The organism is Lacticaseibacillus boliensis, from assembly GCF_054784775.1.
This window is the reverse complement of sequence record NZ_BAAIHN010000010.1, coordinates 1-57,671: the sequence shown is the minus strand read 5'-3', so window position 1 is coordinate 57,671 and position 57,671 is coordinate 1. Positions and strand designations below refer to the sequence as shown.

Annotated in this window: 46 protein-coding genes, 9 tRNA genes and 1 rRNA gene (1 of these 56 running past the window's edge); 21 read left to right on the top strand and 35 right to left on the bottom strand. The window is 53.9% G+C overall.

Going from position 1 to position 57,671, the window contains the following annotated elements; genetic code table 11:
• The 10 genes in view from cysT to ACYVRB_RS06180 are tightly spaced (at most 37 nt apart) and all read left to right on the top strand, a layout consistent with a single transcriptional unit that may run on beyond the window.
• Nucleotides 1-523: the 3' portion of a sulfate ABC transporter permease subunit CysT gene (gene cysT / locus ACYVRB_RS06225; RefSeq protein ID WP_461214234.1), read on the top strand. Its footprint begins 326 nt before the window's first position; 523 of the gene's 849 nt are visible here — the last part of the coding sequence; its start codon lies off the left edge, out of view; its stop codon occupies nucleotides 521-523.
• Complete coding sequence (locus ACYVRB_RS06220) at nucleotides 490-1,329, top strand: sulfate ABC transporter permease subunit (protein WP_461214233.1); 840 nt, start codon at nucleotides 490-492, stop codon at nucleotides 1,327-1,329. Before cysT ends, ACYVRB_RS06220 begins: the two co-directional genes overlap by 34 nt.
• On the top strand, nucleotides 1,292-2,362 hold the full coding sequence (locus tag ACYVRB_RS06215) for an ABC transporter ATP-binding protein (protein WP_461214232.1): 1,071 nt from the start codon (nucleotides 1,292-1,294) through the stop codon (nucleotides 2,360-2,362). The genes ACYVRB_RS06220 and ACYVRB_RS06215 overlap by 38 nt, the downstream gene beginning before the upstream one ends.
• Nucleotides 2,347-4,029, top strand: coding sequence for an adenylyl-sulfate reductase subunit alpha (locus ACYVRB_RS06210; RefSeq protein WP_461214231.1), 1,683 nt, complete (start codon nucleotides 2,347-2,349; stop codon nucleotides 4,027-4,029). Before ACYVRB_RS06215 ends, ACYVRB_RS06210 begins: the two co-directional genes overlap by 16 nt.
• A complete protein-coding gene (locus ACYVRB_RS06205; RefSeq protein ID WP_461214230.1) occupies nucleotides 4,010-4,333 on the top strand; it encodes a 4Fe-4S dicluster domain-containing protein in 324 nt (107 codons plus the stop codon). The genes ACYVRB_RS06210 and ACYVRB_RS06205 overlap by 20 nt, the downstream gene beginning before the upstream one ends.
• Before the next feature lie 37 nt (nucleotides 4,334-4,370).
• Nucleotides 4,371-5,171 carry a sulfate adenylyltransferase subunit CysD gene (gene cysD / locus ACYVRB_RS06200; RefSeq protein WP_461214229.1) on the top strand — a complete coding sequence of 267 codons (801 nt, stop codon included), beginning with the start codon at nucleotides 4,371-4,373 and terminating at the stop codon, nucleotides 5,169-5,171.
• Between the two features lie 29 nt (nucleotides 5,172-5,200).
• On the top strand, nucleotides 5,201-6,892 hold the full coding sequence (locus tag ACYVRB_RS06195; RefSeq protein WP_461214228.1) for a sulfate adenylyltransferase subunit 1: 1,692 nt from the start codon (nucleotides 5,201-5,203) through the stop codon (nucleotides 6,890-6,892).
• A gap of 11 nt (nucleotides 6,893-6,903) precedes the next feature.
• Nucleotides 6,904-8,529, top strand: coding sequence for a nitrite/sulfite reductase (locus tag ACYVRB_RS06190; RefSeq protein WP_461214227.1), 1,626 nt, complete (start codon nucleotides 6,904-6,906; stop codon nucleotides 8,527-8,529).
• Nucleotides 8,526-8,975, top strand: a complete 450-nt coding sequence (locus ACYVRB_RS06185; protein WP_461214226.1) for a flavodoxin domain-containing protein — start codon at nucleotides 8,526-8,528, stop codon at nucleotides 8,973-8,975. The genes ACYVRB_RS06190 and ACYVRB_RS06185 overlap by 4 nt, the downstream gene beginning before the upstream one ends.
• Nucleotides 8,972-9,679: a sirohydrochlorin chelatase gene (locus tag ACYVRB_RS06180; RefSeq protein WP_461214225.1), complete on the top strand. Its 708-nt coding sequence runs from the start codon at nucleotides 8,972-8,974 to the stop codon at nucleotides 9,677-9,679. Before ACYVRB_RS06185 ends, ACYVRB_RS06180 begins: the two co-directional genes overlap by 4 nt.
• A gap of 49 nt (nucleotides 9,680-9,728) precedes the next feature.
• Here ACYVRB_RS06180 and ACYVRB_RS06175 read toward each other — a convergent pair whose 3' ends face one another.
• Nucleotides 9,729-11,087, bottom strand: coding sequence for an amino acid permease (locus ACYVRB_RS06175; RefSeq protein WP_461214224.1), 1,359 nt, complete (start codon nucleotides 11,085-11,087; stop codon nucleotides 9,729-9,731).
• A 204-nt stretch (nucleotides 11,088-11,291) separates the two neighbouring features.
• Here ACYVRB_RS06175 and ACYVRB_RS06170 point away from each other — a divergent pair, with 204 nt between their 5' ends.
• Both ACYVRB_RS06170 and ACYVRB_RS06165 read left to right on the top strand, forming a co-directional pair.
• Nucleotides 11,292-12,179, top strand: coding sequence for an NAD(P)H-dependent flavin oxidoreductase (locus ACYVRB_RS06170; protein WP_461214223.1), 888 nt, complete (start codon nucleotides 11,292-11,294; stop codon nucleotides 12,177-12,179).
• 36 nt (nucleotides 12,180-12,215) lie between these two features.
• The gene (locus ACYVRB_RS06165; protein ID WP_461214222.1) at nucleotides 12,216-12,455 is read left to right on the top strand and encodes a PspC domain-containing protein; all 240 of its coding nucleotides are present in this window, start codon (nucleotides 12,216-12,218) and stop codon (nucleotides 12,453-12,455) included.
• A gap of 283 nt (nucleotides 12,456-12,738) precedes the next feature.
• Here the strand turns inward: ACYVRB_RS06165 and ACYVRB_RS06160 are convergent, their stop codons facing one another.
• The gene (locus tag ACYVRB_RS06160) at nucleotides 12,739-13,443 is read right to left on the bottom strand and encodes a TIGR00266 family protein (RefSeq protein ID WP_461214268.1); all 705 of its coding nucleotides are present in this window, start codon (nucleotides 13,441-13,443) and stop codon (nucleotides 12,739-12,741) included.
• Nucleotides 13,444-13,652: 209 nt separating this feature from the next.
• Between ACYVRB_RS06160 and ACYVRB_RS06155 the strand changes: the two genes are divergently transcribed.
• The 6 genes from ACYVRB_RS06155 to lepB all read left to right on the top strand — a co-directional run bounded on the left by ACYVRB_RS06155 (nucleotide 13,653) and on the right by lepB (nucleotide 18,535).
• Complete coding sequence (locus ACYVRB_RS06155) at nucleotides 13,653-14,453, top strand: aldo/keto reductase (RefSeq protein WP_461214267.1); 801 nt, start codon at nucleotides 13,653-13,655, stop codon at nucleotides 14,451-14,453.
• A gap of 16 nt (nucleotides 14,454-14,469) precedes the next feature.
• Nucleotides 14,470-15,090, top strand: coding sequence for an SDR family oxidoreductase (locus ACYVRB_RS06150; RefSeq protein ID WP_461214221.1), 621 nt, complete (start codon nucleotides 14,470-14,472; stop codon nucleotides 15,088-15,090).
• A 399-nt stretch (nucleotides 15,091-15,489) separates the two neighbouring features.
• Nucleotides 15,490-16,974: a ribosomal protection-like ABC-F family protein gene (abc-f, locus tag ACYVRB_RS06145; protein WP_461214220.1), complete on the top strand. Its 1,485-nt coding sequence runs from the start codon at nucleotides 15,490-15,492 to the stop codon at nucleotides 16,972-16,974.
• 30 nt (nucleotides 16,975-17,004) lie between these two features.
• The gene (locus ACYVRB_RS06140; RefSeq protein ID WP_461214219.1) at nucleotides 17,005-17,421 is read left to right on the top strand and encodes an OsmC family protein; all 417 of its coding nucleotides are present in this window, start codon (nucleotides 17,005-17,007) and stop codon (nucleotides 17,419-17,421) included.
• 77 nt (nucleotides 17,422-17,498) lie between these two features.
• Nucleotides 17,499-17,939 carry an OsmC family protein gene (locus ACYVRB_RS06135; protein WP_461214266.1) on the top strand — a complete coding sequence of 147 codons (441 nt, stop codon included), beginning with the start codon at nucleotides 17,499-17,501 and terminating at the stop codon, nucleotides 17,937-17,939.
• Between the two features lie 20 nt (nucleotides 17,940-17,959).
• A complete protein-coding gene (lepB, locus tag ACYVRB_RS06130; RefSeq protein ID WP_461214217.1) occupies nucleotides 17,960-18,535 on the top strand; it encodes a signal peptidase I in 576 nt (191 codons plus the stop codon).
• A gap of 318 nt (nucleotides 18,536-18,853) precedes the next feature.
• Here the strand turns inward: lepB and ACYVRB_RS06125 are convergent, their stop codons facing one another.
• Nucleotides 18,854-21,466 carry an ABC transporter permease gene (locus ACYVRB_RS06125; protein ID WP_461214216.1) on the bottom strand — a complete coding sequence of 871 codons (2,613 nt, stop codon included), beginning with the start codon at nucleotides 21,464-21,466 and terminating at the stop codon, nucleotides 18,854-18,856.
• 5 nt (nucleotides 21,467-21,471) lie between these two features.
• Nucleotides 21,472-22,173 carry an ABC transporter ATP-binding protein gene (locus tag ACYVRB_RS06120; protein ID WP_461214215.1) on the bottom strand — a complete coding sequence of 234 codons (702 nt, stop codon included), beginning with the start codon at nucleotides 22,171-22,173 and terminating at the stop codon, nucleotides 21,472-21,474.
• A 125-nt stretch (nucleotides 22,174-22,298) separates the two neighbouring features.
• Between ACYVRB_RS06120 and ACYVRB_RS06115 the strand changes: the two genes are divergently transcribed.
• Entirely contained in the window at nucleotides 22,299-22,838 is a 540-nt protein-coding gene (locus ACYVRB_RS06115; protein WP_461214214.1) for a TetR/AcrR family transcriptional regulator, read from the top strand.
• A gap of 60 nt (nucleotides 22,839-22,898) precedes the next feature.
• Here ACYVRB_RS06115 and ACYVRB_RS06110 read toward each other — a convergent pair whose 3' ends face one another.
• The 13 genes from ACYVRB_RS06110 to ACYVRB_RS06050 all read right to left on the bottom strand — a co-directional run bounded on the left by ACYVRB_RS06110 (nucleotide 22,899) and on the right by ACYVRB_RS06050 (nucleotide 39,111).
• The gene (locus ACYVRB_RS06110; RefSeq protein WP_125753234.1) at nucleotides 22,899-23,099 is read right to left on the bottom strand and encodes a cold-shock protein; all 201 of its coding nucleotides are present in this window, start codon (nucleotides 23,097-23,099) and stop codon (nucleotides 22,899-22,901) included.
• Between the two features lie 281 nt (nucleotides 23,100-23,380).
• On the bottom strand, nucleotides 23,381-24,724 hold the full coding sequence (gene gdhA, locus ACYVRB_RS06105; protein WP_461214212.1) for an NADP-specific glutamate dehydrogenase: 1,344 nt from the start codon (nucleotides 24,722-24,724) through the stop codon (nucleotides 23,381-23,383).
• Nucleotides 24,725-24,973: 249 nt separating this feature from the next.
• Nucleotides 24,974-26,410 carry an APC family permease gene (locus ACYVRB_RS06100; protein WP_461214211.1) on the bottom strand — a complete coding sequence of 479 codons (1,437 nt, stop codon included), beginning with the start codon at nucleotides 26,408-26,410 and terminating at the stop codon, nucleotides 24,974-24,976.
• A 218-nt stretch (nucleotides 26,411-26,628) separates the two neighbouring features.
• A complete protein-coding gene (gene sstT / locus ACYVRB_RS06095) occupies nucleotides 26,629-27,933 on the bottom strand; it encodes a serine/threonine transporter SstT (RefSeq protein WP_461214210.1) in 1,305 nt (434 codons plus the stop codon).
• A gap of 163 nt (nucleotides 27,934-28,096) precedes the next feature.
• Nucleotides 28,097-29,350 carry a serine/threonine transporter SstT gene (sstT, locus tag ACYVRB_RS06090; protein ID WP_461214209.1) on the bottom strand — a complete coding sequence of 418 codons (1,254 nt, stop codon included), beginning with the start codon at nucleotides 29,348-29,350 and terminating at the stop codon, nucleotides 28,097-28,099.
• 103 nt (nucleotides 29,351-29,453) lie between these two features.
• Nucleotides 29,454-31,091, bottom strand: coding sequence for a peptide ABC transporter substrate-binding protein (locus tag ACYVRB_RS06085; protein ID WP_461214208.1), 1,638 nt, complete (start codon nucleotides 31,089-31,091; stop codon nucleotides 29,454-29,456).
• A gap of 124 nt (nucleotides 31,092-31,215) precedes the next feature.
• A complete protein-coding gene (locus ACYVRB_RS06080) occupies nucleotides 31,216-32,442 on the bottom strand; it encodes an MFS transporter (RefSeq protein ID WP_461214207.1) in 1,227 nt (408 codons plus the stop codon).
• A gap of 176 nt (nucleotides 32,443-32,618) precedes the next feature.
• Nucleotides 32,619-33,587 carry a bile acid:sodium symporter family protein gene (locus ACYVRB_RS06075; RefSeq protein WP_461214206.1) on the bottom strand — a complete coding sequence of 323 codons (969 nt, stop codon included), beginning with the start codon at nucleotides 33,585-33,587 and terminating at the stop codon, nucleotides 32,619-32,621.
• 47 nt (nucleotides 33,588-33,634) lie between these two features.
• Entirely contained in the window at nucleotides 33,635-33,961 is a 327-nt protein-coding gene (locus ACYVRB_RS06070) for a metal-sulfur cluster assembly factor (RefSeq protein ID WP_461214205.1), read from the bottom strand.
• A 29-nt stretch (nucleotides 33,962-33,990) separates the two neighbouring features.
• A complete protein-coding gene (ilvD, locus tag ACYVRB_RS06065; RefSeq protein WP_461214204.1) occupies nucleotides 33,991-35,748 on the bottom strand; it encodes a dihydroxy-acid dehydratase in 1,758 nt (585 codons plus the stop codon).
• A gap of 233 nt (nucleotides 35,749-35,981) precedes the next feature.
• Nucleotides 35,982-36,671 (bottom strand): ribose-5-phosphate isomerase RpiA, encoded by a 690-nt coding sequence (gene rpiA, locus ACYVRB_RS06060; protein WP_461214203.1) that lies wholly within the window; start codon nucleotides 36,669-36,671, stop codon nucleotides 35,982-35,984.
• Nucleotides 36,672-36,743: 72 nt separating this feature from the next.
• Nucleotides 36,744-37,526: a MurR/RpiR family transcriptional regulator gene (locus ACYVRB_RS06055; RefSeq protein WP_461214202.1), complete on the bottom strand. Its 783-nt coding sequence runs from the start codon at nucleotides 37,524-37,526 to the stop codon at nucleotides 36,744-36,746.
• A 295-nt stretch (nucleotides 37,527-37,821) separates the two neighbouring features.
• Nucleotides 37,822-39,111 carry a PTS sugar transporter subunit IIC gene (locus ACYVRB_RS06050; RefSeq protein ID WP_461214201.1) on the bottom strand — a complete coding sequence of 430 codons (1,290 nt, stop codon included), beginning with the start codon at nucleotides 39,109-39,111 and terminating at the stop codon, nucleotides 37,822-37,824.
• A gap of 587 nt (nucleotides 39,112-39,698) precedes the next feature.
• On the opposite strand from ACYVRB_RS06050, the gene brnQ reads away from it, so the two are divergent.
• Nucleotides 39,699-41,078: a branched-chain amino acid transport system II carrier protein gene (gene brnQ / locus ACYVRB_RS06045; protein ID WP_461214200.1), complete on the top strand. Its 1,380-nt coding sequence runs from the start codon at nucleotides 39,699-39,701 to the stop codon at nucleotides 41,076-41,078.
• A gap of 77 nt (nucleotides 41,079-41,155) precedes the next feature.
• On the opposite strand, the gene ACYVRB_RS06040 is transcribed toward brnQ, so the two are convergent.
• The 4 genes from ACYVRB_RS06040 to rpsL form a co-directional block, all read right to left on the bottom strand.
• Nucleotides 41,156-41,995 (bottom strand): SDR family NAD(P)-dependent oxidoreductase, encoded by an 840-nt coding sequence (locus ACYVRB_RS06040; RefSeq protein ID WP_461214199.1) that lies wholly within the window; start codon nucleotides 41,993-41,995, stop codon nucleotides 41,156-41,158.
• A 131-nt stretch (nucleotides 41,996-42,126) separates the two neighbouring features.
• Nucleotides 42,127-44,214, bottom strand: coding sequence for an elongation factor G (fusA, locus tag ACYVRB_RS06035; protein WP_461214198.1), 2,088 nt, complete (start codon nucleotides 44,212-44,214; stop codon nucleotides 42,127-42,129).
• Nucleotides 44,215-44,419: 205 nt separating this feature from the next.
• Complete coding sequence (gene rpsG, locus ACYVRB_RS06030; RefSeq protein WP_461214197.1) at nucleotides 44,420-44,890, bottom strand: 30S ribosomal protein S7; 471 nt, start codon at nucleotides 44,888-44,890, stop codon at nucleotides 44,420-44,422.
• A 61-nt stretch (nucleotides 44,891-44,951) separates the two neighbouring features.
• On the bottom strand, nucleotides 44,952-45,371 hold the full coding sequence (gene rpsL / locus ACYVRB_RS06025) for a 30S ribosomal protein S12 (RefSeq protein WP_461214196.1): 420 nt from the start codon (nucleotides 45,369-45,371) through the stop codon (nucleotides 44,952-44,954).
• Between the two features lie 245 nt (nucleotides 45,372-45,616).
• Between rpsL and ACYVRB_RS06020 the strand changes: the two genes are divergently transcribed.
• Nucleotides 45,617-45,991 carry a hypothetical protein gene (locus tag ACYVRB_RS06020; RefSeq protein ID WP_461214195.1) on the top strand — a complete coding sequence of 125 codons (375 nt, stop codon included), beginning with the start codon at nucleotides 45,617-45,619 and terminating at the stop codon, nucleotides 45,989-45,991.
• Between the two features lie 52 nt (nucleotides 45,992-46,043).
• Here the strand turns inward: ACYVRB_RS06020 and rpoC are convergent, their stop codons facing one another.
• From rpoC to rrf, 14 genes are all read right to left on the bottom strand, one after another.
• A complete protein-coding gene (rpoC, locus tag ACYVRB_RS06015) occupies nucleotides 46,044-49,697 on the bottom strand; it encodes a DNA-directed RNA polymerase subunit beta' (protein ID WP_461214194.1) in 3,654 nt (1,217 codons plus the stop codon).
• Nucleotides 49,698-49,709: 12 nt separating this feature from the next.
• A complete protein-coding gene (rpoB, locus tag ACYVRB_RS06010) occupies nucleotides 49,710-53,300 on the bottom strand; it encodes a DNA-directed RNA polymerase subunit beta (RefSeq protein ID WP_461214193.1) in 3,591 nt (1,196 codons plus the stop codon).
• A 314-nt stretch (nucleotides 53,301-53,614) separates the two neighbouring features.
• Nucleotides 53,615-56,101 carry an ATP-dependent Clp protease ATP-binding subunit gene (locus ACYVRB_RS06005; protein ID WP_461214191.1) on the bottom strand — a complete coding sequence of 829 codons (2,487 nt, stop codon included), beginning with the start codon at nucleotides 56,099-56,101 and terminating at the stop codon, nucleotides 53,615-53,617.
• A gap of 75 nt (nucleotides 56,102-56,176) precedes the next feature.
• Nucleotides 56,177-56,644, bottom strand: coding sequence for a CtsR family transcriptional regulator (locus ACYVRB_RS06000; RefSeq protein WP_461214190.1), 468 nt, complete (start codon nucleotides 56,642-56,644; stop codon nucleotides 56,177-56,179).
• A gap of 92 nt (nucleotides 56,645-56,736) precedes the next feature.
• Nucleotides 56,737-56,810, bottom strand: a tRNA-Pro gene (locus ACYVRB_RS05995).
• 4 nt (nucleotides 56,811-56,814) lie between these two features.
• Nucleotides 56,815-56,886, bottom strand: a tRNA-Gly gene (locus ACYVRB_RS05990).
• Nucleotides 56,887-56,915: 29 nt separating this feature from the next.
• Nucleotides 56,916-56,989 (bottom strand) — tRNA-Arg (locus ACYVRB_RS05985).
• A gap of 9 nt (nucleotides 56,990-56,998) precedes the next feature.
• Nucleotides 56,999-57,084: transfer RNA gene (locus ACYVRB_RS05980), tRNA-Leu, on the bottom strand.
• 10 nt (nucleotides 57,085-57,094) lie between these two features.
• Nucleotides 57,095-57,166 (bottom strand) — tRNA-Gly (locus ACYVRB_RS05975).
• Between the two features lie 16 nt (nucleotides 57,167-57,182).
• Nucleotides 57,183-57,255: transfer RNA gene (locus tag ACYVRB_RS05970), tRNA-Thr, on the bottom strand.
• Nucleotides 57,256-57,259: 4 nt separating this feature from the next.
• Nucleotides 57,260-57,341 (bottom strand) — tRNA-Leu (locus ACYVRB_RS05965).
• Between the two features lie 27 nt (nucleotides 57,342-57,368).
• Nucleotides 57,369-57,441 (bottom strand) — tRNA-Lys (locus ACYVRB_RS05960).
• Between the two features lie 21 nt (nucleotides 57,442-57,462).
• A tRNA-Val gene (locus tag ACYVRB_RS05955) sits at nucleotides 57,463-57,535 on the bottom strand.
• An 11-nt stretch (nucleotides 57,536-57,546) separates the two neighbouring features.
• A 5S ribosomal RNA gene (rrf, locus tag ACYVRB_RS05950) occupies nucleotides 57,547-57,663 on the bottom strand.
• Nucleotides 57,664-57,671 lie beyond the last annotated feature (8 nt).

Below are 57,671 nucleotides of genomic sequence, written 5' to 3'. Positions count from 1 at the left end.
CGGGATCGCCTTGGCCTACTTGTACTCCACCAAAGGCTGGATCGGCCAGCTCTTAGCCCCGATGAAGATCGCCTACACCTTCACCGGCATCGTGATCGCCATGGTGTTTGTCACCTTGCCCTTCGTCGTTCGCTCGGTCCAGCCGGTGTTGGCTCAACTCGATCACAACGTTCAAGAAGCCGCGATTACCTTAGGCGCCAGCCCTTGGCGCACATTCCGCCAGATCATCTTACCCGAAGTGCTTCCCGCATTATGGACCGGCTTTTCGCTCGTCTTTGCTCGAGCGCTTGGCGAATACGGCAGCGTCATCTTCATCGCCGGCAATCAGCCTTACCACACCGAAATCGCCCCGTTGATGATCATGTTCAAACTCGAAGCCCACTCGTATACCGGCGCCACTGTAATCGCCGTGTCGATGCTTGCGTTTGCGCTGTTGTTCAACCTTTTCAGCCATTCGCTCAGCAATCATCTCGAAAGGGGGCGCCGCTCATGTTCAACGCCAAACACATCCGCTACCCTTTGATTGCGTTAGCCTGGATCATTTCACTCGGCCTGATCGGTTTACCGATCGGCTTGATCATCGATCAAGCCTTGAGCGACGGACTCACGCACTATCTCACCGCGCTTGGGGCGCTGATCACGCTGAACGCCTTGAATCTGACCGTTATCGCCACCGTCATCACCGTGATGGTCGATCTGATCTTGGGCATCGCCGCCGCTTGGGTGACGACCTTTTACGATTTTCCCGGCAAAAAAATTCTGAACGCCATCATCGACTTGCCGGTCGCCGTTTCACCGGTCATCGCCGGCTTGATTTTCATCTTGACCTTTTCACGCACCGGTTGGGCGGCACCGTTACTCGCTCATCTCCACTTCCAGATCATTTACGCGCGTCCCGCCATCGTCTTGGCGACGATTTTTGTCACCTTTCCGTTGGTCGCACGCACGATCGCACCGGTCATGGCGGCCCGCGGTCGCGAGGCCGAACAGGCCGCCGCGTTCATGGGAGCGAGCTGGCGCCGCATTTTGCAACAGATCACCTTGCCTGCGATCCGTGTTCCTCTAGCACAAGGCATCGTCCTTGCCGCTTCCCGTGCCCTCGGAGAATTCGGAGCAGTCGCCGTGGTTTCCGGCAGCATCCCCAACCAAACGCTCACTTTACCGCTCTTGATCCAAACGCTCTATGACGAGTTCAAATTTAGCGATGCCTTTGCTGTCGCCACGATCCTCTTGGCCACCACCATCGTCATTCTCGCGCTAGAACACCATTTATTAGAAAGGAGTACCGCCAATGTTCATCCAGATCAATCACATCACCAAAGCCTATAACGGCCGCCCTGTTCTCCAAGACATCAACTTCGGGGTCAGAGAAGGCAAGCTCACCGCATTGCTGGGCCCCAGCGGCAGCGGCAAAACCACACTGCTACGGATACTCGCCGGTCTCGAACAACAAGACAGCGGCAACTTGGCCTTGGCCAACCGCCCGCTCGACCGCGTGCCTGCTTCACAACGCGACATCGGCTTTGTTTTTCAGAACTACGCGCTTTTTGAACATCTGACGGTCGCCCAAAATATCGCCTTCGGGCTACATTCGCAGCACGTCCCAGCAACCGAGATCACCGCGCGCGTCGATGAACTGTTGCAGTTAACGGCCCTCACCGCATTTGCCAGCCATTATCCAAGCCAGCTGTCCGGCGGTCAAAAACAGCGCGTTGCGTTTGCCCGGGCCATCGCACCTCATCCTAAGGTCTTGTTATTAGATGAGCCTTTTGCCGCGCTCGATCAACAGATCCGCCAAGAGCTGCGTTCGTGGCTCCGGCAGCTCGTCCACCGGCTCAACATCACCAGTATCTTCGTCACCCACGATCAAGAAGAAGCGGTGGCTTGCGCCGATGACATCGTCGTCTTGCATGACGGGCGCATCCAACAAGTCGGCACCCCGGCGGCGATCTATCATCACCCACAAAATCAATTCGTGGCACGTTTTATCGGCCACACCAGCTGCTTAACCGATCCCAATTTAGCGGCCTTTCAGCTCCCCCAGGCGCTACACACCGTGTTTATTCGCCCAGAATATGTCCACGTGTTTGCCAAAAACGCGATCAGCCAGATCCCCGGCGTGTTCGAGCCGGCGACTGTTGTCAACACCACCTTCCAAGGCGCCAACATCGCCGTGGAGCTCCGCCTACACGGCCAAGCGCTCACGGCAATCCATGCCACGCTAGACCAGCCGCTGTTGGCCGGCCAGCAGGTGTTCGTCTCGATCGAACGGCTGATCGGCTTCACCGATGCCGGCAGCCAGGTTTTTACCAACCCCGCCTATTCGCAACGACTCGGAGGTGCCGCATGGAACAACAAGTAGTCAACTGTGATCTTCTCATCATCGGCGGCGGTACTGCCGGGTGTTATGCCGCCCTCACCGCCGCCCGCCAAAACCCAGACTGTAAGATCGTGATCGCAGAAAAGGCCGACATCCGCCGCAGTGGCTGTTTGGCCGCAGGGGTGAACGCCTTGAACGCCTATATCACCCCAGGCCACACCCCCGATTATTACGTCGATTATGCCACCAACGACGCCAACGGGATCGTCCGCGAAGACCTCCTGTTGACATTGTCTGAACGGCTGAACGCAGTCACCGCCGACCTCGAAAAAATGGGCCTAGTCATCTTAAAAGACGAAAAGGGCGATTACGTCACTCGCGGGCCGCGCAACATCAAGATCAACGGCGAAAACATCAAGCCCCTCCTAGCCCGGGCGGCCCGCCGCCAGCGGCACGTCCATGTGCTCAATCACCTCAACATCACCGATCTGCTCGTTGCAGACAACCGCGTGCATGGCGCGGTCGGCTTCAGCACCCGCGAGTCCAAGGTCTTTGTTTTCCGCGCCAAAGCCGTCATCATCACGACAGGCGGCGCCAGCGGGCTGTATAAACCTAACAACCCAGGCTTTTCCAAGCATAAGATGTGGTACTCCCCGTTCAACACCGGCGCAGGCTACGCCATGGGCATCCGCCACGGTGCTGAGATGACGACGTTTGAAATGCGCTTCATCGCCTTGCGTTGCAAAGACACGATCGCCCCGATCGGGACCCTAGCCCAAGGCGTCGGCGCCAAACAGGTCAATGCCTTAGGCGAAAATTACGAACAGCGCTACGGCCTGAAAACCTCGGAACGCGTCTGGGGAACCGTCCGTGAACAGCAAGCCGGACGCGGCCCGTGTTACCTGAAGACAGAAGGTATCACCGCCACGCAAGAAAATGATCTTTATCACGCCTACTTGAACATGGCGCCTGGTCAGACGCTGCGGTGGTTAGAAAACGGCGGCCCCGCGGCGCACAACGTCGAGATCGAAGGCACAGAACCTTACATCGTCGGCGGCCACGCCGCGTCAGGCTATTGGGTCGACACCGATCGTCAAACCACGATCCATGGACTTTTTGCCGCAGGCGACGTTGCCGGCGGCGCCCCGCAAAAATATGTCACCGGGGCTTTGGCTGAAGGCGAGATCGCGGCCACCGCGGCCGTCAAACAGCTAGCGGCGCAACAGCCTGTCCCCGGTGTCATCGCCAAAGAAGCAGAAGCCGCCATCGCCCGCGCCCAGCGCGTGTTGGCCCGCCCGGCAACCACCACCACGATCGCCACGATCGAAGCCGCGATGCAACAAGTCATGGACGAAGACGCCGGCGGGATCAGCCAGGCATACGGCTACACGACCGCAAGCCTGGCTCAAGCCGACGACCGCCTAGTTGCTTTGCAAGCCCAGCTCGCCACGGTCGGGGCCAGCGATATGCACGACCTGATGGCGTATTACTCGGTCAAAGACCGGTTGCTGGTCGCGCGTTGTGTCATCGCCCACCTCGCCGCCCGCAAAGAAACCCGCTGGCACGCTTTTGCGGAAAATCGCGATTATCCCGACGTGGATCCGCAACTGACCGGCTATGTCAATTCAGTCTACAAAAATGGTGCGTTCAAGATCATTCATCGCCCACTGGTCCCACGGAGGCAACGTTATGAGCATTCGAATCAATAAAGACAAGTGTGACGGTTGCGGCCGCTGTGCAGAGATCTGCCCCGGCGGCCTGATCAAGATGGTCGGAACTGGGAAAGCTCGCAAGGCCGAGATGGCTTACCCCGATGAGTGTTGGGGTTGCATGTCTTGCGTCAAAGCCTGCCCCCGCCAGGCGATCGAGTTTTATCTCGGCGACGATATCGGCGGCAAGGGGATGACCCTTTCGGCAAAGCTTTCCGCCAATGAAATCGATTGGACGGCTTGCCAAGACGGCTGCCCGGTGCAAAAGATCATCATCGCCCGCAACCAAGCGAATAAGTATTGAAAATCAGGATCGAGGTCAACCCTCAGAAAGGATACTCATGGATCATTTAGACGAACTAGAAGCAGAGAGTATCTTCATCTTACGCGAAGCATACAAAAATTTAGGCAAACTCGGGATGCTATGGTCACTCGGCAAAGATTCCACCGTCTTGCTGTGGCTCGTTCAAAAAGCCTTCTACGGCCACGCCCCATTCCCGTTCATTCACATCGACACCAGTTTTGAGATGCCAGAAGTCATCGCCTATCGCGACAAGATGGCCGCAGATTACAATATCGATCTGATCGCCTACACCAATCAGGAGGCCCTCGACAAAGGCATGAATCCTAAACTCGGACGCCTTTTGTGCTGTGGCGCGCTGAAGACGACCGCCCTCAACCAGGTCAGTGAACAATATGGCTTTGACGGGTTGATCGTGGGCGCGCGTCAAGACGAAGAAGCCTCGCGCTCCAAGGAACGGATCTTCTCAGAACGCGACAAAAACCATAAATGGGATTACACCAATCAGCCGCCTGAACTCTGGGATGAATTCAAGACCGACTTTCCCAAAGGCAACCAGATCCGCGTCCATCCCTTGCTCCATTGGACAGAGCTCGACATCTGGGAATACATCCGCCGCGAAAACATTCCGGTCATCGATTTGTACTTCGCCAAAAATGGCCGGCGCTACCGCAGCTTAGGCTGTGCCCCGTGCACCGGCACCTTCAAGTCCGACGCCAAAAACGTCACCGAGATCATCGAAGAGCTCAAAGTCACAAAGATGAACGAACGCTCAGGCCGCGCGCAAGACCAAGAAGACGCCTATGCGATGCAAAAGCTTCGCCAAGCCGGTTACATGTAAGCTCACAATCAATCTCGAGGAACACGCCAATGAAAGAAAATGCACTCAACATCGTCATGGTCGGCCACGTCGACCACGGCAAATCAACGGTCATCGGCCGCTTATTGTATGATACCCACTCCCTGCCGCAAGGCGCCGTCGATCGCGTCAAAGCGATCGCCAAAGAAACCGGCAAGCCCTTCGAATATGCCTACTTATTGGATGCTTTTGAAGAAGAGCAAAAACAAGGCATCACCATCGACACGACCCGCCTGCAATTTTCGAGCCAACGCCGCGATTACGTGATCATCGACGCCCCAGGCCACAAAGAGTTCTTGAAAAACATGATCTCTGGCGCCTCTAACGCCGAAGCCGCCTTTTTGATCATCGACGCCAAACACGGCGTCGAAGACCAAACCAAGCGCCACGCCTATATCTTGCGGTTGCTAGGAATCAAGAAGCTTTACGTTGTCGTCAACAAGATGGACCTGGTCGACTACGCCCAAGCACGCTATCAAGAAGTCTGCCAGCAGATCACCGCTTTTCTCAAGACCCTCGATGTGCAAGCAGACGGCTTTATTCCGATCTCTGCTTATTATGGTGAAAACCTCGTGAAACCTTCGACCAAGATGCCGTGGTATCAGGGACAAAGCTTCATCGACACCCTTGACGCGGTTCCCGAAGCCGATCAGCCGTTGGACAAGCCGTTACGGTTGCCCATCCAAGACGTCTTTAAGTTTGACGACCGCCGGATCATCGCCGGACGCATCGAAGCCGGATCGATTGCAGTCGGCGACGAGATCACGATCTTCCCAAGCGGCCGCACGACCAAGGTCTTAGACCTAGCGCACTGGCGCAAAGCCGATGCCAAGACCCAAGCCAGCGCCGGCGAATCCGTCGGGTTGATCGTTCAAGACGAGTTTTTCAACCAACGCGGTGAGATCATCACCAAGACAAACGATCTCAAGCGCGAATCCCCACTGGTCGGTTCCAGACTCCAGGTCAACCTCTTTTGGATGGGCGAGACGCCTTTGAAGGTCGGACAGACTTACAAGCTCAAGCTAGCTACCCAAGAGGTGCAAGTGCGCGTCATCGAGATCCCCAAGATCACCGACGCGTCAGACCTTTCGGCACGTGCCACCACAGACGAAGTCCACCTCAACGACGTCGCCGAGGTGGTGCTTCAGGCCAGCAACCCCATCGTTTATGACCTCTTCAGCAAACACCAAGCCACCGGCCGCTTCGTCTTGGTCGACGGCTATGACGTCGCCGGCGGGGGCACGATCACCACGATCGCCAAAGACGTCACCGACGCCAACGGGTTGCAATTCCAGACTCCGACGCAAACTTATCAACTCAACTTGTTTGATACTTATGCCCTGCAACTCGATCATATTGAGACCCACGAATTTGCCGGCACCTTCAAGCCGACAGACGACCTGCCGCTGACCGATCGCGGCTACACGTACCCGCAAGATTTTAACGTCGTCTTACCGACGCTCAACCGCCTGCTCAAGGTGCGCCACGGCCACTTTGTCGGCGATCACGACTTGACCGATCCGATCGATTGGCAATATCCGCTCGTCAATCGGATCGGGGCGCGGCTGAACGTTCACAGCGACCACGAGTTTGCAAACTACTTGGCGGTGCAAGAAGGCCTGAACGACAAAACAAAGACTGACTTTTATGCCCAATGGGTCGATTTTAACGCGTATCATCACATCGTTATTGGCAATTTATAGGAGGAAACCACATGAGTTATCAAGTGACTTGGGCTGACAGTAAGCTCAACGCAAATGAAGTCGCAAAACTCCACGAGGATGGCCTCGACGTTTTCAAAGATCTGCCAGAGCTGGTCACCCATCCTTTTTCAGAAATCGATAAAAGTTACTACATGTATTTCAAATTCGCCGGCTTGACCGTTCAAAAGCCGCAAACAGAAGGCCTGTTCATGATGCGGGTCAAGATCCCCGGCGGCCGGATCAACTTGACCCAAGCCGACCATCTGGCCTGGATCGCTGAAACATACGGCCACGACACCATCGACCTCACGACCCGCCAGGCCGTCCAGTATCACTGGATCCCGTTCGCCAAATTGCCCGAGATCTTTGCCGGCATCAACGCGGTCGGCCTGACCACCCTCGGTGCAGAAGGCGACATCACCCGTAACATCGTCGATAACCCCTTATCCGGGATCGACCCTGACGAACTGTTCGACACCCGCGACACGGTCTTGCAAGTCTACAAGCGGCTTCAAGGCAACCGTGACTATTCTAACCTTCCGCGTAAATTCAAGATCTCGATCAACAGCAACGTCTACAACGCCGGCAACGCAGAGATCAACGACTTGGCCCTCATCCCCGCGGTCAAAACGATCGCAGGCCAAGAGACGCAAGGGTTCAATGTCAAAGTCGGCGGTGGCTTAGGCCTGGTGCCATACCTCGGCGTGAGCCTGAACGCCTTCGTCTTGCCAGAAGAAGTCCCTGATCTGGCAGAATCCGTGATCAAGCTTTACCGCGACAACGGCTTCCGCCGCAGCCGCAGCAAAGCCCGCCTGAAGTTTTTGATTCAAAAATGGGGCATCGAGAAATTCGAAACCGAGTTACGCAACCAACTACCCGCCCTCAAACCCGCCGGCAAGAGTATCGTCAAAGGCTGGTCCAACGGCACGGCGCTTGGCGTCCATTCCCAAAAACAAGCCGGCTTCTCCTATCTCGGCGTCGCCATTCCCGCAGGTCGTCTGAGTACTTCCCAATTCCGGGCGCTGGTCCAGATCGCCAAAGACTACGGGCGTGATGAATTACGCTTCGACCACGGACAAAACCTGATCATTCCTTGGATCCCTACCGATAAGCTCCCTGAGATCGAAGCCTTGCCGATCTTCCAGACCTTCAACCTCAACCCGCATACGCTATTAGATTATGGCACCACCTGCACAGGCGCTGAGTATTGCAACCTCGCCAACGCACACACCAAAGAGCTCTTCAAGCCCCTGCTCGATAACCTCGATGCCCGCTTTACGTTCAGCCATCCGCTCAGCATCACCTTGACTGGTTGCGGCAACGGTTGCGCGCACCGCAGCATCGCAGACATTGGGATCGAAGGCGCCAAGGCGAAAACGCCAAGCGGCGAACACGTCGAAGGCTACAAACTATCTGTCGGTGGCAGCCTCTTAGACGGCGGCCACTTCAACACCGCCTTGCGCGGGAAAGTTTCCGCTGACCAGCTGGCAGACGCGGTCGCGGCGATCTTGGCTGACTATCGTGATCACCAAGCCGCTGGCGAAACGTTTTACGCCTATTATCAACGCGTCGGCGCCGATCATTTTCAAACTTGCTTTGACCAATATCAAGACACGCTTTCGGAGGTACTCAAATGAAAATCAAAATCGCCTATACCAGCCTGACCGGTAACACCCAAGAAGGCGTCGACGTGCTCACCGACGCCTTAGAAGCCTTGGACGCCACCGTCACCACCTTTGACGCAGAAGACGGCATCGACATCGACGACTTCTTCCAAGACGCAGACGCCTATGTCTTGGCCAGCTACACCGACGGCGACGGTGAGCTGCCCGATGGGATCCTCGATTTTTATGACGATCTCGAAGATTATGATCTCGCCACAAAGCGCGTCGCCGTCATCGGCTCAGGGGATGAAGGGTACGATGATTTCTGCGCGGCCGTCGATATCTTGGTGGAACGGGTGCAAGACGACGGTGGCACGATCGTGGGCACGCCGATCAAATATATCCTGGCCCCAGACGACGACGCAGAAGCTGAGATCGTTGAACTTGCCAACGTGCTAACCAAACAGGCCAGCCTATGACCCAGGCCTTACTTTTTGTCTTACATGGTCGCCGCGATCACATCCCCGCCAGCAACATCGCCTTGTTACACGAGCTGGCAACCCGTTATCGTCTGCCTTATGCGATCAGCTTTTTAGAAGGCGATCAACAAACCCTTGAAGATGGCGCGACCGCGTTGATCTCCCAAGCAGACAAGCTCATCGTGGTGCCGGTCTTATTGTTTGCGGCCACCCATGTGCTGTGGGACATCCCACGCCGGCTGACCGCCTGCGTCGCCAACGCTGTCTCGACCACCATCCTCGACCCGCTGGGCACGACCGCCGCCGTCACCGCTTATCTTAGCGACCAATTCGTTCAGGCCCAATCACATTACGCCAACCGCACGCCTTTGATCGTCACACACGGCACGCCACACTTTGACGAACCGCTCACCCAACTCGCCAGTTTGGCGATGCGCGTTGGCGTCACCATTGGCAAACCCGTCCGTTACGCCAGCCTGATCGGACCACGTCCCATCGCTTCGGTGCTGACGCCAGGGACCCCGCCACTGTTGGTGTTGCCGTTATTTCTCACCAACGGCCGCCTCGTTAATCGGGTCAAGACCCAAGTGCGCGCCTGCCAGCCAGACAGCGTGTTCTTGCCGCCACTTGAAGACGAACCCGTGATCGCCCAAGCAATCACGCAGCGTCTCACGCGCGTCGGGATCAAACCGCAAGCTCGATAAAAAAAGCCATCTGACAGCGCTACACGAGCGTGTCAGGTGGCGTTTTGGGTTATGCCTGTTGCAAACGGTGCTTTCGTCTGAAATAAAGAAACGTCATCAAGGCCAAGTAGATGACCCCGATGCCCAGGCTGATCCGGGTTTCCGGATTCAGTATCATAAACACGAGCGTCAAGGCCAAAAAGGCTAGCGTCGCGTAATTGGTGTATGGTGCCCCTGGCATCTTGAACGGATGGTCTACCATTTGGTCGGCGTGGATCTTGCGGAAGCGGGTCTCGGAAATCAAGATCACGACCCACGGCACCATCCCAGGCAACACAGAACTGGAGTAAACCATGACGAACAAGTTGCCGGCTTGAGGCGCGATAATCGGCAACAGCGCGTTGAGGACCACGCCAAGCCCGATCCCTAAGCCGATCAACAAGACAGGGTATAGCGGAACGCCATGCCGGTTAAGTAATTTGAATTTTTTCGGTAGCTGATGCTCATCGGCCAGCGTGTAAAGCATCCGGCTGGCCGAGTAGATCCCGGAATTGGCGCCAGACAACGCAGCGGTAATGACGACAAAGTTGATCAGCGCGGCGGCGAAGGTGATCCCGATTTTGGAGAAGGTCTGCACAAACGGACTGCCGATAGCAGACAACTGGTTCCATGGATAGATCGCAACGATCACAAAGATGGCGCCAACGTAAAAGATCAAGATCCGGCCGACGGTATCTTTGACCGCCTTGACGATGGTTGGCCGCGGGTTCTCGGCTTCACCGGCAGTGATGCCCAGCAGTTCGACCCCTTGATACGAGCCCAAGACAATGGCTAACGCGAAGAAGAAGCCTTTGACCCCACCGGTGAAGAATCCCCCGTGAGTCCAGAGGTTGCTGATCCCCACCGGATGACCGCCGTTACCAAACCCGAACAAGATGACCCCGAGGCCTGCGATGATCATCAAGACGATCGTAACCACCTTGATCAGCGCAAACCAAAACTCCATTTCACCAAACATCCGCACCGAGATCAAGTTGGCACAAACCAAGGTGGTGATCGCGATCAATCCGGGCAACCAGCCCGGCAAATGCGGCCACCAGAACTGAAAATATTCCCCGATCGCAATCATTTCTGACATGCCCACGACCACGAATTGAAAGACATTGCTCCAGGCGGTGAGGTAACCGAACACCGGATCCATGTATTCCGTTGCAAATTTGGCAAAAGAACCTGTCGCCGGATCGACATAAAGCATCTCCCCTAACGCACGCATAATCAGATATAAGAACAGCCCTGCAATGGCATAAGCCAACAGCACAGACGGTCCTGTCCACTTGATCGTTGAAGTGGCCCCCATGAACAAGCCGACCCCGATCGTGCCACCCAAGGCGATCATTTGCATGTGACGAGCTGATAATTTACGCTGCATGATCAATACTCTCTTTCATCATAAATCATAGACAAGTGTCACCATTCATGACACGACGTGAGATATTTTACGCGTTTTTTTTACAAATGGCAAACACGTGTCACGTTTTGTGCACAACCTAATCCGAACAAACGGGTGGTGGCGTTTCCACAACTTAGCGGGTATGCTAGAGACAGAACCTATTTAAAGAAGGAAGTGTTCCACATGACAACCATTTTAGGCACCCGCTTACCCTTGATCCAAGGCGCGCTGGCACAGATCTCGACGCCGCCGCTCGTCGCTGCTGTCAGCAACGCCGGTGGCCTCGGCGTGTTGACCACCACGAACATGACCGCAGACGACCTCGCAGACGCGATCGCGGCGGTCCGCGCTAAAACCACCGCTCCTTTTGGCGTGAACTTAATGCTCCAACAAGACAACATCCCCGCGCTTCTCGACTACTTGTTTGGCCATCCCGTCCCTGTCGTCACGACTTCTGCAGGCTCACCCAAGCGCTTTGCGGCGCAACTGCAGGCCGTTGGCACCAAGGTCGTGGCCGTGATCCCTAACGTCAAGGTCGCCGCCAAAATGGCAACGCTGGGCGTCGACGCGCTGGTGGCAGAAGGCATGGAATCCGGCGGCCACATCGGCACCGAAACCACGATGACGCTGGTTCAAGCTGTGACCGCCGCCGTGGATCTGCCTGTTTTTGCCGCCGGTGGCATCGCTGATGCCAAAGGGGTCGCCGCCGCTACCGCCTTAGGGGCAGTCGGCGTTCAGGTCGGCACCGCCTTTTTGGTCGCAGAAGAGACTCCGATCGCGCCTGCGTACAAACAGGCCGTGATTGCGGCAACAGATACCAGCACCGTCGTCACCGGCCACGCGCTGGGCGACGCCGTGCGCTGCTTGGCTAATCCGTTGACCGATGCCTACTTCACCGCGGAAACAGCGGGCGTTGATCCTACGACACTGCATCAGTTGCTCGACGGCAGTTTGTCCCGCGCAATCGCCGGCGATGTCGATCACGGCACCTTGATGGCAGGCGCGATCGCCAGTCAGCTGACTAAGATCGAACCCGTCGCCGCCATCGTCGACCGACTGTATCCGCGCTGATATCTGTTATAATTAAATCAAAAAGGTGGTGGCACGATGGCCGATAAGCCGTATCGCAAACTGTATCGTTCCCGAGACAACGCTTGGTTAGGCGGGGTTTGCGGTGGTATCGGGGAGTATTTCAACATCGACCCTTTGATCATCCGTTTGCTCTTCATACTTTTTGCCAGTGGTGGCGGACTCTACTTCATCTTGTGGCTGATCATCCCCAAAGCACCGCTTGAAGATGAACCGTCAGGCGATCGTCGAAACGACGATGATTGGTCAGACTTTTAATTTTCCAACTCAAGAGGCACCACGTCATTCGAAGTCAGAATGCGTGGTGCCTCTTGAGTTGGACCAGATTCTTGATCAACGTCGCATGATGGTATCCGGACGCACCAAAGTCACGGTGCGGCGTCTGCATCGTGGCTGGTATTGATGGATAACTCAAATAAGCTGTTTTGCGTTCAAATTTTTGCTAGGTGCGTTTCGTCTCAACTCTTGAAACCATTGGCTCAAGGGGTGTAATCGATCGCAACAATTAGCCTTGCCATTTATCTGCACCCCCTTGCTCGGTCTAAGACTGCTTGCTTGGCACGTATGGCACAATTAATTTTGCCAGCGCCTCGATGTTGCGCGTCTGGATGTAAACCCGGCCACGCCCGGAAAAGCGGTTGACCAACCCTTCCCCGGTGGTAAACCCGAAGACCCCACTGGCCGCTTCAATATGATAAGTCAGCGTGTCTGCCCAGGCCACGACATGACTGTTATCGACCACATAATCATGGCTGCCATCCAGATCGACGGCGACCATGTCGCCATACGCGCTGACAAGCATCGTCCCACTACCGCTGGTTTGCATGATGAAAAAGCCGCCGGTGCCACCAAACAAGGCGCCGCCCACGTGCTGCGCGATCATCTGATAACCAGTCGTACTGTCGCCTGCCAAAAACGCGCCTGTGTTCAGGCACCACTGGTGTTGCGCATCGAGCGTCAGCGCCCGGATCGCGCCTGGGTTGGCCGGCGCGATGCCGAGTTCACCACCGGCATTGGTACCGGTCGCGGTGGTGATGAAAAAGCTCTCGCCACTGGTCATCGACCGCCCGACGGCACTCAACAGGCCGCCCAAGCCTTTTTTGCCATTACTGTTCATCTTACCGGCCAGCTCCACATTCCCGTTATGATAGATCATGGCCCCAGACTCGATCTGTACTGATTCCCCACGATCAAGCGTCAAGACGATCATTGGAAACGTGTCACTTCCTTGCGTCGTATACCGCATCATTCTTCCTCCTTGAGATCTGCACCCTTAAATACTGTAAGAATACGCTGTCACAAGCGCCGACACAACTTACAAAATCGTCATCTCAAACCCTGACTTAACAGTCGCAACCGCTTACGGTACAATGAAGGAAGACTCACAATAAGGAAGTAGGTGATTTGGTGTTCCCCACGATCCAACTTGCAGACACCACCGTACCAATCTTAGGAATGGGCACTTGGCGTCTCGGCGAAGGTGACGAAGCGCTCAGTGACCAAGAAATCGCGACCCTGCGCTACGGTCTCGATCACGGGTTGACCGTCATCGACACCGCCGAGATGTATGGTGAAGGCCGCTCAGAAACGCTTGTCGGTAAAGCCATTGCGCCGTATGACCGCCACCAAATCTTTCTGATCTCTAAATTCTACCCGTGGCACGCCACCGCGCGGCAGATGCGCAAGTCCTTAGAGCAGACGTTAGCTCGTCTTGGCACGGATTATCTGGATCTCTACCTCTACCATTGGCGCGGCAACACCCCGCTTGACGAAACGATTGCCGGGCTCGAGGCCTTGCGCCAAGCCGGTTTGATTCGGGCCTTCGGGGTGTCTAATTTCGATGTGCAAGACCTCCAAGCCGCCCAGTCGGTACCTGGTGGTCCGGCGATCTGTGCCAACGAGGTGTTATACAACCTTCAGGCCCGTGGCATCGAATACGACCTGATCCCTTATCAGCAACAACACGACCAGACGTTGATCGGCTATTCACCGTTCAATTCTGGACAAGGCGATACCATCCGGCTACCGCGACCGTTACTCCACCTCGCACGCGTCAAAAACATTTCCAGCCATCAACTCATGTTGGCATGGACGCTGCGTCACCACGATCTTTTATCGATTCCAAAAGCCAGCTCGATCGCGCACATGCAAGCCAATCTCGGTGCCTTAGCAGTCACATTCACCCAAGACGAGCTCGCGTTGATCGATGATGCTTTTCCTAGTCCGACTCATAAACAACCCTTGACCATGATCTAACTCTGGAGGTTTTAAAATGAATATTTTTGTTATCGGTGCTCACGGCCAAGTTGGTCAGCACGTTGTTGATACATTGCTTGATAACGACTATCACGTTATCGCCGGTTACCGCGATCCGGACAACCAAGCGCCAGAACAAACCAACGCGCAACTGCGCGCTGTAAAGTGCGACCTGACCGGCAGCATTGCCAGCCTGGCCGCGGCAATGCGCGGGTGTGACGCGGTGATTTTTGCCGCCGGTTCTCGCGGCAAGGCGCTCCTGGCAGTCGATCTTGATGGTGCCGTCAAAGCCATGGAAGCCGCCCAGATTGCCGGCATTCCCCGTTTCATTCAACTCAGTACCTTAAACGCCGGCGACCGCGCCAAGTGGCCAGCCAGCCTGAACGATTATTACATTGCGAAGTATTATGCCGACGAATGGCTTCAACATCACACCACCTTGGATTATGTCATCGTCCAACCGACCACGCTGACCAACGACGCACCGACTGGGGCCATCAAGTTTGATCCCAGTTGGGACGACAAGATCACGCGCCAAGACGTCGCCACGGTCTTAGTTGAAGCAATCGAATCCGATCAACACCGCACGACCATCAAGATCGCCAACGGGAATTTACCGATCGCTCAGGCGCTTTAACCACTTAACCGCATCAATGTACGTTCCACCGATCAGCACGGCCATCGAGCAATTTGACGGCCGTGCTGATTCTTTTGTTCTGCGTCAGCGATGGCTGACGACGCGGCTTTGCCGCTTGTTCCGCCGTTTTTTGAAGCGGCCTATGCTTGACAGGATAAATTAAAGCTGATAAGTTATTAACGAAATCATCCACGGAAAAGAGTGAAGCCCTTGAAGTAAGTCCATTGACGAATTTGTACCTGACCCGCACGCGCAGTGGCGACGTCTGGACATTTTGTGTTCAATGGACGAACTTCCTTAGGCTGGCTTCACGCCTAAGGTCTAGCGACAGCTAGGCCTTTTTGCGTGCCCTGCCTCCTTGCGTTTTGCGGATCCCGCTTTCAATCAGGAGGTCGCACTATGTCGACAATTACCATCAAACATCTGAACTTTGCTTACGACGGGCAAGCCCCGTTATTCACCGATACCAACTTTTATCTCGACACCAGCTGGCACTTAGGACTGGTCGGGCGCAACGGACGCGGGAAAACGACGCTACTGCGGCTCCTGCAAGGCCAGCTCGAGCACGCCGGCGATCTCCACGTGCCGGTTGCGTTGACCTACTTCCCCCAGCCGATCGCAGATCCCAGCCAGCTGACGCTGTACGCCTTGCAAGAAGCCAACGACTTCGAACAATGGCAACTTGAGCGCGAGTTGAACCTGATGGGCATGTCGCCCGACCTGCTTTGGCGGCCTTATGTCGATCTGTCAGGCGGCGAGCAGACGAAGCTTCGCTTGGCGTTGCTGTTCACTGACACCGACCGCTTTGCTTTGATCGACGAGCCGACCAACCATCTTGATACCGCCTCGCGCCAGCTGGTCGCTGATTACCTGAAGCGCAAGTCTGGCTTCATCGTCATCAGCCACGACCGGCATTTTCTCGATCAAGTCACCGACCACACGCTGGCCATTGACCGCCAACAGATCACGCTATACCAAGGCAATTACAGCACCTATGCCGACGCCAAGGCAAACCAAGACGCCGCCGAGCGCGCAGAAGACCAGAAGTTGCGCCGCGATATCCACCGCCTCGAACAAACCGCGGCGGAAAAAGCGCGCTGGTCGGCCTCCCGGGAAAAAGACAAATACGGCGACCGCCACGTCAAAGGCTCCGGCGCCGTTTACGACACCGGCTTCATTGGGGCGCGGGCCGCGCGCGTCATGCAAAAACGCAAGAATCTCGAGCGACGCATGGACCATGAGCTCGAAACCAAAGCCGGTTTGCTCAAAAACATCGAAGACGTGGCGCCGTTGACCATCAACACCTTGCCCGACCACCATGCAGTCTACATCCACGCCGACCAATTTCAGCTTGGCCACGACGGCACCACGCTGTTCGCACCCGTCAGCTTTGATGTGCGCCCCGGCGAACGCGTCGCCTTGGTCGGCCCCAACGGGATTGGCAAGTCATCGCTGCTTCACGTACTGGCCGGCCAATTTACCGGCGATACAACCGGCACCTTGTTGCATCCCCAACTCACGCTCAGCTGGGTCCGTCAACAATATCACAATCGTGGTACGCTGGCGGCCTTCGCTCAGGCGCAACACCTCGATTATCAGGCCTTGTTGAACAACCTGAAGAAACTAGGCCTCGAGCGGGCGAGCTTCACCACCCCGATCGAGTCGATGTCGATGGGGCAACAGAAAAAAGTCGAGCTGGCGGCGTCTCTGGTCACCCCGGCCAACCTTTTCGTCTGGGATGAGCCCTTGAATTATCTCGATTTATACAACCAAGACCAGTTGGCGGACAGCATTCTCGCCTCCCAGCCGACGATCCTTTTTGTCGAACACGACACCGACTTCATCGAACGTGTCGCCACCAAAGTCATCACCCTTGGCGTATAATCGAGGCAATCTAGGAAAGAAGGCATCTACATGGAATCTCTTTATCATACTTTTGCTGTTAACGCGACCGGGCTGCCTGGCACCAGCTACATCCAAGCGCGCGAAGGCTTACAACTAGGCGTCTCCAGTCCGCTCACAGAACAGCCAGGCACCAACCCGGAACAACTGGTTGGCTTGGCGCTGGCGACCTGCCTCAACGCCACGCTGCACACCATCGAAGCGCGACAACACGAACCTGTCGACGCGACGGTTCGCGTCCGCGTGGATATGGGGCGCGATGTGGCAGGCTACCAGTTTACCCTCAACGCTGAAGCCCAATTGCCAGAACATTCCCAACAAGCCGCGCAGGCAATCCTTGACCAGGCACAGCGGGAATGCCCGATGGCAAAACTACTTCACGATAGTGCCAACGTTACCATCACACTAGTCACTGAATTTAGTGACTAATCGCGCACAACGTGGTACTCTGAAAGCGACTACAAAATAACTGTTCAGCCGGTGGGGGGCCGCAGAACAACGGAGGAATTCCGATGGCATCGCTATATCACACTTTTGTTCAAAACCATAACGGATTGACCGGTACCAGCTTCGTCGAAGGTGACGAAGGGCTAGCCTTGGGTGTCTCCAGTTCGCTCATCAAGGCCCCTGGCACCAATCCGGAGCAGTTCATCGGCTTTGCTTTGGCGACGTGCTTCAACGCCACCATTCGTATCGTTCAACATCGTCAGTCGCAACCGGAAAACTCACAGCTGCGCGTCCGCGTCGATATCGAACACGACACGATCGGTTACCAGTTTATCGTCACCGCGCAGATCCGCATGCCGGGTTATGACGAGTCGGCTGCCCAAGCCATCATCGCCCAAGCGCTTGATGAGTGCCCGGTGGCAAAGTTGTTGAAGGATAACCAAAACGTTCACTTCCAACTGGTCGACGACTTCAGCGACGACCCTCTCCTTGGGGAATAGTTTCGAAAGAAGGTGGCGCCGTGGCGTCTCATGATAAATCTACTTGGCGCTGGCTCCTTTTGCTGATTGTCGTTTTCATCGGTGTGTTTCTTTCGACGCGCTATTTTGTCGCTAACGATATCGTCTCTGGCAACTCGATGCAACCGACACTCCAATCGGGTCAACGGTTGCTGTCGCTTAAGCACAAACGCCCACATCGGTTCGACATCATCGTCTTAGATGCACCTGATCATGCCAGCGGGCTCTACATCAAGCGTGTCATCGGCATGCCTGGAGACACCGTTGCGGTCAAAGATGATCATCTCTATATCAATGGCAAGCCATATGCCGAACCTTATTTGCAAACCGCATTTGCCAAGCGCGAGTTAGCACAGTATGCCAAGACCTACCACCTCAAGCATTTCACCGCAAATTTTGACCTTCAACACCTGAAGTCGACCCAGGCCAAGCGAGTCCCCGCCCACAGCTACTTCGTGATGGGTGACAACCGGCTGATTTCCAACGACGGGCGAGCGTTTGGATTTATCACCCAATCTCAAGTCGAATCGGTCATTGTTTGGCGTTATTGGCCGCTGGGGACAGTTAAAGTCTTATGACTAGACGCAAAAACCCAGACCAGAACCTATATCCTTAGGTTTTGGTCTGGGTTTTCTTGTGCGGTTTGGGTTATTCGTCGAGTTACGCAAAGCAACGCGATCGGGTATATGTCATCTCGGTCACGCGCCGGCGTTGCCGTCACGCACCCAAGCTGTCTTATTCCCATCGCTAAAACCGCTTTGCTTCGCTCTGGGTTATTCGTCGAGCTACGTGGCGCAACGGCGGGCTGTCTAAGCTGTCCCGGTCACGCGCGGCACTGCCGCATGCACCCAGGCCATCTTAGACTCCCGCCTAATATCGCTTTGCTTCGCTCTGGGTTATTCCGTAGCCTTGAGCGCAGAGACCATGTCGACGTGTTGGAGGCGTTTGTGGGTGACCAGCATCACGATGCCGGTGAAACAGGCCATCAAGACTGTGGCGGCGATGTAGCCCGGCCAGTGGATGACAAGCGGAAACATTACTTGTGCCGTTGTGGCTTGACGCAAAATGTACCAGGTCAAGGCGTTACCGACGAAGAAGCCAAAGATGATGCCGACAATGGTCAAGACGATATTTTCTCGCGAGATGTACATGGTCACTTCCCGATCGTAGAAACCAAGCACCTTAACCGTCGATAGCTCCCGAATCCGTTCGGAAACATTGATATTGGTCAGATTGTACATCACGACAAAAGACAAGAGTCCCGACATCACGATGAAGATCACGACCACCGGTGTCAGCGTTCCTGACATCTGATCGATGCTGTTCTTTTGATCTGCCACATAGCTCGTCCCAAGCACCGCCTTAGATGCCAACAGCTTGTGGGCTAAGGCGTTGCGCTGTTTATCAGATTGCGGCGCCAATCGCACCAACAGCGCGTTGCTGACAGCCGCCTTGCTCCAAGCTTCGCGGTATGCGCCGGCGCTCATGTAGAGATAATCCCCGATGTAGTTCTTGGCGATGGCGGCGATTTTCACCTGTGCGACTTTGCCGCCGGTCAGATGCACGCGCACGCGCTGTCCGGCAGACACGCCGAGCAACGTCGCCGTTTTTTGACTGATGACCGCACCTTTGGCCGGCAAGGTGAGCTTGTTGCCTTTGGTGCTGGTCAGATGGATATAGCGAGAAAAGGCGGCGGTTTTTGGCGTGAACACATTGACGGAATCCACACTTTCGTCGCCGTAGCGCAACTTGGCGGTTTTCGCAGCGATCGGCGTGCTACTGCGATACTGATCGTTACGCTGCAACACTTTGCGGGCGGCGGCTTCTGAATCGCTGTCAGCCAGTGACACGACCGTCTGGTATTTGACGATGTCGCCATACTGGCGGGTGCTAGAGGCGATGATCGAATCGCGGATGCCAAATCCGGTCAGGATCAACGCACAGCCGCCGGCGATGCCGACGATCGACATCACCATCCGGCTTTTATAGCGGAACAAGTTACGGTACGAGACCTTCTGGTTGAAGTTCAATCGCGACCACAGTGGCGTGATCCGCTCGAGTAAAATCCGCTTGGCAGATTTTGGCGCTTTTGGCAGCATCAACGCCGCCGGTCCTTCCTCGAGTTCATGGCGTACCACATAAGCCGCCGCCCCGACGGAAGCCAGCAACGCGAACACCATCGCCAAAGCGAAGCTCCCCCACTGGAAGCGTACCGTTTGCGTCAGCGGCAAGTAGCTGTCATACATCGACAAAATGAAGCGTGGCAGCGTCATGTTCCCGATCCAGCTACCGAGCACACCGCCGACGATCGCAGCGATCAAGGCATATTCCAGATAATTCTTGGCGATCGCCCATTTACCGTATCCCAACGCCTTGAACGTTCCGATCTGTCCGCGCGCCTCTTCCACCATCCGCGTAATGGTGGTGAAGGTGATCAACGCAGCGATCAAGAAGAAAAACACCGGAAACACATTGGCGATGGCGGCGATCCGCTCGCTAGACTCGCCATACGCAGAAAAGCCTGGCAGATCAGACCGGTCTTGCCATGTGTAGGTGGTTTTTGCCGCCTGCTTGGCCTTGGTGCGTGCCTGATCCAGCTTGGTCTGTGCGGCTTTGAGCGTCGCTTCTTGCTTGCTGATCGCCGGCGTTGTGCTCAGCGCCCCGCTTGAAGCTTGAGCGACCTGCGCCTTAGCGGCTGCCAGCTGCTTGGTGCCGGCATCGAGCTTGGCTTGTTGCGTGTCGAGCTGCTTGGCCGCGTCTTGGTAGACCTCGTCGGCACGCTGCGTGGCGCGCGGCTTGAAAGCGGCCTTCAGCTTCTTGAGCTTGGCATTGCGTGCGGTCTTGTAGCTATCCGCATAAGTATTTTCCCCTTGTAGCGACTTGAAGCGGATGTTCAACATGGTCGCCACCGGCAGATCGATCTGTTGTTGCGGGACATAAGCGAAAAAGCGAACGGTCCCGTCGCCAACATTGGCGGCCCCGCGCAACCCGTTGTCGATATATTGCGGCGAATCTGCAAACCCGACGACTGTGAAACTGCGGCGCTTCATGCTGGCGTCTTTGTCGAACCTAAACGTCTGCCCGAGCTTGTAACCGTAGTCGGTTTTGGCCTTTTGGTCCAGCACGATCTGGTTGGCTTGTCTCGGCAAGTGCCCGCTGCGCAGCACCAACCGGTTAATATCCGCATGTGGCTGATAGCCATACACCGCCACCGCCTGAGCGTCTTTGCCGCCAGTGGCATAGGTCAGCTTCACCTTTTCTGCTTGGGCGCCGGCGACTTTTTCTGCGGTTTGGATGTCTTTAGCCGTGAAGCCCGTCGTGCTCATCAGCTGAACGTCTGCGAGGTGGTGTTTTTGCACGGTGGTGGTCATGGATTCGTTGAGCCCCGGTCCCGCGGCACGCACGCCGACAAAAATCAAACAGCCCATCATAATGATCAAGATGATCGCGATGAAGCGACCACGGCTGGCGCGGATCTCACGCCAGAGATTTTTCGTCATGGGTTTCATCGCCATCACCACTCGATCTCGGCTACCGGCGTCGGGCTCGGGTTATCGACAACCTCGCGCACCCGCGCGTCGTTGATGCGGATCACCCGATCGGCCATCTTGGCCAACGCGGCGTTGTGCGTGATGATCAGCACCGTTTTGTTCGCCTTACGCGACGCGTCTTGCAAGAGCTGCAAGACCTGCTTGCCAGTCTCATAATCCAACGCCCCGGTCGGTTCATCACACAACAAGAGCTTGGGGTTTTTCGCCAACGCCCGCGCGATGGCAACACGCTGCTGTTCCCCACCGGAAAGTTGCGACGGGAAGTTGTCCAGCCGCTCGCCTAAGCCGACCTGGCGCAAGGTTTCTTCGGCGTCTAAGGCGTCGTCAACGATCGAGTTGGCCAGTTCAACGTTTTCTTTAGTCGTCAAATTAGGCACCAAGTTGTAGAACTGGAACACGAACCCGACGTTGCTGCGGCGGTATTCGGTCAGTTGCTTGTCGTTGAACTGGGCGATATCCACGCCATCGATCAGCACTTGGCCCGATGTCGGCGTGTCCATCCCGCCGAGAATGTTCAACACAGTCGATTTGCCGGCGCCACTGGGGCCGAGGATCACGGTCAGTTGTCCCTGCTCGCACTCAAAATTCAAGTCGTGGTTAGCGTGGATCTTGGTCTCGCCCATCTGGTAGGTCTTGTATTCGTTTTTAACTTCGATGTATGCCACAGAATGTCCCCCTCAATGCTTATTGTTAATATTATCCCGCTGTGGCAAAATGACAGCAACGACAAAAAGCATCAGTCTGTCATGAATTGAACACAATGTTCAATTTATGGCGAAAGGAAGCCCTCATGGTCGGCATCAAAAACAATCGCCGGGTCCAATACACCCGCGACCAACTCAAACGCGCCTTGATTGCATTGCTAAGTACTCAACCTTTGGCCAGCGTGACCGTCACCGCCATCTGCCAAGAAGCGGATGTCAATCGCGGCACCTTTTACGCACACTACGATAACCCCGCCGCCTTGTTCCACGAGATCGAACGCGACCTCGTCAAGCAAGTGACGCCGCTGATCCACAGCGAAGCCGACCTGATGAGCTGGCTACCGCAAGTTCTCGCCGTCGTCGCCCAAGCGGACACCGCCACCGCGATCATTTTGCAAAACATCGAAGCCAGCCCAGTGCTCCAGACGATCCTTCAGCCCTTGCGCACCCAGACGCTGCGCAGTTACGCCCAGCGCTTTTCGGAATCCGATCCCGCCTTGTTGAACTATTATTTTGATTATTATTTCAACGGCGCCATTCACGTCATCACCCGCTGGTTGGCCAATGATGCCAAGGAATCGCCGGAAGCGATCGCGACGATCATTGCCAATGTGGCTAATGCCTGAAGACACAAAAAAACCGCTCCGGCTATTGCCGGAACGGTTTTTTAATATTAACGCGCTGGATTACAGCTTGTTAACGTTAGCAGCCTGAGGCCCACGATCGGATTGTTCGATATCGTAGGAAACAGCTTGGCCTTCGTCAAGAGACTTGTAGCCTTCGCCTTGGATAGCGGAGAAATGTACAAAGACGTCTTGGCCATCTTGACCTGTGATGAAGCCGTAACCTTTGTCTGCGTTAAACCATTTTACTGTGCCTTGTTGCATGTGATGAATCTCCTTTATAAAAAACATAGTGACAAACAACGGTAATCTCGAAAGGAAAATTCATTATGCATGACACAATAATTCTCGCTTCTGTTAATTACTTGAGTTCAGTATAACACAGACATCCAAATAAACCTAATGTTTTACCTGAAAGCGTCTACGAATTTCCCAATATATCGCCCAGTACTTCGCAAAAACACCTCTGGACCGCGCCTGACGAGACGCCACGATCCAGAGGTGCGATTGTTTTTTTATGCCTTAACTGGCCAAAGCGCCGGTGATTACCAGCCTTGGGCGGTCATCGCGTCGGCAACCTTGGTGAAGCCGGCGATGTTGGCACCGGCAAGATAGTCGCCGGCAACGCCGTATTCGTTGGCCGCATCGACCGAGTTTTGGAACAAGGTTTCCATGATTGCTTTCAGCTCACCATCAACGGTTTCGAATGAATCGGAAGCGCGGCGAGAGTTTTGTCCCATTTCCAGCGCGGATACCGCAACGCCACCGGCGTTAGCGGCCTTGGCTGGGCCGTAAAGGATCCCGTTGCCTTGATATTCGGCGATCGCTTCCGGTGTAGATGGCATGTTGGCCCCTTCGGCAACAGCGATGGCGCCGTTAGCGCGAAGCTTCTTGGCCTGGTCGCCGTTGATCTCGTTTTGGGTCGCGCATGGCAATGCGACATCATAGTTGATGTCAGCATCCCAAACAGAGCCTTCATGGTATTCAGCCGTGGCCACGCGCTTGGCGTATTCGCTGATCCGTGCGCGTTCAACTTCTTTGATCTGCTTCAAGGTCGCCACGTCGATCCCGTTTTCGTCGTAGACATAGCCGCTGGAATCAGAAACCGTTAAGACCTTGGCGCCATACTGCTCGGCTTTTTCAGTCGCATAGATCGCCACGTTGCCGGCACCAGAGATCACGACGCGCTTGTTTTCCAGGCTCTGGCCGTTTTCTTTGAGCATCGCGTTGGTGTAATACAACAAGCCATAACCGGTGGCTTCGGTACGAGCCAATGAACCGCCGTAGCTCAAGCCTTTACCAGTCAAGATGCCGCGTTCTGCCCCGTGCAGGCGCTTGTACATCCCATACAGGTAACCGATCTCGCGGCCACCGACGCCGATGTCACCGGCTGGCACATCAATGTCCAACCCGATGTGGCGGTGTAATTCGAGCATGAAGCTTTGGCAAAAACGCATGATCTCGTTGTCTGACTTGCCTTTAGGATCGAAGTCAGAACCCCCTTTGCCGCCGCCGATCGGCAGGCCGGTCAAAGAGTTCTTGAAGATCTGTTCGAAGCCCAGGAATTTAACGATGGAAAGGTTAACGGAAGGATGCAACCGCAGGCCACCTTTGTAAGGGCCGATGGCGGAGTTGAACTGCACCCGGAAGCCTCGGTTGACTTGCATGTTGCCGGCATCATCCAACCACGGCACCTGGAACTGGATGGCCCGGTCTGGCTCGGTGATGCGCGCCAGCACGTTGGCCTTGATGTATTCTGGATGCTTTTCAAAAACAGGGGTGATGGTCTTAAAGAAGTTAGACACCGCTTCTTGGAATTCTGGTTGGTTCGGGTCGCGCTGTTGAATCTTCGCGCGGACCGCTGAAATGTAGTCGGTAGCTTGCGTCATATAATATCACCTTTCCTTTGTTAAGATACTATGAAAGCTTAGCACATTAAATGAGATTATGGTGAGTTTCTAAGAACTTGGTAGCAAAAAAGATAGTCATTGCCAACAAGCCCTTGTTATTGTATCACCTTTTTGTCTCGATTAGCATTGAAATCGGATTCATTTTTCATGCAAGCGACGTCAGCCTATCTCACCAGCCTCGCCGGCAAAAAAAGGATAGCCCCAGACAAGGACTACCCTAATTGTTGCTCAATCTTTCTTATCCAACACAGAATGATGGATCCCATAGGCGAGATAAACGATCACCCCGATCACAAACCAAGCGCCTGAATACAGCTTGGCTTGAATATCGAGCCCCATGAAGACGATCAGCGCCCCGATGAAAGCAAGCGCGGGCATGACCGGATAAAACGGCATCTTGAACGACGGATTGGCGATATCGACGCCTTCACGCGGTCGCAGGCGATAGATCCCCAAACTGACGAACATGAACGCGATCAGCGTCCCGGCAGAGATCAGCTGGGACAAGAAATCAAACGGGAACAAGGCCCCGATGATGACCCCGATGATCATCAAGGTCAACAAGGCATTATTTGGCAGCCCTTTGTTAGCGGTCAGCTTGCCCAAAGGTTTCGGCAACATGCCATCGCGCCCGAATGAATATAAGAGCCGGCTGCCGGCCATCATCATCCCGATCAAGGCCGTGAACATCCCGATCACCGCAACGGCTTCGATCACAGTCGCCGCCAATTGATGACCGGAATGGCGCAGCGCCCAGCCGACGGGTTCAGCGTTGCCGGCATACACGGAATATTTGAACATCCCGACCAGCACCAACGACACCGCCATGAACAAGATCACCGCAACGATCAAGCTCCCGATGATCCCGCGCGGCATAGTTTTTTCCGGATCCTTGGCTTCCGCAGAGTTGGCGGCAATCGAATCAAAGCCGATATACGCCAAGAAAATCGTGCTCATCCCCGCATAGATCCCTTTCCAGCCCCCGAACGCCGACCCGTCAGGATTGGGATGGTAGGCGGGAATGAACGGCGAGTAGTTCTCCCAGTGGATCGCGGTCAGGCCGATGGCGATGAACGCTAAGATGGCCAAGACCTTCAACACGACCAGTATGTTTTCCACGCGCGCGGCTTCATTGACGCCACGAGACAGCAATAGTGCCACCAAGATGATCACGACCGTCGCAATGATGTCGATGACCCCACCGTTGTGGCCTAGCGGATTGGCCAAGGCCGTGGGCACGACCAGCCCGAAGCTGGCCAGCAGGCCTCGTAGATTAGCTGACAAGCCCGAGGCGACAAAGGCCACGGCGATGAAGTACTCCGCTAACAAGGCCCAGCCGGCGATCCAGCCGAAAACCTCACCGAAAACCACGTTGATCCAAGAATAAGCGGATCCGGCAAACGGCATTGCCGCGGCCATTTCGGCATAGGCAAAGGCGACTAATCCGGCGACGATCGCGGCACCTAAACAAGACAAGGCGACGGCAGGCCCGGCATGGGTCGCCGCCACCACGCCAGGCAGCGTGAAGATCGTCGTCGACACGATCGTGCCGACACCTAGTGCCAGAAAGTCTTTGACCGTCAGCACTCGTGGCAAGTGAGAATCTTTATCTTCATATACGCTAGGATCTTCTTTTTGCGTCATTCGTTTGAAGAGCGCGTGCATTATTGTCCTCCTATAGAAACAGGCTCCCGCCTACATTTGTTGCATGGTAAGCGTTCGCCCTATGTATCGATTAACGTTGATTAAGATTATGAGAAACACCCTAAGTATTCTTCCATTATTACTCACTATTGTCAAGCACAGCCACAGGGGCTGTCGTCTGCACACAAAAGGCGCCCCCTGTAATCAGGAGGCGCCATCGGAGTCGCGTTAAATTTTAATTAAGCGTGTTCTGCGCCGTCTGCGGCAACAGGAACATCGATACGGGAAGACTCTTTTAGCTTTGCGGCACGAAGCGCGCCTTTCATATCGGCTTTCTTCCCGGTCTTCTTTTGCACATCGTGGTATTCAGCCGCGGCGGCGAAGAGCAGATCAGAAGCGGAATTGACCGCAGTTTCAACAGAGTCTTGGATGACCCCGATGATAAACCCGATCCCAACAACTTGCATGGCAATGTCGTTAGAGATCCCGAAGATCGAAGCGGCCATTGGGATGATCAGCAGACTCCCACCGGCGATGCCACTGGCACCAGTAGCGGCTAAGGCGGTCAGCAGGCATAAGATGATCGCCAAGAAGAACGACACATGGATGCCAAGCGTCGAGCAGGCCGCCAAGGTCATAACAGAAACCGTGATCGCAGCACCACCAGAATTGGCCGAGCCGCCAAGGGTGATCGAAACCGCATAAGATTCTTTATCGAGGCCGAGGTCTTCACAAGCCTGCAGGTTGATCGGGATGTTGACCGCGGAACTACGGGTGAAGAACGCAGGAATGCCAGAAACCTTCAGGGTCCACAGGGTCAACGGATATGGGTTTTGCCCAGTCATCACAAACACCATCAGTGGATACAAGACCAGATAAACCGCCGCCATGGTCCCGACTAACAAGAGCACGAGTTGGCCGTACTTCGCAACGCTGGCAAACCCGGTTTCGGAAATAGACGTGTAAACCAACCCAGCGATCCCAAACGGGGCAAATTCGATGACCAACTGCGCAACCTTGATGATCGCATCAGAAACTTCGGTGAGGACCTGCCGCGTCTGCTTGGAAGCAAGCCGCAGCGCAAACCCGATCATCAACGCCCAAAACAGGATCGACAGATAGTTCGCATTCACGATCGCGTCAAGCGGGTTGCCAACCGCGTTAACCAAGAGATTTTCGATCACCTTGGATAAACTTTTGGGAGCGGCAGAAGCAGCCACATGGACGCTCTTAGGAAAGGCCAACTTCAACGGGAAGATCCAAGAAGCGGCAACCGCAGCGAACGCTGACAGAAGCGTTGCTGACAGGTAAAGCTTGATAACGGAGCCAAAATGGTTCTGACCACCAGAATGGTAAGCAGAAATCGCGGCCATGATCAGGAAGAAGACCATGACTGGCGCGATCCCTTTCAACGCGCCAACGAACAACTGCCCCAAGACGCCGATGAAAGCCGCCTTAGGAAAAATAACTGCGAGTAAGCCACCGACCAACAAGCCGATGATAATTCGCAAGATCAAACTGACCGAACGATATTTAGCGAACATACGCAACTCCTCCTCATGTGTACCTTTAAGTTGATGTTGCTAATTGTACACTCTGCTCGCACATCTGTCTACGATTTTTGCCACAAAAAATGAGTTTTCGCTAAGATTCCAATGAAAAAAGCATTGGAACCGGTATCATCCCAATGCTTTTGCCATAAATCGTCTATTCTTTTGCTTTCGCTCGCCTGACCGCGGCGCGCATGTCGACCGGCGTCCCGGCAACGCGCCGGTCGCGGTATTCGGCCGCCGCCGTGAACAACAGATCCGCGGCGGAATTCACGGCAGTTTCGACCGAATCTTGGATCACCCCAATGATAAAGCCGACTCCCACGACCTGCATGGCGATATCGTTGGAAATGCCAAACAGCGACGCGGCCATCGGGATGATCAAAAGCGATCCGCCGGCGATCCCGGAAACCCCGGTTGACGCCAGCGCTGACAAAACGCACAAGATCAACGCAAGCGGCAAGCTGACGGTGATGCCCAGCGTGTAGCACGCCGCCAAGGTCATGATCGAGATCGTGATCGCGGCGCCGCCAGAGTTGGCTGAGGCACCTAAGGGAATGGATACCGCATACGAAGTCTCGTCGAGTTCGAGATCTTCGCACGCCTTCAGATTGATGGGAATATTGACGGCCCCACTGCGCGTGAAAAACGCCGGGATCCCGCTGACTTTAAGCGTCCACAGCGTCAACGGATACGGATTCTGGCGCGTCATCAGCCACACGATCAGCGGATACATGATGAGATAAACAAACGCCATCGCCCCCACCAGCAACACGACCAACTGGCCATACCGGGCGACACCGGCAAACCCGGTTTCGCTGATCGTGCTGAACATCAGCCCGACGATCCCAAACGGTGCCAGCTCGATGATCAGCTGCGCCACATGCGTGATCGCATTGGAAACTTCGGTGAGCACCTGCCGCGTCTGTTTGGAGGCCAAGCGCAAGGCAACCCCGATCATCAGCGCCCAAAACAAGATCGCTAAATAATTCGCCTGGCTGATTGCCTGCACCGGGTTGCCGACCGCGTTGACCAACAGATCTGAGATCACCTTGCCCAAGGCCTTAGGCGCCGCGCTGGTATCCACGTGCACGCTTTTTGGAAAAACCAAGCGGACCTTAAACATAAAACTGGCGATCACACCCACCGCCGCTGACAAAAACGTGGCAACCAGATAAACCACGATCACGGTGCCAAAGTGATTCTCACCGCCGCCTTCATAATGGGAAATGGCGCTCATGATGATGAAAAACACCATCACCGGCGCGATCCCTTTCAGTGCCCCGACGAACAATTGTCCCAAGACCCCGATCGCGCTGAACTGCGGCACAATCAATCCCAAAAGTGTGCCGACCACAATCCCAATCACGATCCGTAAGATCAAGCTTACCTCACAATACCGCTTAACCATTCTTTCACCCCTCACCATATCTCTTCTATTGTAATCGACCGGCCCCCAAAACGCACCGGAATCATTTCCCGGGAAATAAAAAAATCCGCGCTTGCGGATTTTTTTATTTCAGCCTTGCGCCGACGTAGTTATAAATATTGGCTGGGCTGTAGGTAAGCCCCTTGATCGTTGGGTTCACCAAGTGGGTCTCGACGGTTTGATACAGTGCCACAACACCCGCCTGGGAGGTCAACAATTGTTGTGCCTGTTGTAGATCTTGATACCGCTTGGTGGCATCGGCGGCGTCGGTTGTTTTAGACGCTGCGATCAGCGCATCGTACTGAGCGTTGTGCCAGGCCCCGAAGTTGTACGTGTTGCCGGTGGTGTACATATCCAAAAACGATACCGGATCCGGATAGTCGCCTTGCCAGCTGGACAGCACCAACTGCGTGTCTCCCGCCAACGACCGCGCCACGCGCGTCTTGAACGGCACCGGCTGCAGCTTCACCTTCAAGCCTGGCAACTGTTCCAGCGTCGACTGCAGATACACCGCCGTTTGTCTAGCCTGCTGGGTGTCATCTGTCAGCAGCGTCACGTGCAAGTTCGTCTTGCCCACCGCCTTCAGCCCTGACGCCCAAAGCTTTTTGGCCTTGGCCAGGTGATAGGTCGTATACTGACCCGCAGGCGATTGCGCCGCCTCCACGGAAAAGTCTTTGCCTGTCGTCGGATTCTGGGCGATTCCTTGGGGACTTAAGTTGCGTGCCGGGATCGACCCATCTCGCAAGACCTTGTCGACCAGTTGCGGCCGGTTGATCGCCAACGAGATGGCTTGCCGCAAGTCAACATTCTTGAAAGCCGGGACCTTGTTTTCGTTCATATCCAAATAGCTGGTCCGGCCTTGTTTCAAGCCGCGGTAGTCTTGATTGTGGCGCTGCGCCTGCGCGTCATCGCCGGTCAACACGGCGTCATCGAGTTTGCCTTGTTGATACAAACTCAGCGCGGTGGCAGAGTCTTTGACCACCGTGGTCTTGATGGTCTTGATGTGAACGTTCTTGGCGTTCCAATACTCGGGATTCTTCACTTCAGTCCACGCGGCATTGGTGCCGGTCCAGCCCTTCAGCGTGTACGGGCCGTTGTTGAGGACGTAGCGCGCTTGAGTGCCGTACTTATCGCCGTATTTGGTCACCGCGGCCTTGCTGAGCGGAAAGAAAACCGGGTTGACCATCATCGTGTTGAAGTACGGGATCGCATGCTCGAGGGTAACTTCCAAGGTGTGGGCATCGACTGCCTTCACGCCTAACGTCGCCGGCGCCGCGTTGCCTGAACGGATCGCGTCCGCATTTTTGATGCCGGAGAAAAGGTACGCGTATTCGGACTTGGTCGCAGGCGTCACGGCCCGTCGCCAAGCATAAACAAAATCCGCCGCCGTGACCGGCTTACCATTAGTCCATCGCGACTGCCGCAGGTGATAAGTATACGTCAAGCCGCCGTTGGTCGGTTGGACCACGGATTTAGCCACTGCCGGTTCCAGCTGATTGCCTGAATACCGATACAGGCCGTCCATCGTGTCGACTGCGGTCTGCCCCGAAATGACATCGATGATCTTGGCGTTGTCTTGCGTCTGGATCACATCTTTGGCCATTCGCGACCAGGTGTTGGTTTGCGCCGGGGTCTTCTTCTTGCTGGTCTGCTCACCACAAGCCGCCAGCAGCACGGCTGCTACCAGCAGTGCGCCTGCTGTCACGCCTTTTTTTACGTTCATCTGCGGCCACTCCTTCCATTAAGTATCTGTTCTCCACACTACGTGAAAATCGCGCAGAAGTAAAGTGGCCCCCAGACAGCAAACAGGCGTGGGTCAAATTACCACACGCCTGTTTGTTATCTCGTTAGGCTTCTTGATTTTCGATCACCTTATCTTTGGTACGCCAGACCTGGCGCGTCGCCGGGAAGAGCAGTAGCACGTTGACGCCTTCCATGATCGCGGTCATCATAAACACCCCGCGATAATTGAACAAGCTGGCAACGATCGAACCCAGCATCGGCCCCGAGACGCTGCCCATCGCCTGAAACGACTGGTTGTACGAGAAGATCCGGCCAAACCCTGCCTTGGGGACATACCGGGTCATCAGCGTCTGGATCGCCGGCAACAAGGCCGCGTCTGAGATCCCCAAAAACATCCGCAAGATCCCCAGTTGCCAGATGTTATGAATGAAGCTCATCGGAATGAAACAAGCCACCGCCAACACTAACCCGCTCAGCAAGACTTTTTCCGGCCCGACCCGATCGGACAGCGCCCCCAGCAGCGGACTGGCAACCAGCGTGACGATCCCCGGCAAAGACGAGATCACCCCTGAAACAAACGCCACCTGGCCGGGATTTTTCACCAGGGAGTCGACTAAGAGACTGATGAAGCTGGTGATCGACATGTTTGCCGCTTGAATCACCATCGTGGTGATGAACAGGCCCCAGATCAGTTGTGGGTAACGGATCTCCTTGAAGATCTGCCGCGTCGGCATCATCTGCGCTTTTTTCATCGGGGTGAATTCTTCGTGCACACAAAACAGCGTCAAGACGAACACGACCAGCATCATCGCCCCGGTGACCAGGAAACTGGACCGATAGCCAAACATCCCAGCCAAGACCCCGCCTAAAAGCGGGCCTAACAAGGTGCCGACCACGTTACCTGTCGCCAAAGTCCCCAGCGCCTTACCGGAGCGTTCTACCGGAACGCTTGCGGCGATGATCGCGTTGGCGTTATTGATATACCCGGAAAAACAGCCTTGGATCGCGCGCAGAATGATCAAAATGGTGACGTTAGGCGCCAAGCCACAAAGCGTGATGGTGAACGTCATCCCCAAGCTCGCTCGCAGACACATCGGCTTACGCCCGTATTGATCGGCGAGGCGGCCCCAAAAAGGCGAAACGATGGCCTTAGCCAAGAAGGTGATGGCAAACGCAAACCCGCTCAACAAGTTCAACTGCCACTTGCCGAAGTTGCCTAACGTCTGGATAAACAACGGCAAAAACGGCATCGTCATCGAAAAACCCATTCCGGTCATGAAGTTACCAAACCATAAATACACCAGGTTTGTTTGCCAGCGCTCACGTTTCATTCGATTCACCTCTATTGGAAGAATATTAAAATGTTATCACTGAATTCTAATTTGTCAATTGACGGACCCCTGAAGACACAAACGTCGGTCCAGTCCAACCCATTGAGTTGTTCTGCACCGACGCTTGTGCGCTAAGCGATAACGACTTGTCACTTTTTGCTAATTAAACAATGAACCTAATGCGTGACCGCGGTCGCGGCAACGGCCTTGTGCTTCTTTTCGGTATGACCGCGCCACCAAGAAGACAAGACGGATCCGGAGATGTTGTGCCAGATACTAAACAGTGTGGACGGAATTGCGGCGGCTGGCGCAAAGTAGGCCATCGCAAGCGTTGCGCCTAAACTAGAATCCTGCATCCCGACTTCGAAGGTGATCGCCTTGCGTTGCGGTTCCTTCAATCGGATCAAGAACGAGAAGCCTAGGCCTAAAGCATAGCCAAACAGGTTATGTAACATGACAACAGGGATTACAAGTGCCGTTGCGGCGGTGAACAGGTTGGCATGGTTAGCAGAAACCACGGCCCCGATGATCAAGAGGATCGCCACTTGGGAAACCAACGGTAAAGCACGAGTGATGACATCAACTTGCTTGCGGAACAAGGTGTGGATCACAACGCCCAAGATGATTGGGACTAAGACGATCTTGACCGTGCTCAAAAACAGCGATTGGGTCGGGATCGGCACGTACTTACCGGCATACAATACCAGCAAACCAGGCAGTGCGAGCGGTGCGATCAGCGTCGATAACGTCTCGATGGAAACATCCAAGGCAACATCCCCGCCGGCCAGGTAAGCCATCACTGAAGAACTCGTCCCACTTGGGCAAGAACCAACTAAGATGACCCCGGCAGCAGTGGCCCCTTGCAGGTTAAAGATCTTGCAGAGTAACACCGCAACCAACGGCATGATCACATAATGGGCAACCGTGCCTAAGATGACTGGTAACGGGCGCTTCAAGATCCGCGCGAAGTCTTCCCCGCGCAACGTCAAGCCCATCCCGAACAGGATGATCCCTAAGAGATAACTCGTGTTAGGAATGATGGCAGTACTGGTCTGGGGGACAAAATAATTAAATGCTGCCCAAACAATAACGATCAAGGTAAACCAACGACTTACCCATTTACCAAATGCTTCTACTTTATCCATATAATCGCCTCAAATTTCTGTTTGTCAGGCGTTGGTTAGCGCTTGTGTTAATAGTGATACCGCAATGCCATGCGGGCATAACGACTCATCTTGTCTGGCGTCCATGCAGGCGACCAGACGATGTCGAGTTTAACTTCAGATACTTCTGGTTCCTTTTCCAGAGCTGATTCGATCATATTCTCTAAGACTTGAGAAATCGGACATCCCATCGTCGTCAACGTCATCGTCACGGTCACGACGCCATCGGTCATTTTCAGGCCATAAATCAACCCTAAATTGATCAAATCGACGCCTAGCTCCGGATCGATCACACTGGACAGATCCGCCAACAAGCGATCTTGAAGGTCAGTCGCCGGTACTGCTTCTGTAGTCATGGAATGCCTCCTTTCAATTAAACAAAGGATTAATCTTGCTTGTCGTCTTCTTTACCGAATAATTCGTCGGCCCCGAGCATCACGCCACCGGTGTTAGCCGAGGTGACCAAATATTCATAGCGTGCGAGGTACCCGAAGCGAACCTTTGGCTTGAATGGCTTCAATTCTTGACGCCGGCGTTCGAATTCTTCTTCCGACACGTCCGCGTTCAAGGTCCGGTTGGTCAGATCGATGGTGATCTTATCGCCATCATGAATCAACGCGATCTCACCACCAGATGCGGCTTCCGGTGAAACGTGGCCGACACAGATCCCGTGGGTGGCCCCGGAGAACCGGCCGTCGGTAATCAACGCAACTGTCCGCCCTAACCCACGACCGATGATGTCAGAAGTTGGGTTGAGCATTTCCGGCATACCCGGGCCGCCTTTAGGACCTTCATACCGAATCACAACAACATCCCCGGCTTTGACGGTACCGTTATCGATGCCTTCGACCGCTTCATCATGAGAATCAAAGCAAACAGCAGTCCCCGTGAATGTGTGGATGTCATCGTCGACCCCAGCGACTTTGATAACCGAGCCGTCTTTGGCAATGTTGCCAAACAAGACAGACAGGCCACCTTCAGGCGAGTAGGCATTGTCGATCGTGCGGATGACTTCAGGGTTCTTGGTGTGCGCGCCGGCAACATTTTCGCGCAGCGTCTTGCCGGTGTTGGTCAAGCGATCAGGATGCAAGATCCCGCCGTGTTCGATCAATTCGTTCAAGATAGCTGGGATCCCGCCGGCTTCGTGGACTTCTTCCATGGTATAAGAAGAACTCGGGGCGATCTTGGCGATATGCGGGGTCTTCTTCGCGATGACGTTGATGTCTTCTTCGGAATAATCGATCCCGGCTTCATGGGCGATGGCCAAGCCGTGAAGCACGGTGTTGGTGGAGCCACCCATGGCCATATCCAAGGCGAACGCGTCGTCGATCGCGTCTTTGGTGACGATGTCGCGCGGCTTGATGTCGTGTTGCACGTTATACATCACCTGACGCGCGGCCTTGCGGACCAACTCACGCCGCTCTTCGGAAGTGGCAAGCGCAGTCCCGTTGTATGGTAAGGCCAAGCCCAGCGCTTCCATCAAAGAGTTCATCGAGTTGGCGGTATACATCCCGGCACAAGAGCCGCATGATGGGCAAGCGTGGCGTTCGAGTTCGAGGAAGTCTTCTTTGGACATCTTGCCGTCTTTGAAAGCCCCGACCGCTTCAAAAACGGTGGACAACGTTGCCGCTTTGCCGTTCGGGTCAACGCCGGCTTTCATGGGGCCGCCGGAAACGAACGTGCACGGCACGTTCGTCCGCAGGCTCGCCATGATCATCCCAGGGGTGATCTTGTCACAGTTCGGCATGTACAACACGCCATCAAACCAGTGGGCGTTGATGACGGTTTCAGCTGAATCCGCGATGATTTCACGACTCGGCAAGGAATAACGCATGCCGATGTGCCCCATCGCGATCCCATCATCAACCCCGATTGTATTGAATTCAAACGGAATCCCGCCAGCCTTGCGGATCTCTTCTTTGGCGATATCTGCCAGCTCTCGCAGATGCACATGGCCTGGGACGATTTCGATGTAAGAATTACAGATCGCAATGAACGGCTTCTTCATGTCTTCTGGATTCTTGACTTTCCCTGTCGCGTACAACAAGCTGCGACCAGGCGCCCGATCGACGCCGACCTTGATCTCGTCACTGCGCTTTTGCATATCATCGCCGCTGACAGTAAAGTTCAACGTATCACTCATTATGACTCACCCTCTATTGATGTTATCGACGTTTCGCGTCGTTTAATGGCAATATTATCATGGTTTTCTAATGTGTCAACATGAAAATCTCATCTTTTTCGCAGACCACCCCCGCCAATCGCTTGCCAGCACAAGGATTCACGCAGATAAGAACAAATTTTGTACAATAAAAAAAAGCCGTGTCGCGGCAATCTTGATGAGATTGTCACGACACGCTTTTAATTTTATAGAGATTATCTGACACGGTGCTCAATGGTGCCGGCCGCCTTAGCGATCAACACGTCATCGGCGATATTCAAAAACAAGCCGTGTTCCACCACCCCAACAGTGGCGTCAAGATACGCCGCTAAACCGGCAGGAACCGGTAGCGGATCAACATGCAGATCAATGATCCAGTTGCCATAATGGGTCTTCAGGCGACTGCCATCCGGATTCACGCGGTAAGCCGGCTGCAAACCCGCCTGCTCAAACTTCTTAAAGTTTTGTTTGGCAGACACCGGCAACACCTCGACAGGTAGCGGAAACCCAGACAGGCGCTGGACGACCTTGGATTCGTCGACGATCCACACGTTGCGCTTGGAATTGACCGCAACGTTTTTCTCCAGTGTATGTGCCGCGCCGCCGCCTTTGATCCCGTTGAGATCAGCATCGACGCGATCTGCCCCGTCGACCGTCAGATCCAACTGGTCCACGTCAGCCAACTCATTGACCGTAAAACCATTGGCCTCAAGCTGTTTTTGAGACCGGTTAGACGTCGTCACGATTGCCTTGAGATGCAACGGCGTCTGCCGGTTGCGTGCCCCTAGCGCATCGATGAAAAAGGCGACGGTTGAACCGGTTCCGACGCCCAGCGCCATCCCCGGTTGCACCATTTCTGCAGCCTGTTGGGCTGCTTGTTGCTTGAGCTCATCTTGTGTCGGCATACTTGCCCTCCATTTTGTCCAAAAGTGACTACGATTAATTCTAGCGCGTGCCGCTGACCGGTTCAAGCATGCTTAGTTAAGATTGTCTTCCAGCTGCCGCACGTTATCCGGCCGGGCAAGCATCATCGCACGGCGCGTGATCTTTTCGATGATATAAATGGCCGGGGTCTGGCTCGTCAGGTTGGCGCCATCGAGATCTTGCGTCGTCACATAATACGCCAGCGCCACAGTTGCCAAACGCGCGATCGTCGAATTCGACGAGTTGGTGATCGCGATGATCGGCACGCCGTGTTTCATCAGTTCGTTCATATACCCGATGGCCACGCGGTTCTCTCCGGAAACCGAACAGATCACCACGCACATGGCGTTATACACTGCTTCGGGATAGTCGATCTGCGGATGCGCACTGGGTTCGGTGATGGCAAAGGCCATGTTGACGCTGTTGGAATAGGTCACCGCCCCATAGTCTGCAATCAACTTCGACGTGCCAAACCCGATCCAAACGACCTGCGCGTGCTCATATAACAGATGTGCCGCGCGGTCCATCGCCTGTTGATACTGGCCGTCTTCGCAGGCCGCAATTGAGCGCGTGATCTCCCCACCGTCGATATCGTTGGGTAGTTGGCCGCGGTGATTACGCTGTGCATTATACATCCGCAACTTGGTTTTGAACTCCGCCCAGCCAGAGCAGTCAAACTTCTGACAAAAGCGCTGGATGCTGGCGGTGCTGCAATAGGTGGCTTCCGCCAAGTCGCGGATCCGCATGTAAACGACGGCGTCCATGTCTTTGACGATCTCGCGATAGATCGTCATATCGGTTTCAGTCAACTCAGGGGTGTAATTCAAAAAAAGCATCGTTTTCTCCTCGGTTAAAACCACTTGTATCACTTCTGGACAAATCAGATTTGTCCCTATAAATATATTTATCGTGCAGCACCAGCGCTGTTTAGGTAATCGGTAACGCATTCAACCACCCTTACATCATACCATACGATGTCACAAAAGCGATTGCAATGTCATAAATACCATGAATGTGACAACGTGTATCATTTGTGTTTATTTGTTCCCACAACTTGTTGACCCCCTTAACACGCGCCAGCCAACGCAACCAAAAAAGCCTCCGATCACTCGGAGGCTTCGTGCAGATAACTTATGCCTTGGCTGCATCCAACGCGGCTTGGGCATCTTTTTTGTTTTGCATGGCCGTTGCCATGACGACAAACGGCGCATAGATGATAGTTGCAACGACAATGTTGATGGCGGCGATGACCCCACCTTGCCAGCTAGCTGTGGCAATGACCCCACCAATGATCGGTGGTGTGACCCAAGGCGCCATGACGGTACATGCCGGCATGAACCCGGTCGTCGTGGCAAAGTATGCAATCGTGATGCAGACCATCGGGGCCAAGATATACGGCACGAACAGAATTGGGTTCAACACGATCGGCAAGCCGAAGGTCAATGGCTCGTTGATATTGAACAGCCCTGGCGCAAACGACATGGAAGCCACCATGTTATAGGCCTTGTTCTTGCGAGCGAAGAGCCAGATCGCGATGATCAAGGAGATCGTCACCCCGGTACCACCCATGTTCACGAAGGAATCAAACAGCGGCTTGTTCACGACGTAAGGGATCGCCTTGCCGGCCTTCAACGCAGATAAGTTGGCGGTGATGGCAGGCGCATTGATCGTCTGCATAAAGGGATCGATCATGTTAGCCCCGTGCAACCCGAAGAACCACAGGAATGGGGTGATGAACGCGATCAACAGCGCGGTTGGATACGAGTTGGCCATCCCCATGAATGGTTGTTGGACCGCCTTGTAGAATGACAATACCAAGTTTTCAACGTGTGCGGCATTGAACAGCGTGGTGATAAATCCGAAAAACAACATGGTAATCATCGCTGGCAGCAAGGCCGCAAACGATGTCGCCACTGCAGGTGGCACTGAATCAGGCATCTTGATTACAAGGTGCGGGTTAGATTCAAGGCGCCGGAAGATCTCAACGGAAATAATGGCTACGATCAAAGCAATGAATAATCCGGTGGAATCCATCCCAGAAGCCCCACCAACCGCAAAGAACGACCCTAATGAAACGATCCCTGCGGCGACAGGTGCTGATTTATACGACTGTGCCAGGTTGTAGGCCACCAAAAAGGCGATCATGACCCCGAGCACAGCATAGGTACCACTCCACAAGTTCCCCCCGAGCTTGGTCCAAATGAATGTCCCGTCCTTCATCTTCTCGCTGAAGATCCCGTTCATTAAGTCGATATAACCTGGGATCGGCAAGTTGTTGATCAAGGTCGCGAACGCCCCTAAGATCATGAGTGGCATCGTGTAGGCAAACGCATCCCGGATCGCGATCAAATGGCGTTGATTACCAATTTTGGCTGCGATCGGCAGGAAGTGTTTTTCCATAAACGCGATAAAGCTTTGCATAAACGTTTCCCCCTTTATTCTGATTCCGCTTACATGTTTAGTTATATCATCACCGCGGCTAGTGACTCAATGATACATGTATCAGACCCGTGTATCACCTGCCTTATCCTAAGCGTAGCAGGCCGCGCGCTTCAAATGCACGCATAACGCCAGTGATTTTTATACTCATCGAGTTTTTATGGTTGACAATTAATTTTCTCATGCTATACTCATTTACAACAAGACGTAAATGCATCGAGAAAGACCAGTAGTCGATCGTCAGCTTTAAGCGAGCTTCGTTAGGTGCAAGGAAGCAAGCCGGCAATCGATGAATATCCCTTTCAAGCAGGACACCGAAACCTAGTAACGTGTCATGGTGGAACACCCATTATCGTGTTCGCGTATCGTCTCTTTGAGACCGTACGTCGTGAGGCTATTTGTGGTGACACAGATGGCATGTTAAGGTGGTATCGTGCTACGGCACCCTTAGTTAAATCTAAGGGTGTCGTTTTTTTGTTCTCGTTGCCAAAGGAGATGATGTTCATGGACAGTGGTATTAGTCATATTAGCCCGATTAGACATGATAACAATCCTGGAGGAACTGAATTATGGAAAAACTTGTTGAAAAGAAATTAACCAAACGCGACTACTTAGTCGTTGCGTCAATGTTGTTTGGGTTATTCTTCGGTGCCGGGAACCTGATCTTCCCGCTACATCTAGGCCAGCTGGCCGGCAGCAACTGGGTGCCTGCGACCATAGGCTTTTTGGTCACCGCCGTCGTTTTACCGCTGCTGTCTGTCCTCGCCGTCGCCGCGATGCACGCTGAAGGGGTCTACGATATCGGTAAACCTTTAGGTGCCTGGTTCGCCGTTTTGTTCATGGTCTTGATCCATTTGACCATCGGCCCGCTGTTCGGCACCCCGCGTACCGCAACGGTTTCATTCACAACCGGGGTCGCACCGATGTTGCCAAAATCGATGCAGTCCGTCGGGTTGTTGGTATTCTCTGCAGTCTTCTTCTTAGCGGCTTTTCTTCTATCCTATAAGGAACAACGCATCACCAGCGCCATCGGTAAAGCGTTAAACCCTGTTTTCTTAGTGCTCTTATTCTTCGTCTTTTTCTTCGGCTTCACCCATTCCATGGGTAGTGCCTCTGCACAAGCCAACACCGCCGGCTACACCGCTTTAGGCGGCAGCTTCTTCAATGGTTTCTTACAAGGTTACAACACGATGGACGCGCTGGCCGGCTTGGCCTTCGGGGTCACCGTGGTCACCGCCGTTCGCGGCTTAGGTCTCAAGCGTCAAAGCTCTATCTCTAAAGTCACCGCCAAAGCCGGTGTCTTAGCCACCAGCATGATCGGTGTCGTTTACCTGTTCTTGATCGTTTTAGGCGCTAAGTCCTTAGCTAACTTCAAAGTTTCCGCTGAAGGCGGCACTGCCTTCAACCAAGTCGTGACTTATTACTTCGGCACCGCCGGCCACGCACTGCTGGCAACGCTATTGACCGTTACCTGCTTGACCACCGCCGTTGGTTTGGTCGCCGCTTTCGCCCAAGACTTCCACAAGCACTTCCCGGTTTTGAGCTACGTCCAATGGCTCGGCTTAATGAGCTTTGCCAGCTTCTTGACCGCTAACTTCGGCTTGGCTACCATCATCTCTTGGTCCACGCCAATGCTGATGTTCTTGTACCCATTCGCGATGGTCTTGATCCTCTTAAGTGTCACCGGCAAGTGGTTCAACCACGATAAAACTGTCTACGCCTTCACCGTCGCCTTTACCGCTGTTCCGGCCTTCTTCGATATGATCGCCGCCTTCCCACCAGTCGTTTCCCAATCCGCTTTCGGGGTTGCCATGACTAACTTCGAGCACAGCGTCTTCCCATTCGCCACGCTTGGCATGGCCTGGGTCGTTCCTGCCGTTGTCGGTTTGGTCATCGGCCTGGTCGTTTACAAGGTCCGCGGCCGCAGCACCGTCAACGCCGTCAACTAATCTGAGTTTTTTCTCCCAAAAGCAGCTCAGCTAAAAACAACGCCACTACCTATTATCGGTAGTGGCGTTGTTTGTCGTTAATGGGGTTTGGCCATTTTTAATGCCAAAGACGTTGCCAGATTCATGGCGTGGCGGAAAACTGCGGGATGGACCCGCGCCAAGCGCGCGATGAGCTGGTCTGCTGGGGCGTTATAATACCGCCGCTTCGGGTGTTTGGCGACCGCCGCTTGGTAAAACACCTGGGCCAGATCTTCAGAGGTGGCACTCGACACCCCGACGAACCGGTCGAACAGTCCGGTGAACCCGGCAGTCAGGCGCTGATACGGGGAATCTGAGGCCAGATTGTCATGGGCGTTTTGCATCGCGATGGCTTCCCAGTTTGACGCGGTGCCGCCGGGTTCGATCACCACCGACCGCAACCCAAACTGGCGGATCTCTGAATCCAAGGTGTCTGACCACACGTTCAACGCGTGCTTGGAGACGTAATACCAGCCTCCTAGCGGCGAGTACATGTCCCCGCCAATCGAAGAATTGTTGATGATGCGGCCATACCCTTGCCGCCGCATCAACGGCAACACCAGCTGCGTCAAGTCCGCCGCCCCTAACAAATTGGTTTCCAGCTGCTTGCGGGCATTGGCCAGCGGGACTTCTTCCAACGGCCCGAACTCACCGTAGCCGGCGTTGTTCAACAACACATCCAGGCGCGACTGTTGGGTCAACGCCGCAGCAACAAAGTGTGAATTGCTGGCGTGATCGGTCACGTCCAGATGCAACGGGTGAATGTTGTCCCCTTCAGGAATCAGATGCTCCCGCCGCGCGCCGGCAAACACCTGCCAACCGTTGGCCGCAAACAGCGTCGTTGCCGCTTTGCCCATGCCACTCGACGCGCCAGTGATCAGGATCGTTTTTTGTCCCATAAGATTGCCTCCGTATTCAAGTTACTGTCAGTGTACCACGAGGCGGCCGGCTTGACCTGCAACTTACGGCGGAAAAAACGCCAAACAAAAACCCCAGACACAAAAGCGTCTGGGGTTTTCGCGGAAAACGACTAGTTGCCGCCGTTCTTCTTGATGATTTCTTCTTGGATGGACTTCGGGGTTGGTTCGTAGTGATCGAAGGTCATCGTGAAGGTCCCACGGCCTTGAGTTGCGGAACGCAAGGTCGTTGCGTAACCGAACATTTCAGCCAGCGGTACCATGGAGTTGATGACTTGGGCGTTACCACGTGCTTCCATGCCTTCGACACGGCCGCGACGAGCGGTGATCTGGCCCATAACATCGCCAAGGTAGTCTTCTGGGACAACGACTTCAACGTGCATGATCGGTTCGAGAATAACCGCACCGGCCTTGCTTGCAGCGTTCTTCAACGCCATGGAAGCCGCAACCTTGAAGGCTGCTTCAGAAGAATCGACTTCATGATAAGACCCATCATAGAGCTTAGCCTTAACGTCGATCAATGGGTAACCGGCGAGAACGCCGTTAGCCATTGCTTCCTTCAAGCCTTGTTCAACTGACGGGATGTATTCACGAGGAACGACCCCACCGACGATAGCGTCTTCGAATTCGAAGCCTTTACCTTCTTCGTTAGGGGTGAATTCAACCCAAACATCACCATATTGACCTTTACCACCAGACTGTCGAACAAACTTACCTTGAGCGCTAGCTTGCTTGGTGAAGGTTTCACGATAGGCAACTTGAGGGGCACCAACCTTGGCGCCGACCTTGAATTCACGCTTCATCCGGTCAACCATGATGTCCAAGTGCAATTCGCCCATGCCGGCGATCAGTGTTTCGCCAGTTTCAGGGTTGGTTTCAGCTTGGAACGTCGGGTCTTCTTCAGAAAGCTTCTGGATCGCAACATCAAGCTTGTCACGGTCTTCCTTAGAATCAGGTTCGATAGAAACCTGGATAACTGGATCAGGAATTTCCAGAGATTCGAGGATCAATGGGTGGTCAACGTCGGTCAAAGAATCACCAGTGGTGGTGTTCTTCAAGCCGATTGCAGCCGCGATATCACCGGAAAAGACTTCTGGGATTTCTTCACGGTGGTTAGAATGCATTTGCAGCAAACGACCAACACGTTCACGGTTGCCCTTGGAGGCGTTGAGCACGTAAGAACCAGCTTCAAGCGTCCCGGTGTAGACACGGATGAAGGTCAAACGACCAACGAACGGATCCGTTGCGATCTTGAAGGCCAAAGCAGCGAATGGCTTGTCGTCGCCGGCAGTCAATTCAACCGCTTCGTCGGTATCAGGATCGGTCGCGTTGTATGGCTTCACATCCAGTGGGGATGGGAGGTAATCAACAACGCCATCAAGCATCATCTGGACACCCTTGTTCTTGAAGGCAGAGCCCGCGAACACTGGGAAGAATTCCAATGCCAAGGTTGCTTTACGGATAGCAGCCTTGAGTTCTTCCTTGGTGATTTCTTCGCCTTCAAGATACTTGTCCATGATCTCGTCATCGACATCGGCAACCGCTTCGATCAAGTCAGCATGGGCTTGTTCGGCTTCTTCTTTGTATTCGTCAGGAATATCAACGACATCCCATTCGGAACCCAAAGCGTCTTCGTCGTACAAATCAGCCTTCATTTCGATCAAGTCGATGATGCCTTCGAAGTTGTCTTCGGCACCGATCGGCAGCTGCATTGCGTGGGCGTTAGCGCCCAAACGGTCATGCAACGTCTCAACGGAGTACTTGAAGTTGGCGCCGATCTTGTCCATCTTGTTGACGAACACGATCCGCGGAACGGAGTACGTGGAAGCCTGACGCCAAACGTTTTCAGTCTGAGGTTCAACCCCAGCCTGAGCGTCTAAGACGGTCACGGCACCATCAAGGACACGCAAGGAACGTTCAACTTCGATCGTGAAGTCAACGTGTCCTGGGGTATCGATGATGTTGACACGGTGATCCTTCCAGAAGGCGGTCGTCGCAGCAGACGTGATCGTGATCCCACGTTCTTGTTCCTGCGCCATCCAGTCCATCTGCGACGCGCCATCATGAGTTTCACCGATCTTATGGATCTTACCGGTGTAATACAAGATACGTTCGGTCGTCGTGGTCTTACCAGCATCGATGTGGGCCATGATCCCGATGTTACGGGTCCGGTCTAACGGAAATTCACGCTTGTTGGCCATGTGAAAATAGTTCTCCTCTCAAATTTTGGTTAAATGTCATCGAGCAATACCAGACATTGGTGACACCTGAGTTTGAAGCACACGCGGTGCTACCGCCGTGCAGTTCAAACAGCTTAGATGCCGCCAGCAATGCGCCTGGCACCACTCTGGGGATAAAACAATTGGCTACTATATGCCAAAAAGCGGATATAATAGCCAAACTGTCTTACCAACGATAATGTGCAAAGGCGCGGTTAGCGTCTGCCATCTTATGGGTGTCTTCACGCTTCTTAACAGCCGCACCGGTGTTGTTAGCCGCATCCATGATTTCGCGCGCAAGGCGTTCGTCCATGGTGTGTTCACCGCGAGCACGGGAGTATTGGGTGAGCCAGCGAAGGCCAAGCGTTGTCCGCCGTTCAGGACGAACTTCGATTGGCACTTGATAGTTAGAACCACCGATACGGCGAGCCTTAACTTCAAGCACTGGCATAACGTTCTTCATTGCTTCTTCGAAGACGTCGACAGGTTCGTTGCCAGTTTCCTTCTTAATGATATCAAATGCAGAATATAAAATCGTTTGCGCCTTACCGCGCTTACCGTCGATCATCAAATGGTTGATCAGGCGGGTAACCAGCTTAGAATTGTAAACTGGATCAGGTAAGACGTCACGCTTTGAAACAATACCTCTACGTGGCATGCTGATTGCCTCCTCTTAAAAGTCGTGGATTTTAGAAAATGTGAGCTGAATGCTCAACGAATTACTTCTTTTGCTTAGGGCGCTTAGCACCGTACTTGGAACGGCTCTGCATACGGCCGTCAACACCGGCTGTATCGAGGGTCCCACGGATGATGTGGTAACGTACCCCAGGCAAGTCCTTCACACGGCCCCCACGGATCAGCACAACACTATGTTCTTGCAGGTTGTGGCCGATACCAGGGATATAGGCTGTCACTTCGATCAAGTTGGACAGACGCACACGGGCATACTTACGCAAAGCAGAGTTAGGCTTCTTTGGTGTCATGGTGCCGACACGAGTAGCCACCCCACGTTTTTGCGGAGCTGGAGTGTTGGTAAGAGACTTCTTCTTGCTGTTATAGCCGAAGTTCAACGCAGGAGAGTTGGACTTGGTTACATGAGACTTGCGACCTTGACGCACCAATTGATTAATGGTAGGCATTACAAGGTTCCTCCTTTCGATTCTGGTTTGACTTTTCAAGTCCACACATCCAGGCGGTTCATTTTTAATCATAAAAAAATGGCCCACTGGACGGCGAAGCGGCGATTCACCAGTTCGCACGTTCAGGAAACCCGAATAACTGGAAAAAAGCACCTTTGATAGTATACTAAGAATTCCACACTGAAGTCAAGCTTTTATCTTGTCATTTGCGTATTTATTGACGACAAGAATCGAGGTGACTCCAGTTGCTCATCCTGTTTGATCTCGGCCTCGCGTATTGGGCGCTTAGCGACTGGCGCAAGCAATCCGTAGCCGCCTTGCCTTTTGACGGCTGGTGTCTGGTAATCATCGGCTACCAGCTGAGCACCGGCTGGCCTTGGTGGGCGCCACTCGGGTGGTGGCTTGCATTCAGCCTGTTGGCCCGTTGCGGTTGGCTTGGCACCGCTGATGCCTGGCTGATCGGCGTGTTTGCCAGCATCTTCCCGTTGCTTAGTTTGCTGTGGGTGCTGCTTGGCGCTTGTGGTACCGGTATTGTCCACGCCTTGGTGGCCCAACGCCGCCAACTGCCTTGGATCCCCCACCTCGCCTTTTCCGCCGTTGTCGTCCAGCTGTTGCTCTGAATGGATGCAAAAAAGCCTTGAGACAATGTCTCAAGGCTTTTTTACAATCTGATTATGCTTCTGGCTTAGGCGCATCCGAAGCCTTCATCTGCTTTTCGATGTCGGAGATGGAATAAACGTTTTCGGATACCGCGCCAACGGTTTTTGGTTCCATATGGCGGTAGGTGGCCATCCCAGTACCAGCTGGGATGATCTTCCCGATAATGACGTTTTCCTTCAAGCCGACCAACGGATCGACCTTGCCTCGAATCGACGCATCGGTGAGGACACGTGTGGTTTCCTGGAAGGAAGCCGCAGACAAGAAGGAGTTGGTTTCCAGACTGGCCTTGGTGATCCCAAGGAGCACTGGCCGGCCCGTTGCCGGAACCCCGCCAGAGATCAAGGTTTCCTTGTTACGGTCCTTGAACTCGGAGATATCAAGCAACGTCCCTGGCAAGATATCGGTATCGCCTGGATCCATGACCCGGATCTTACGCAACTGCTGACGAACCATCACTTCGATATGCTTGTCGGCAATTTCGATCCCCTGCATCCGGTAAACCTTCTGAATTTCAGACAATTGATAATTCTCGGTGCTCAGCGCATCTTGAATCTTGATCAAAGCCTTCGGGTCGATCGAACCGCCGGTCAGACGGCCGCCACGATCAACGTGGTCGCCTTCTGCAACCGCAACACTAGACGCATAAGGCACAGAGTAAGTCCGCGTGTCAGTCTTACCTTCAACGGTGATCTCACGGGTGTGTTCTGCAGGGTTTTCATCGATGGCGGTCACATAACCGTCAACTTCAGAAATCACTGCAGGGCCCTTAGGGTTACGAGCTTCCATGATTTCCTGAACACGAGGCAGCCCTTGCGTAATATCATCGCCGCCGGCAACACCGCCGGTATGGAAGTTACGCATGGTCAGCTGGGTACCAGGTTCGCCGATAGACTGCGCAGCAACGGTCCCGACAGCTTCACCAACTTCGACCTGTTCGCCGGTCGCCAAGTTACGGCCGTAGCACTTCTGGCAAACCCCATGACGGGTGTCACAAGTGAAGACAGAACGAATGGTGACACTTTGAACACCGGCGTCAACAATGGCTTGCGCCATGTCTTCATCCATCAAGGTGTCCTTCGGTACGATCACTTCATGCGTCTCAGGGTTCAAGACAGACTTCTGGGTGAAACGCCCAACAAGCCGATCATACAGTGGTTCGATCATTTCGTTACCTTCGCGGATTGCAGAAACCACGATCCCACGATCGGTGCCACAGTCTTCTTCACGAACGATGACGTCTTGCGCCACATCAACCAGACGACGGGTCAAGTACCCCGAATCAGCGGTCTTCAAGGCGGTATCGGTCATCCCTTTACGAGCCCCGTGAGTAGACATGAACATTTCCAAAACAGACAGGCCTTCACGGAAGTTCGACAGCACTGGCACTTCCATCATCCCACCGTTAGGAGCGGCCATTAAGCCACGCATCCCGGCAAGCTGGGTGAAGTTTGAGATGTTACCACGAGCCCCTGAATCACTCATCATAGAGATTGGGTTATTCGGGTCAAACGACTTGATCAGCTGTTGCTGAATCTCATCTTTGGCATCGTTCCAAATCGAAATCGTCCGATCATGGCGTTCTTGGTCGGTAATCAGCCCACGACGGAACTGCTTAGCAACCGTTGCGACCTTCTTATGGGCCTCATCAACGATGGCGCCTTTTTCTGGCAAGTTCGGCACGTCGGCAACCCCGACGGTCAAGCCGGAGTTGGTCGCCTGCGTGTAGCCCAAGGTCTTCATGTCATCCAGCAGATCAGAGGTCCGCTGCACCTTGTAAGTCTTGAAGACTTCCGCAATGATATCAGACAAGAAGCCCTTCTTGAACGGCAGGATCAACGGTGCGTCGGCAAGGTAAGCATGGATATCTTCACCAGCGTCCATGAAGTACTTATCCGGTACGCCGTTGACGATGTTGTCTTGTGTCGGCTCGTTCAAGAATGGCAATTCGTGTGGCAGGATCTCGTTAAAGATCACCTTACCCACGCTGGTCACCATGATCTTGTTACGTTGGTCATCGCTGAACGGCTTGTTAGGCATCGAGTTGACAGCCAACCCGATTCGGCTGTGCAAGTGCACGTAACCGTTTTGCAAGGCCATCAAGACTTCGTTGGCATCTTTGAAGATCATGCCTTCGCCTTCGCGGCCTTTTTGTTCCATCGTCAGGTAGTAGTTCCCCAAAACGATATCCTGAGAAGGCGTTACGATAGGCTTACCATCTTTAGGGGCCAAGATATGGTGCGCCGCCAGCATCAGCAGACGTGCTTCAGCTTGAGCTTCATCAGATAACGGCACATGGATCGCCATCTGGTCCCCGTCGAAGTCAGCGTTATAGGCTTCACACACGATTGGGTGCAGACGCATCGCTTTACCATCGACCAAGACTGGTTCAAACGCCTGGATCCCCAGACGATGCAAGGTAGGTGCGCGGTTCAGCAGAACCGGACGTTCCTTGATCACGTCTTCGAGGACATCCCAGATGTCATCGTCTTCGCGATCGATCTTACGACGGGCGTTCTTGATGTTGCTTGCCATGTCACGGGCAACTAATTCCCGCATCACGAATGGCTTGAACAGCTCCAACGCCATCTGACGAGGCAACCCACATTGATAGAACTTCAATGTTGGGCCAACGTCGATAACGGAACGACCAGAGTAGTCAACACGCTTACCCAGCAAGTTCTGACGGAAACGTCCTTGCTTACCTTTCAGCATGTGCGACAGACTCTTCAATGGCCGGTTCCCCGGACCAGTGACCGGACGGCCACGACGGCCGTTATCGATCAAAGCGTCAACGGCTTCTTGGAGCATCCGCTTTTCGTTTTGCACGATAATGTTAGGCGCGTTCAAGTCGAGCAGGCGCTTGAGCCGGTTGTTACGGTTGATCACCCGGCGGTACAGATCGTTCAAGTCGGAAGTGGCAAAACGGCCACCTTCCAACTGAACCATTGGCCGCAGATCTGGCGGGATGACAGGAATGGCATCCATGACCATCCAAGCCGGATCGTTACCGGATTCCAAGAAGGCATCCAAGATGTCCAAACGACGGATCGCACGGGTCCGCTTTTGGCCTTGGGCGGACTTCAAATCTTCCTTGAGTTCCGCAACTTCTTGCGGCAAGTCGACTTGGCGCAAGAGTTCCTTGACCGCTTCCGCGCCCATCTTGGCGTTGAAGCCCATGCCGTATTCGTCACGCTTGTCGCGATATTCCCGCTCGGTCAGCAGTTGCTTGCGTTCCAAGGCGGTATCGCCTGGATCGATCACAACGTAGCTGGCGAAGTAGATCACTTCTTCAAGCGCACGTGGGGACATGTCGAGCACCAACCCCATGCGGGATGGGATACCCTTGAAATACCAAATATGCGTTACTGGGGCAGCCAATTCGATGTGTCCCATACGTTCGCGACGTACCTTGGAACGCGTCACTTCAACGCCACAGCGATCGCAGACGATCCCCTTATAGCGAATCCGCTTGTACTTCCCACAGGCACATTCCCAGTCTTTGGTCGGTCCGAAGATGCGTTCATCGAAAAGCCCGTCTCGCTCTGGCTTCAAGGTCCGGTAGTTGATGGTCTCGGGTTTTTTGACTTCCCCATAAGACCAAGAACGGATCTTGTCCGGCGAGGCTAAGCCGATTTGCATACTTTCAAACTTGTTGACATCAATCAAAGGGCTAACCTCCTATTTGTTATCGTCGCTAGATTGATCTGCGGCGGCTTGCGCAGCGGCTTCTTTAGCCTTTTTCTCTTCTTGTTCCTTGGCAAACTTCGCTAAGGCATCGACGGAAACAACATCGTCGTCTTCGTCATCCATGTCGCGCAGTTCAATTTCTTGCTTGTCTTGATCCAAGACCTTCATGTCCAGACCCAAGGCTTGCAATTCCTTGACTAACACGCGGAAGGATTCTGGTACCCCAGGCTTTGGAATCGGTTCGCCCTTGACGATGGCTTCATAGGTCTTGACCCGGCCAACCACGTCATCTGACTTGTAGGTCAGAATTTCTTGGAGGGTATAAGCGGCCCCATAAGCTTCCAAGGCCCAAACTTCCATTTCCCCGAAACGCTGGCCACCAAACTGAGCTTTACCACCCAGTGGCTGTTGCGTAACCAACGAGTAAGGGCCGATGGAACGGGCATGGATCTTATCGTCGACCATGTGCGCGAGTTTCATGTAGTACATGACCCCGACAGACACCCGATTTTCAAACGGTTCCCCAGTACGGCCGTCATAAAGAATGGACTTACCATCGCTGGCCATGCCACCTTCTTTGACCGTGGCCCAGAGATCTTCATCATTGGCCCCATCAAAGACTGGTGTGGCCACATGGATCCCCAAGTTACGAGCAGCCATGCCCAAGTGTAATTCAAGCACCTGGCCAATGTTCATACGAGATGGCACACCCATTGGCGACAGCAAAATGTCGACTGGCGTCCCATCTGGCAAGTAAGGCATGTCTTCTTCAGGCACAACGATGGAGACAGTCCCTTTGTTCCCGTGACGGCCGGCCATCTTATCACCAACTTGAATCTTACGCTTCTGGGTGATGTAGACCCGGACCATCATGTTAACGCCAGGAGACAACTCGTCGCCTGCTTCACGGGTGAAAATGCGGACATCTTGGATGATGCCGCCGCCACCATGAGGAACCTTCAGCGAGGTATCCCGGACTTCACGCGCCTTTTCACCGAAGATAGCATGTAAGAGCCGTTCTTCAGCACTCAGCTCGGTCACCCCTTTAGGCGTCACCTTACCGACTAAGATGTCACCATCACGAACTTCAGCACCGATGCGGATGATCCCGAATTCATCGAGGTCTTTGAGCGCTTCTTCACCGACGTTAGGAATTTCACGGGTGATTTCTTCAGGGCCGAGCTTGGTATCACGCGCTTCAGATTCGTACTCTTCAATATGAATTGAAGTATACGCATCTTCACGAACCAGCTTTTCAGACAGCACGATCGCGTCTTCGTAGTTGTACATGTTCCAAGTCATGAAGGCGATGATTGGGTTTTGCCCTAAAGCAAGTTCCCCATTTTCCATCGCTGGACCGTCAGCAATGATCTCGTCTGCATCAACGTGATCATGCAAGCGAACGATCGGACGCTGGTTGTAGTTCTTGCCGGCGTTAGACCGACGGAACTTCATCAACGCATACTTATCGAGCGCACCATCTTGGCGACGAATGCGGATCTCCTTGGCATCAACGAATTCAACTGTCCCAGCATGCTTAGCCAGAACCGCGATCCCAGAGTCATGCGCTGCCTTGTATTCCATCCCGGTCCCCACTAATGGGGCATGAGGATTGACCAACGGCACCGCCTGACGCTGCATGTTCGCACCCATCAAGGCACGGTTGGAGTCATCGTTTTCCAAGAAAGGAATGCAGGCCGTCGCTACGGCAACAACTTGCTTAGGCGAAACGTCCATGTAATCGACATGTTCAGCGGTGGTTTCGATGTTATCATCTTTAGAACGCGCCAAGATCGTCGCGTCAGCAAAAGAACCGTCGTCGTTCAGCTTGGTGTTCGCCTGCGCCACAACGTAGTTATCTTCTTCATCGGCAGTCAGGTAGTCGATCTTGTCGGTAACTTTATGATCTTCCCATGAAACACGCCGGTATGGCGTTTCGATAAAGCCATAAGGGTTCACGACCGCATACGAAGCCAGACTGTTGATCAGCCCGATGTTTGGCCCTTCAGGCGTTTCGATCGGGCACATCCGGCCATAATGGGTGTAGTGAACGTCACGGACTTCATAACCCGCACGATCACGCGTCAAACCACCAGGGCCAAGGGCAGATAAACGACGCTTATGGGTCAATTCGCCCAACGGGTTGGTCTGGTCCATGAACTGAGACAGCTGAGAACTACCAAAGAATTCCTTGATCGAAGCAACCACAGGCCGGATATTGATCAATTGTTGGGGTGTGATCGTGGTGGTGTCTTGGATCGACATCCGCTCACGAACCACACGTTCCATCCGGGATAACCCGATGCGGAATTGGTTCTGCAACAATTCACCGACAGAACGGATCCGACGATTGCCCAAATGGTCGATATCATCGGTAGAGCCGATGCCTTCTTGCAGGTTCAAGAAGTAGTTCATCGAAGCGATGATGTCGGCTGGAATCAGGTGCTTGACCTTCTTGTCAATATGGCCGTTGCCGATCATGTTGACAACTTTTTCTGGGTTGTTTTCGGAATAGACCTTGATCACTTGGATCGTCATCGGATCGGTGACGACACCTTGATCACTTGGTTGATACGTCACGGTCTTGAAGTCATCCTTGTCGAGGTATTCGCCCAAGGTGTCCATCACGTGACGGTCGATCTTGGTATCCTTGGCAACGATCACTTCACCGGTTTCCGGATCAGCGAGGGTTTCAGCCAAGGTGCGACCCAGCAAGCGGGTCTTCAGGTTCAGCTTCTTGTTGACCTTGTAGCGGCCAACGTTAGCCAGGTCGTAGCGCTTTGGATCGAAGAAACGCGCATACAACAGTGACCGAGACGAGTCAGCCGTCTTCGGTTCACCAGGACGTAGACGTTCATAGATGTCCTTCAAGGCTTCGTCGGTACGAGAATCCTCCGGCGTCTTGTGGACATCTTTTTCAAGCGTCAGCATCAAGGAATCGGAATCACCAAACATCTCGATGATGTCGGAATCGGAGCCAAACCCTAACGCCCGAACCAATTCGGTCATCGGGATCTTACGGGTCCGATCGATCCGCACATAGGAAATATCCTTAGCGTCGGTTTCGTATTCCAACCATGCCCCACGGTTAGGGATAACGGTCGTTCCCCAAGTCTCGCGAGAGTTCTTATCAATATCTGAATTGTAGTAAACACCAGGAGAACGAACTAACTGTGAAACGATAACCCGTTCTGCGCCGTTAATAATGAATGTCCCTTGATCAGTCATCAACGGGAAGTCGCCGAAGAAGACATCTTGCGACTTGATTTCGCCAGTTTCATGGTTGGTCAAGCGTAAGGTGACATGCAACGGTGCTGAGTAGTTGGCGTCGTGTTGGCGCGCCTCTTCAACCGTATACTTCGGTTCCAAGAGTTGGTAATCAACGTATTCCAAAGACAAGTTGCCTTGGAAGTCTTCGATCGGCATGATGTCGTCGAACATTTCCTTGAGGCCCTCGTCTAAAAACCATTGATATGAGTTGGATTGAATCTCGATCAAGTTAGGAAGATCGAGCACTTCTTTGATGCGGGAATAGGAACGGCGTGTTCGATGCTTACCGTAATTCACTAAATGTCCTGCCAAGTTGTTCACCTCTCATTAGATTTTCCGGTCGTCATCTGAGTAAATTTAATGTAAAAAAGATTAAATTTACGTTACATCAGCCGATACGAACCACATTTGGGCAAACAAAAACCCAAAAGCATGGGAGCTGGCTAGTTCCCACCGCCTTGGGTTCAATATGCGCGTCAGCGGACAATAGATCGCCAACACATGTGGTACGCACCGAAATGCAATTGCATTAAGAATACACGCTTATCGCATCAAAGTCAAGCGGCCACCGATCTGCTAGCCACACAAAAAGATGAGCCGCATAACGCGACTCATCTTCGCTAAACTCATGCCTTTACCGGTTCTTTAGGCGCCTCGGTAGGCTTCACCTTGAACGTCAGTTTGCCTTGCTTGGCGCCGATGGTGATCAGATCACCGGACTTAGCCTCTCCTGTTAATAACAGTTCAGACAGCTGATCTTCAACATCACGCTGGAGTGCCCGGCGGATCGGCCGTGCGCCGTATTCAGGATCGAACCCGGCTTTGGCGACCGTATCGATTGCAGCTGGCGTGATCTTGACGCGAATGTCTTGATCTGCCAAGCGGTGCAAGACCGTCTTGGCCATGATCTTGACGATTTCGTGCAACTCTTCCTTGCCTAATGAGTGGAAGACCACCGTCTCATCGATCCGGTTGAGGAATTCTGGCCGGAACGCCCGCTTGAGTTCTTCAAGCATCCGTGATTGCATGACCTTGAAGTCTTGGCCCGGTGCCTTAGCCCCAAAACCGACCTTCTTGTCATCGCGCAAGGCCGTGGCCCCGATGTTGGACGTCATGATGACGATTGTGTTGCGGAAGTCTACCCGCCGGCCCTTGGCATCAGTCAAGTAACCGTCATCGAGGACCTGCAACAGAATATTGAAGACATCTGGATGGGCTTTTTCCACTTCATCCAGAAGCACAACAGAGTATGGCTTGTTGCGCACTTTTTCGGTCAACTGGCCACCTTCATCATAGCCAATATAGCCTGGCGCTGCCCCAATCAGCCGACTCGTCGAGATCTTCTCCATATATTCGGACATATCGACACGAATCATCGCGTCTTCACTGCCAAACATTGCCTCTGCCAGCGCCTTGGCTAGCTCGGTCTTGCCGACCCCGGTAGGGCCAAGGAACATGAACGAACCGATCGGCCGGGTTGGATCTTTCAAGCCGCTCCGGGCCCGCCGGATAGCCCGTGCCACAGCACTAACGGCTTCGTCTTGGCCGACGACCCGTTCGTGCAAGACCTTCTCCAAGTTAACTAAGCGCTCGGATTCCTTCTTTTGTAACTGTGTGACAGGGACCCCGGTCCATTGCGCGACAACCTCTGCGACATCTTCGCCGGTCACCTGCACATCTTTGCGCACGCCGTTTTCGTCGGCATCGTCTGGCATCGCGTCGACCTTATCCCGCAATTTTTGTTCTTTCTCACGAATCTCTGCTGCCGCTTCGAAGTCTTGATGCAAGATTGCATCTTCCTTCTCCTTGACGGTGTCTTCCAGCTTTTCTGCAAGCTTATCGGCCTTGGTTGGCTTGTCTGCTTCATCCAGACGCACCTTGGCGGCAGACTCATCCATCAAGTCGATTGCCTTGTCTGGTAAGAAACGCGTGGTGATATAGCGTGAAGACAAGACTACGGCTTCATGCAACGCATCATCGGTGATCGTAACGCCGTGATGCGCTTCATAGCGGCCACGCAAGCCGTGAAGGATCTGTTCAGCTTCGTCTTCGGTAGGCTCAGCGATCGTGATGGTTGCAAACCGCCGCTCGAGCGCGGCATCTTTTTCGATATACTTTTGGTATTCGTCAAGCGTCGTGGCGCCAATCATTTGCAGTTCGCCACGAGCCAGTGCAGGCTTCAAAATGTTGGAGGCATCGATCGCCCCTTCAGCACCACCAGCGCCGATCAAGGTGTGCAATTCGTCGATGAACAAGATCACGTTGCCATCTTGATAGATCTCATCGATGATCTTCTTCAGTCTGTCCTCAAATTCACCACGATACTTGGTGCCGGCAACCAGTGATCCCATGTCGAGCATCATCAGCCGCTTGTGGCGCATATCTGCTGGCACGCTACCGGCCACGATCTTCTCAGCAAAGCCTTCGGCGATGGCAGTTTTACCAACCCCAGGTTCACCGATCAAAACAGGATTGTTCTTGGTCCGCCGGGCAAGAATCTGCACAAGGCGCCGGACTTCCTTGTCCCGACCAACCACTGGATCCATCTTATTTTCACGTGCCAATTGGGTCAGATCACGTGCCAAGTTGTCCAAAGTTGGGGTGCCTTGTGACTGCGGCCGTTGCTTGGCCCGTGCAGCCGCCCGCGGCTTCGCGCTTGCATCGGAGATTCCCATCTTCTTGAGCACCATCTGCCGGGTTTTAGATAGGCTGAGATCTAGGTTTTGCAGAATCCGCGCCGCCAAGATGTCATCTTCACGCAACAAGCCTAACAGAATGTGTTCGGTTCCGATCTTCAACGCGCCGAGCCGCTTAGCCTCGTCACCGGCAAAAGTTAAGATCTCTTTGCCTTTCGGTGAGTACGGCAAATAAGTGTCCGCATTCTTCGCATTCGTATCGACCGTGCCGTAACCGGTGAAGCGTTCGATTTCATCATGAACGTCTTCTTCGGAAACAGACAGCTGACGCAATGTCTTCCCAGCGATCCCATCTTGTTCCATGACCAAGGCCATCAACAGATGTTCGGTCCCCACAGCATGGTGGTGGAAATACTTCGCCTGCTCCTGCGCGATCATCAATACGTTTTTCGCCGATGGCGTAAACAGATTGTCCATAAGCACATTCCTCTTTTCATCACGCTATCCCTTTTCCCTTAAAAAAGGAATAGCGCGTAAACTCAGTAACCAATTCTATCTTTCATACTGCAAACTCTGTAAGAATGCAAGCAACAATCGCGCCCGCAATCGCTCCTCGGTATCCCGATCACCGACATTGAGGGTCTGGTGGCTCAACACATTCAACATCATATTACCGGCTTGTTGTTCGACCAGCCCTTCAGTGTACAGCTTTCGAATCATTGAGCGTGCGTCGACTTCGCGTACGCGATGCGGCATCTGGGCGATCATCCAAGTCACCAAGTCACAGTCCGAACGCATCTTCACCTTGACGATGCGAATATACCCACCACCGCCACGCTTGCTTTCAACAACATAGCCGCGTTCAGGCGTAAAGCGCGTCTTGATCACATAATTGATCTGTGACGGAACACAATCAAAGCGTTCAGCGACTGCGGCACGTCTGATCTCGACTTCTTCTTCTGCTTCCAGTAGCGCCTTAAGGTAGCGCTCGATCACATCCGTTACATTTTGGCTTGCCATCACGTCCCACCTTTTTCACTTTGACTAATGTTGACTTTAATTATACGCAAAAAAAATAAAAAAGCCACTGTCGGATGACAATGACTTCAATATCGGGAAAACGGGATTCGAACCCACGACCTCTGCGTCCCGAACGCAGCGCTCTACCAAGCTGAGCTATTTCCCGATTAAGCGGAAGACGAGATTCGAACTCGCGACCCCCACCATGGCAAGGTGATGTTCTACCACTGAACTACTTCCGCATTATATTCGGTTATGTCCTCATGGACGATGCACCCAGTAGGAGTCGAACCTACAACCTTCTGATTCGTAGTCAGACACTCTATCCAATTGCGCTATGGGTGCATATCATCATGCCGAGAGTCGGGTTCGAACCGACACGGTTATCACTAACCGCAGGATTTTAAGTCCTGTGCGTCTACCAGTTTCGCCATCCCGGCATAAATGAAAAGCGGAAGACGAGATTCGAACTCGCGACCCCCACCATGGCAAGGTGATGTTCTACCACTGAACTACTTCCGCATGAATATTTAATTAATGCCGACTAGAGGATTCGAACCTCCGACCCTCTGTTTACAAGACAGATGCTCTGCCAACTGAGCTAAGTCGGCAAGATGCGGGTGAAGGGACTCGAACCCCCACGGTAAAAACCACTAGAACCTAAATCTAGCGCGTCTGCCAGTTCCGCCACACCCGCAGATCTTTTTTAGTACTAATGGAAAAATGAGCCGTGACAGGCTCGAACTGTCGACCCTCTGATTAAAAGTCAGATGCTCTACCAACTGAGCTAACGGCTCAACTTAGGATCAAAGATCCAATGGAGGATACAGGGCTCGAACCTGTGACCCTCTGCTTGTAAGGCAGACGCTCTCCCAACTGAGCTAATCCTCCATAATATAACAGCGTGGCGGCTTCCTACCCTCGCAGGCAGTCACCCACCAACTACTCTCGGCGTAGAGAAGCTTAACTTCTGTGTTCGGCATGGGAACAGGTGTATCCTTCTCGCCATCGCCACCACACTGTATTT

What these genes read in the sequence shown, in the direction of transcription:
- ACYVRB_RS06220 (WP_461214233.1), top strand. Translation starts at nt 490, where the DNA reads ATGTTCAACGCCAAACACATCCGCTACCCTTTGATTGCGTTAGCCTGG.
- ACYVRB_RS06215 (WP_461214232.1), top strand. Translation starts at nt 1,292, where the DNA reads ATGTTCATCCAGATCAATCACATCACCAAAGCCTATAACGGCCGCCCT.
- ACYVRB_RS06210 (WP_461214231.1), top strand. Translation starts at nt 2,347, where the DNA reads ATGGAACAACAAGTAGTCAACTGTGATCTTCTCATCATCGGCGGCGGT.
- ACYVRB_RS06205 (WP_461214230.1), top strand. Translation starts at nt 4,010, where the DNA reads ATGAGCATTCGAATCAATAAAGACAAGTGTGACGGTTGCGGCCGCTGT.
- cysD (WP_461214229.1), top strand. Translation starts at nt 4,371, where the DNA reads ATGGATCATTTAGACGAACTAGAAGCAGAGAGTATCTTCATCTTACGC.
- ACYVRB_RS06195 (WP_461214228.1), top strand. Translation starts at nt 5,201, where the DNA reads ATGAAAGAAAATGCACTCAACATCGTCATGGTCGGCCACGTCGACCAC.
- ACYVRB_RS06190 (WP_461214227.1), top strand. Translation starts at nt 6,904, where the DNA reads ATGAGTTATCAAGTGACTTGGGCTGACAGTAAGCTCAACGCAAATGAA.
- ACYVRB_RS06185 (WP_461214226.1), top strand. Translation starts at nt 8,526, where the DNA reads ATGAAAATCAAAATCGCCTATACCAGCCTGACCGGTAACACCCAAGAA.
- ACYVRB_RS06180 (WP_461214225.1), top strand. Translation starts at nt 8,972, where the DNA reads ATGACCCAGGCCTTACTTTTTGTCTTACATGGTCGCCGCGATCACATC.
- ACYVRB_RS06175 (WP_461214224.1), bottom strand. Translation starts at nt 11,087, where the DNA reads ATGCAGCGTAAATTATCAGCTCGTCACATGCAAATGATCGCCTTGGGT.
- ACYVRB_RS06170 (WP_461214223.1), top strand. Translation starts at nt 11,292, where the DNA reads ATGACAACCATTTTAGGCACCCGCTTACCCTTGATCCAAGGCGCGCTG.
- ACYVRB_RS06165 (WP_461214222.1), top strand. Translation starts at nt 12,216, where the DNA reads ATGGCCGATAAGCCGTATCGCAAACTGTATCGTTCCCGAGACAACGCT.
- ACYVRB_RS06160 (WP_461214268.1), bottom strand. Translation starts at nt 13,443, where the DNA reads ATGCGGTATACGACGCAAGGAAGTGACACGTTTCCAATGATCGTCTTG.
- ACYVRB_RS06155 (WP_461214267.1), top strand. Translation starts at nt 13,653, where the DNA reads ATGGGCACTTGGCGTCTCGGCGAAGGTGACGAAGCGCTCAGTGACCAA.
- ACYVRB_RS06150 (WP_461214221.1), top strand. Translation starts at nt 14,470, where the DNA reads ATGAATATTTTTGTTATCGGTGCTCACGGCCAAGTTGGTCAGCACGTT.
- abc-f (WP_461214220.1), top strand. Translation starts at nt 15,490, where the DNA reads ATGTCGACAATTACCATCAAACATCTGAACTTTGCTTACGACGGGCAA.
- ACYVRB_RS06140 (WP_461214219.1), top strand. Translation starts at nt 17,005, where the DNA reads ATGGAATCTCTTTATCATACTTTTGCTGTTAACGCGACCGGGCTGCCT.
- ACYVRB_RS06125 (WP_461214216.1), bottom strand. Translation starts at nt 21,466, where the DNA reads ATGAAACCCATGACGAAAAATCTCTGGCGTGAGATCCGCGCCAGCCGT.
- ACYVRB_RS06115 (WP_461214214.1), top strand. Translation starts at nt 22,299, where the DNA reads ATGGTCGGCATCAAAAACAATCGCCGGGTCCAATACACCCGCGACCAA.
- ACYVRB_RS06110 (WP_125753234.1), bottom strand. Translation starts at nt 23,099, where the DNA reads ATGCAACAAGGCACAGTAAAATGGTTTAACGCAGACAAAGGTTACGGC.
- gdhA (WP_461214212.1), bottom strand. Translation starts at nt 24,724, where the DNA reads ATGACGCAAGCTACCGACTACATTTCAGCGGTCCGCGCGAAGATTCAA.
- ACYVRB_RS06100 (WP_461214211.1), bottom strand. Translation starts at nt 26,410, where the DNA reads ATGCACGCGCTCTTCAAACGAATGACGCAAAAAGAAGATCCTAGCGTA.
- sstT (WP_461214210.1), bottom strand. Translation starts at nt 27,933, where the DNA reads ATGTTCGCTAAATATCGTTCGGTCAGTTTGATCTTGCGAATTATCATC.
- sstT (WP_461214209.1), bottom strand. Translation starts at nt 29,350, where the DNA reads ATGGTTAAGCGGTATTGTGAGGTAAGCTTGATCTTACGGATCGTGATT.
- ACYVRB_RS06085 (WP_461214208.1), bottom strand. Translation starts at nt 31,091, where the DNA reads ATGAACGTAAAAAAAGGCGTGACAGCAGGCGCACTGCTGGTAGCAGCC.
- ACYVRB_RS06080 (WP_461214207.1), bottom strand. Translation starts at nt 32,442, where the DNA reads ATGAAACGTGAGCGCTGGCAAACAAACCTGGTGTATTTATGGTTTGGT.
- ACYVRB_RS06075 (WP_461214206.1), bottom strand. Translation starts at nt 33,587, where the DNA reads ATGGATAAAGTAGAAGCATTTGGTAAATGGGTAAGTCGTTGGTTTACC.
- ACYVRB_RS06070 (WP_461214205.1), bottom strand. Translation starts at nt 33,961, where the DNA reads ATGACTACAGAAGCAGTACCGGCGACTGACCTTCAAGATCGCTTGTTG.
- ilvD (WP_461214204.1), bottom strand. Translation starts at nt 35,748, where the DNA reads ATGAGTGATACGTTGAACTTTACTGTCAGCGGCGATGATATGCAAAAG.
- rpiA (WP_461214203.1), bottom strand. Translation starts at nt 36,671, where the DNA reads ATGCCGACACAAGATGAGCTCAAGCAACAAGCAGCCCAACAGGCTGCA.
- ACYVRB_RS06055 (WP_461214202.1), bottom strand. Translation starts at nt 37,526, where the DNA reads ATGCTTTTTTTGAATTACACCCCTGAGTTGACTGAAACCGATATGACG.
- ACYVRB_RS06050 (WP_461214201.1), bottom strand. Translation starts at nt 39,111, where the DNA reads ATGCAAAGCTTTATCGCGTTTATGGAAAAACACTTCCTGCCGATCGCA.
- brnQ (WP_461214200.1), top strand. Translation starts at nt 39,699, where the DNA reads ATGGAAAAACTTGTTGAAAAGAAATTAACCAAACGCGACTACTTAGTC.
- ACYVRB_RS06040 (WP_461214199.1), bottom strand. Translation starts at nt 41,995, where the DNA reads ATGGGACAAAAAACGATCCTGATCACTGGCGCGTCGAGTGGCATGGGC.
- fusA (WP_461214198.1), bottom strand. Translation starts at nt 44,214, where the DNA reads ATGGCCAACAAGCGTGAATTTCCGTTAGACCGGACCCGTAACATCGGG.
- rpsG (WP_461214197.1), bottom strand. Translation starts at nt 44,890, where the DNA reads ATGCCACGTAGAGGTATTGTTTCAAAGCGTGACGTCTTACCTGATCCA.
- rpsL (WP_461214196.1), bottom strand. Translation starts at nt 45,371, where the DNA reads ATGCCTACCATTAATCAATTGGTGCGTCAAGGTCGCAAGTCTCATGTA.
- ACYVRB_RS06005 (WP_461214191.1), bottom strand. Translation starts at nt 56,101, where the DNA reads ATGGACAATCTGTTTACGCCATCGGCGAAAAACGTATTGATGATCGCG.
- ACYVRB_RS06000 (WP_461214190.1), bottom strand. Translation starts at nt 56,644, where the DNA reads ATGGCAAGCCAAAATGTAACGGATGTGATCGAGCGCTACCTTAAGGCG.